This window comes from Streptosporangium sp. NPDC002544, from assembly GCF_040295965.1.
Classification (GTDB): Bacteria; Actinomycetota; Actinomycetes; order Streptosporangiales; family Streptosporangiaceae; genus Streptosporangium.
The window spans coordinates 1-57671 of the sequence record NZ_JBEOWJ010000045.1; the positions used below are offsets into that span (position 1 = coordinate 1).

The 57671-nt window shown below is 71.3% G+C and carries 22 protein-coding genes (1 of these 22 running past the window's edge); 18 read left to right on the forward strand and 4 right to left on the reverse strand.

What is annotated here, in order from left to right; translation table 11 throughout:
* Positions 1-108: 108 nt before the first annotated feature.
* The 15 genes from ABT061_RS42765 (at position 109) to ABT061_RS42835 (ending at position 19484) form a co-directional block, all read left to right on the forward strand.
* Positions 109-273, forward strand: coding sequence for an HPr family phosphocarrier protein (locus ABT061_RS42765; protein ID WP_350929107.1), 165 nt, complete (start codon positions 109-111; stop codon positions 271-273).
* Between the two features lie 139 nt (positions 274-412).
* Positions 413-901 (forward strand): phosphoenolpyruvate-utilizing N-terminal domain-containing protein, encoded by a 489-nt coding sequence (locus tag ABT061_RS42770; RefSeq protein ID WP_350929149.1) that lies wholly within the window; start codon positions 413-415, stop codon positions 899-901.
* A 150-nt stretch (positions 902-1051) separates the two neighbouring features.
* Positions 1052-3814, forward strand: coding sequence for an AAA family ATPase (locus ABT061_RS42775; RefSeq protein ID WP_350929109.1), 2763 nt, complete (start codon positions 1052-1054; stop codon positions 3812-3814).
* Between the two features lie 305 nt (positions 3815-4119).
* Positions 4120-4821 (forward strand): DUF742 domain-containing protein, encoded by a 702-nt coding sequence (locus tag ABT061_RS42780; protein WP_350929111.1) that lies wholly within the window; start codon positions 4120-4122, stop codon positions 4819-4821.
* 221 nt (positions 4822-5042) lie between these two features.
* Positions 5043-6416 (forward strand): acyl-CoA carboxylase subunit beta, encoded by a 1374-nt coding sequence (locus tag ABT061_RS42785; RefSeq protein WP_502991606.1) that lies wholly within the window; start codon positions 5043-5045, stop codon positions 6414-6416.
* Positions 6417-6999: 583 nt separating this feature from the next.
* Entirely contained in the window at positions 7000-9759 is a 2760-nt protein-coding gene (locus ABT061_RS42790; protein ID WP_350929115.1) for an AAA family ATPase, read from the forward strand.
* Positions 9760-9763: 4 nt separating this feature from the next.
* Entirely contained in the window at positions 9764-12574 is a 2811-nt protein-coding gene (locus ABT061_RS42795; protein WP_350929117.1) for an ATP-binding protein, read from the forward strand.
* A 426-nt stretch (positions 12575-13000) separates the two neighbouring features.
* Positions 13001-13690, forward strand: a complete 690-nt coding sequence (locus ABT061_RS42800) for a helix-turn-helix transcriptional regulator (protein WP_350929119.1) — start codon at positions 13001-13003, stop codon at positions 13688-13690.
* A 281-nt stretch (positions 13691-13971) separates the two neighbouring features.
* Positions 13972-14181 carry a DUF5988 family protein gene (locus ABT061_RS42805; RefSeq protein WP_350929121.1) on the forward strand — a complete coding sequence of 70 codons (210 nt, stop codon included), beginning with the start codon at positions 13972-13974 and terminating at the stop codon, positions 14179-14181.
* 161 nt (positions 14182-14342) lie between these two features.
* On the forward strand, positions 14343-14819 hold the full coding sequence (locus ABT061_RS42810; protein WP_350929123.1) for a cold-shock protein: 477 nt from the start codon (positions 14343-14345) through the stop codon (positions 14817-14819).
* A 120-nt stretch (positions 14820-14939) separates the two neighbouring features.
* A complete protein-coding gene (locus tag ABT061_RS42815; RefSeq protein WP_350929125.1) occupies positions 14940-15971 on the forward strand; it encodes a GDP-mannose 4,6-dehydratase in 1032 nt (343 codons plus the stop codon).
* A gap of 120 nt (positions 15972-16091) precedes the next feature.
* Positions 16092-16955, forward strand: a complete 864-nt coding sequence (locus ABT061_RS42820; RefSeq protein WP_350929127.1) for a 3-hydroxyacyl-CoA dehydrogenase family protein — start codon at positions 16092-16094, stop codon at positions 16953-16955.
* The gene (locus tag ABT061_RS42825) at positions 16952-17242 is read left to right on the forward strand and encodes an acyl carrier protein (RefSeq protein ID WP_350929129.1); all 291 of its coding nucleotides are present in this window, start codon (positions 16952-16954) and stop codon (positions 17240-17242) included. The genes ABT061_RS42820 and ABT061_RS42825 overlap by 4 nt, the downstream gene beginning before the upstream one ends.
* A complete protein-coding gene (locus ABT061_RS42830; protein WP_350929131.1) occupies positions 17235-18344 on the forward strand; it encodes an acyl-CoA dehydrogenase family protein in 1110 nt (369 codons plus the stop codon). Before ABT061_RS42825 ends, ABT061_RS42830 begins: the two co-directional genes overlap by 8 nt.
* An 18-nt stretch (positions 18345-18362) precedes the next feature.
* Positions 18363-19484 (forward strand): HAD-IIIC family phosphatase, encoded by a 1122-nt coding sequence (locus ABT061_RS42835; protein ID WP_350929133.1) that lies wholly within the window; start codon positions 18363-18365, stop codon positions 19482-19484.
* Here the strand turns inward: ABT061_RS42835 and ABT061_RS42840 are convergent.
* Positions 19481-20113, reverse strand: a complete 633-nt coding sequence (locus ABT061_RS42840) for an O-methyltransferase (RefSeq protein ID WP_350929135.1) — start codon at positions 20111-20113, stop codon at positions 19481-19483. The genes ABT061_RS42835 and ABT061_RS42840 overlap by 4 nt on opposite strands.
* 485 nt (positions 20114-20598) lie before the next feature.
* Here ABT061_RS42840 and ABT061_RS42845 point away from each other — a divergent pair, with 485 nt between their 5' ends.
* On the forward strand, positions 20599-49398 hold the full coding sequence (locus tag ABT061_RS42845) for a type I polyketide synthase (RefSeq protein WP_350929137.1): 28800 nt from the start codon (positions 20599-20601) through the stop codon (positions 49396-49398).
* A 169-nt stretch (positions 49399-49567) separates the two neighbouring features.
* Here the strand turns inward: ABT061_RS42845 and ABT061_RS42850 are convergent, their stop codons facing one another.
* From ABT061_RS42850 to ABT061_RS42860, 3 genes are all read right to left on the reverse strand, one after another.
* Positions 49568-49762 (reverse strand): ferredoxin, encoded by a 195-nt coding sequence (locus ABT061_RS42850; RefSeq protein WP_326638669.1) that lies wholly within the window; start codon positions 49760-49762, stop codon positions 49568-49570.
* Positions 49763-49823: 61 nt separating this feature from the next.
* A complete protein-coding gene (locus ABT061_RS42855; RefSeq protein WP_350929139.1) occupies positions 49824-51005 on the reverse strand; it encodes a cytochrome P450 in 1182 nt (393 codons plus the stop codon).
* A gap of 34 nt (positions 51006-51039) precedes the next feature.
* Positions 51040-52401, reverse strand: coding sequence for a glycosyltransferase (locus ABT061_RS42860; protein WP_350929141.1), 1362 nt, complete (start codon positions 52399-52401; stop codon positions 51040-51042).
* Positions 52402-52638: 237 nt separating this feature from the next.
* Between ABT061_RS42860 and ABT061_RS42865 the strand changes: the two genes are divergently transcribed.
* Entirely contained in the window at positions 52639-52812 is a 174-nt protein-coding gene (locus tag ABT061_RS42865) for a hypothetical protein (RefSeq protein ID WP_350929143.1), read from the forward strand.
* Positions 52813-52858: 46 nt separating this feature from the next.
* A protein-coding gene (locus ABT061_RS42870; protein WP_350929145.1) for an SDR family NAD(P)-dependent oxidoreductase crosses the window boundary here: on the forward strand, positions 52859-57671 show its beginning. 17855 nt of this gene lie beyond the right edge of the window; only the first 4813 of its 22668 coding nucleotides appear in the window; its start codon is at positions 52859-52861; the stop codon falls past the right edge of the window.

A 57671-nucleotide genomic window follows, 5' to 3' on the forward strand; every position in this document is an offset into this window, starting at 1 on the left:
ATCTGATCACGCATCGTCTGGCGCTTACCGAGGTCCTGGAGGCGATCGACATCGTCAGCAGGGGCGAGGCCATCAAGGTCACCATCGAACCCTGAAAGGAAGCCACAGATGCCGGAGAGGACAGTGGCCGTCGCCTCGCGCTCTGGCCTGCACGCGCGCCCCGCCAAGCTCTTCGTCGAGGCGGTGATCCGGCAGGGCATACCCGTGCGCATCCGGGTCGGCGGCGGCAAGCCGGCCCCCGCCAACGGCGTGCTCGCCGTGAGGTGGCCGTGACGCTGTCCGAGACGCTGCGCGGCCTCGGCATCAGCCCCGGCCGCGTGGCGGGCCGGGTGTACCGGAGGGTGGGTCCGCAGCTGCCGGACCCCGCTCCGGTCACGGACACGGCCACAGGGATCACCCTGGCGGCGCGGGGCTGGAGGAGGCCGTAAAGGAGCCGGCCGTACGGGCGGCGAAAGCGACCGATCCGGCGGCACGCGACGTCCTGGAGGCGCAGGCCGTGATCGTGGCCGACCCCGTGCCGCGTGAGTCGGTCGAGCAGCATGTCGGAGCGGCGATGGACGCCGCGCACGCCATCAACATCGCGTGCGCACACCATCGGCGGGCGCTCCTGTCCGCGGGCGGCTACTTCGCGGAACGCGCAAGCGACCTTGACGACATCGGGAACCGCGCCGTCGCGGTCGTTCTCGGTCTTCCGATGCCGGGCGTCCCTTCTCCGGGCCACCCCCTCATCCTGACGGCCGGGGATCTCGCGTCCGCCGACATCGTGTCAGCCCGTGGCGTCCCCGCCGGACGGAACGCCCTCGCCCGCCACTCCACAGCCCGGTGCCGGCACAACGCTCAACTCGCCCGGGCAGCCTGTGGCCCCGACAAAGCACGAAGGACGGTGCGGGAGTCCTGCTGAGCGGGGCCGGTGCTCGATTCCCGGACCGACTCGGGTGAGTGTCGCGCGGAGCCGGTTTTCGCATTCGGGTTTCGGGCCAGCCGAATCGAAGCATGCTCCCCGTGCCTGATCGATGCGGAGCGCGGCTACTCGTGAAGCGGGATGGTGACCATGTCGGGACGAATCTTCCATGGTGAGGCCAGGCTGGTGGGCCGGGAAGCGGAGTTGGGCACGCTGGTGTCCGGGCTGGACAAGGCCGCACAAGGGTCGGCACGCATGATCCTGATGCGGGGGCCCGAGGGGTCCGGCAAGACCGCCCTGCTGGACGCCTTGGCGCGGTACGCCCGGTGCGCCGGAGCGACGATCCTGCGCGGCTCCTGTTCGCCCGCCGGGGCCCGGCTGCCCTGGCACGCCGCGGAAAGCCTGTTCGGCGGGGCACCACTCCATGACGAGTACGCCACCGTGCCGCTGTCACACCGGTTGCTCCGGCGCGTCATAGCGGCGACCGCGTCAGGACCGGTGGTCATCATGCTCGACGACACGCAGTGGTGCGACGAGGAGTCGTTGGTATGGCTGGACTTCCTGATGAACCGCGGGTACTACCTTCCGCTGCTCGTCCTGCTCGCCCAGCGCCGTTCCGGCTCGCCGAACCGGCGACGGGCGATTCCCGGTGTCGCCGCGCGCGGGCACCGCACCATCGACCTCGGGCCGCTGTTCGAGGAGGACGCGGGAGAGATGGCCCGGTGGTGGTGGGAGGCCGTACCGGAGGAGCCGTTCGTCCGTGCGTGCAACAGCGTTTGCCGTGGCAATCCGTCGCTTCTCACGCGGCTGTTCGCACGCCTGAGCGAGGAGGGTGTGTCGCCTGATGCCCGGGGCGCGCTCCGGGCCGGTGAACTCGGCGCCGAACTCTTCGCCGGGCAGTTGCTCGCGACGCTCGATCGGCAGCCCGAGTACGTGCGCAAGGTCGTGGAGGCCCTCGCCGTGCTGGGGCAGGCCGACGCGGAACTGGTGGGCATGCTGTCCGGGGTCTCGGAGCCGCTGGTGGACGCCGTGATCGACATCCTGCGTGACGAGGAGATCATCGACACCGACCTGGCGGAGTTGAACGACGATCATGTACGCACCATGGTGCTGAGCGGCATGCCGGCCACCACGCTCGATCGGTGGCGGGAGCTGGCCGCCCGGCTGCTCAACGACGGCGGCCGACCGGCCGAGGAGATCAGTGCGCAGTTGGTGCTGCTGCCCGGGCTTCCCGAGCCCTGGATGCGGGATGTGCTCCGTGAGGCGGCGCGTCATGCCGAGCGGGACGGGTCACTGGGGGTGGCGGCGCGCTACCTGGGCCGTATGGTCGTGGCCGATCCCGCCGACATCGACGCGCAGGCCGACTTCGCGCGGCTGATCGGACATGACGATCCGTCGGGAGCGTACGCGATGCTCCGCGGCGGGATCGAGGGGACCGGTGACGTACGGGGGAGGGCGCGCCTCGCGGTCCAGCTGGCCAAGGTCGCGCCGCCCCTCGGCAAGGAGCCGGAGGCGGTCTCGATATTGAACGGCATCCTGGCGGAACTCGACGGCGTGGTCGCCGACGACCATGAGCTGCGGACGCTGGTCGAGTCGGCGCTGCTGCTGATCGGATGGAGCCGCCGGTCCACCGCCAGGGTGATCTCCGAGCGGGCGATGGCGATGCCGATACCGGAGGCGCACGCCGTGAGCGAGCGCGAGTTGCTCGCCGTGCGATCGATGATCTCCGCGATGTCCGGTGCCTCGTCCCAAACCTGCCTGGTGCCGGCCCGCCAGGCGCTGAGCGGTGCGGATGAAGCTCCCGGTAGCTGGGCATTCGGCGCCGCCGCGTACGTACTCTCGCTCGCTGACGAGGTTGAGGAAGCGGTTCAGGCCATGAACCGGGTGATCGCGCGCGGCGCGGAGCACGGGGACGCCTGGGGCCGGGCGATGGTCTTGTCCACGCGGTCGTGGATCCTGAGCGAGGCGGGCGACCTCGACGGGGCCCTGGTGGACGCGACAAGAGCCGTCGAGCTGGCGGACGAGTGGTCGTGGTCGAAAAGCGTCACGGAGCCACGGACGGTCCTGGCGGCGGTGCTCGCCCAGCGAGGCGACCTCGACCAGGCCGCTTTCGTGCTCGGCCAGATGACCTCGCCGGACTTGGAGGAGTCCCTCCTTGACCATCCACGGGTGCTGATGACGAGGTCGTACCTGGCGGAGTCGCGAGGTGACCACGAAGGCGCGCTGTCGTCACTGACCGCCTGTGGCGCGCTGCTTGCCAAGTCCGGTATCAGGAATCCGATATTCGCGCCGTGGTGGCTGGACGCGGCCTGTCTGCTCGCCGACCTGGGCCGCCGGAACGAGGCGGAGGAGCTCGTCGAGCACGGTGAGCGACTCGCCGCGGCCTGGGGGAGCGCATCCGCTCGGGGATTCGCTCTGCTGGCGAGGGGGGCGATCACTGAAGGGAGCGACGGGGTGGAGATGCTCACCGAGACGGCGGAGACGCTGGCGAGCACCCAGGCGCGCTGGTATCTGGTTCGGGCCGAAAGCCTGCTCGGCGAGGCGCTGCTGCGGATGGACGATCGCGAGGGTGCCCGTGGGCATTTCCGCCGGGCCGTGTATCTGTCGGTGCGGTGCGGGTTTCGCGCGCTGGCCGTGAAGGCGCGCGACCGGCTTGTCGCCGCGGGCGGCTGGATGTACCAGGGGGCCGACGGGGTCAAGGATGTGCTGACCGTGGGAGAGCGACGCGTCGCGGAACTCGCGGCGACCGGTGCCACCAACCGAGAGATCGCCCACACCCTGCGCATCGCGGTGCGCACTGTCGAGATCCATCTGACCAGCATCTTCCGCAAGCTGGACGTGAGTGGCCGAACGGACCTGGGGTGGGCACTGGACGCGCTCGGCAAAGCGGGCCGGATCACGCCGGCCGGGTGACATCGCAGGCCGGGCCGGCTCGATCGACGTACGATCAGGAACTGACCGGCGATGCCGTCGCGCACGGCCCGCCGGTGCATGAAGCGTTCCTACTCGTCATGAGATTCGCTGAACACTGCGCAAATGCCTAGGAATCGACGGAGACAATCAGCAGACCTTCGCGGTGGCAACGACCGCGCGACAAAGCCGCGGGGGTCGGGGATGGCGGTGAGCTCGGAAACATGCTCACCTCCTACCATCGCGCGATCTCGATATCGGTCTCGATCTGATATCGGACGATCTTTCGAGAGCAGGTGACCCCCGCGATGTCCCGCAAGAGGCGACAACGGCGAGACGCCGACGGACCGAAGTACCACCCTCTCGCCTTCGGCGGCTGGGGTGACTACAAGACCTGGGCCGAGCACCAGTTCCTGCCCAAGCCCATTGAGGACAGCGCGGACGATGACGCACGGGATGTCGACGCCACCGACGTCGACGCCACGCAGGAAGAGACACGCGGTGATCCACCGGAGCCGCGGTTCGACGGCGACGGTCACCACGGCGACGGTCACCACGGCGCCGGGATCTTTCCGGATACGGGCCCCGTGCCGGATGCGGGCCCCGCGCCGGCAACGGACCAGGGCCTGCCGGGGCCGTATCTCGTGCAGCACCCGCAGGACTCGCTGCCGGTCAAGGCGCGGCCGTACGTTCTCACCGGGGGGCGTACCCGCGGTAACGAGCTGCTGCGCATCGACTCGCTGATCTCGGTGACGCCCGAGGGCGCCTGGAGAGCCGACGATCCCGCGCTGCCCCAGGAATATCGCTGGCTCTTCGGCATGTGTCAGGAGCCCATGGCCGTGATCGAGATCGCGGGTCGCCTCAGGTTGCCGATCGGGGTGGTCCTCGTTCTGATCAGCGACGCGATCGGCTGGAACCTGCTCAGGGCGCACCCTGTCGCAGAGGTCGACGGTCAGCCGTCGGTTGAGTTGATCATGCGTGTGCACGAAGGGCTGCGCCGGCTGCGCTGACGCGAGGCCTTCCCGGGCCGATCGGGTGTCGCGGCGCACGCGCGGAGGGGGGCGCGGGCGCCGGCCGTTCCGGGACGGGCAGCCAGAACTAGGGTTTTCTCGACACCGCTCCTGGTTCACTTGCGGCTCGGACAACGGGCGATTCGCAGGGGTGAGTGATGACATTTCCCACATTGGCCGTGGTGGACCGAGCCGAGCCGAATCTTGACCACCGTGACCCGATGGTTCGGATGTCACGGCTGCTGGATCCCGACTCACTTGAGATCATCCACCGGCGTGCGGGCGTGGGGGTGGTGGTCGCCTACGGGCGGGTCAACGGTGCGAGAGTGGTGGTCTACTGCACCGACGCCACGCTGAAGGGCGGCGCGATCGGGGTCGACGAGTGCCCGCTGATCGTCAATGCCATTGATCTCGCGATACACGAACGCTGTCCGGTGATCGGCGTGTGGCACTCCGGTGGCGCGAAGCTCAACGAAGGCGTGTCGGCGATGCACGGGATCGGGGAGATGTTCGCCGCGATGGTCCGTGCCTCGGGTGAGATCCCGCAACTGTCCGTTGTGCTCGGCCCCGCGGCGGGCGGCGCGGCCTACGGGCCGGCGCTGACCGACATCGTGATCATGTCTGATGCCGCCCGCGTCTTCGTCACCGGTCCGGACGTCGTCCGGTCGGTCACCGGAGAGCAGATCGACATGGAGAGCCTGGGCGGGCCGGACGCGCACGGCCGGAAGTCCGGAGTGGCCCACATCTGCACGGAATCCGAGGAGGCGGCCTTCGCCCGCGCCCGCCAGATCGTCACGCTGCTGGCGAAGCCGGGATTCGTCGACGTGGATTCGGTGCGCGGGGAAAAGCCGCTGCGCCACCTGCTCCCCGACTCGCCCCGGCGCGCTTACGATGTGCGCCCGCTGGTCAAGGCGATTCTGGACGAGGAGAACGGGGAGTCAGGATTCGTCGAGTTGCAGCCCAGGTGGGCGCCGAACATGGTGACCGGGTTCGGCAGGCTCGCCGGACGGACGGTAGGGGTGATCGCGAACAACCCGCTGCGCAAGGGCGGTTGCCTCGACTCGCTGTCTTCGGATAAGACATCCAGGTTCGTCCGGATGTGCGACTCGTTCGGCGTGCCCCTGCTCGTGCTGGTCGACGTCCCCGGTTACCTGCCCGGCGTCGGGCAGGAGTGGGAGGGCGTGGTCCGCCGAGGCGCGAAGCTGCTGCACGCGTTCGCCGAGGCCAGCGTTCCGCGGATCACGCTGGTCACGCGCAAGTCCTACGGTGGCGCCTACATCGCGATGAACTCCCGGTCTCTCGGCGCCACCGCCGTATTCGCGTGGCCGGAGGCCGAGGTGGCGATCATGGGGGCGAAGGCGGCGGTGGAGATCCTGCACCGCAAGAAGCTCGCCGCCGCGGCACAGGGCGAGCGCGAGGAAGTGCTGTCCCGCCTGGCCGCGGAGCACGAAAGGATCGCGGGGGGCGTGGCCAGGGCGGTGAGCATCGGCGTCGTCGACGAGGTGATCGACCCGGCGTGGACCCGGCTACGGCTCGGCGAGGCGCTGGCCGCCGCTCCGGCACGCCGAGGCCGCCACACCAACATCCCGTTGTGAGCAGGCCGTCGGCACCCTCTCGTGATGACCGGCGCGAAGTGCCTCGATGATCCGGTCTCGCACCTGCTTTCCGAGTGAAGCCGCAGCATCGGGTGGTAGCTGAGCAGCCGGTTGTGAGCGGCCGTTCAACGGATCATCAGCTTCATGTCGCATCCGTCGGCACGACGACAGAAGCGGTCAGAGGAAGGATCGCAGATAAATAAAGGCAATCACAGGCAAACCAACGCCAAACGCTTGCAAACAAACATGGAGATGACTAGGGTCTGCTCAATAGGCGATTGGGGTGCTTGAGCTCAGGCGCATGCATCGTCGATTTGAGGTGCGAATGCCCAGCGGAACTGGACACAGAGTCGGAACCGGGGCCACGACCGGGCCGGTCGGGCTGAGGGGCGCGATCCTTCTGCCCGCCCGTGGCGCCGATGCGGTCGTGGCCGAGCTCTCCAACCTTGGTGGCGGCGTCGATCGCCGGCGGCCTTCGGCCCGTTCCCGTGTCACGGCGGACTCCGGCGGGGGTTCCGAAGCGGTCTCGTCGACCACGGGCGAGCCGGTGTCGAGCACCTGGTGGCCGACCCCCAGGTGGTCGGTGAGCGTCCCGGAGCCGGGCGCCCGCTGGAGAGACGCCGCACCGGAGTTCCTGGCCGAGCGGGAGGGGCAGGTACGCCGGCTGGGCAGGCAGGTGACCGAGCTTCAGTTCGGCCGGTCGAGCATGGTGACCGTGCTCGGAGAGCCGGGTACGGGAAGGAGCGCCCTGCTCAGGGCGACTGTCGCACGTGCCCGGGAGGCCGGATTACTGGCCGTCCTCGCCCGCTGCTCGCCCGCTGAGGCCGATCTCCGCTACGGCGTCGTCTCACAGATCACCTCCGGGCTGGCCGGCACCGGATATCTGGCCTTCGCGCGGCGGTTGTGGGTGGAAGACCAGCCGGCCGAGACCTTGATCCCGGCGCTGTGCGGGGAGTTCGTGGCGCTCGCCCGAAAGCATCCGCTGCTGATCGCCCTGGACGACGCCCAGTGGGCGGACGAGGAATCGAAGGCATGGCTGGCGGCCATGACACATCGGCTGCGAGGCGTTCCGATACTCCTGGTTCAGGCCAGGGCTCTCGGCGAAGGCGAAGGCGGCGCCACCGGATCGGCCACCGAGCCCGGACCGGTGCCCCACAGCGTGATCCATGTGCCGCCGCTGAGGGAGCGCGGGGTCCGGCAAGTGATCGTCTCCCGGTACGCCGGGCCCGTCGACGGAGCGTTCGTGACCGCCGCCACCGAGGCCACGGGGGGCAGCCCGGCGGCCCTGCTCGCCGTACTCGACCATTTCGCGCACGCCTCCCTGCCGCCTGTCGCGCGGTACGTCCCGGTCTTGCTGGAGCGGGCCGCCGAGGTGAGCGGCGACCGGGTGGCGGAGTCCCTGTCCCGCCTGCCCGCGGACGCCCTCGCGCTGCTCCGGGTGATGGCGGTTTGCGAGAACGGCCTCGGTTTCGACCTGCTCACGTCCCTGGCGTCGCCGAAGACGATGTTTCCCGAGCAGGCGCTGTCCGTCCTCGTACGACTGGGGCTGGTGACCGGCGGGGAGGATCCGCGGCCGGTCAGCCCGCTCATCGCCGAGATGGCGCTGGCCGGGATGGACGTCGGGGAGCGGCAGGCGCTGGCGACGCGCTCCGTCGAGCTCGGGTACCGGGCGGTGATTCCGGAGGACCGGCTGGCCCGGTTGCTGCTCAATGCCCGGCCGGTCGGCGCCGAATGGGTGGTGGACCTATTGCGCCGGGTGGCCCGGCGGCGACGTCTCCATGATGATCACGAGGGTGCCGCCGCCCTGCTCGGCCGCGCGCTGCGGGAGCCGGTGGGAGACGAGCAGCGGCAGCGGCTGCTCATCGAGCTCGCGATGACGGAGGTGGGCCACAGCCCGGCGACGAGTGACCGGCGATTACAGCAGGTGCTGCTGAACAGCGGGCCCGAGGTGCCGGTCGCGGTGCTCGTACGGGCGGCCGATCTGCTCAACTCCAGGGGCGACGCGTCCGCCGCGTATCGCGCCGTCGCGACGGCTTACGCGCGGCGAGAGGGGGACGCAGCGGACGTGGGGTCGCTGGCGGCCATCGGCTGGCTGGCGCAGAACGACTGCACGAGCGACCCGGTGCTGCCCGTGCCGTCGTTCCCGGACCCGCCCGACCGGTCGGGAGATCCGGTGCAGGCGGGTATCGCGGCCTGGATGCTGGCTGTCCGCGGTGAGCGCATGTCCCGGGCTCGGGAACTGGCCAGGACGGCCTTCCAGCTCAAAGGGGAGGACCAGCCGTTCGGTCCGAGGATTTACGCCGCCAAGACGCTGTTCTTCGCCGACGAGGTGGCCGAGGCGGTGATCGGGCTGGACGAGGTCCTGGCCGACGCCCGACGCTGTGGCGCACGGGCACCGGCCGCGCTGGCGCTGATCCAGCGCAGCCGATGCGAAATGCGGCGGGGCAACCTCGGGCAGGCGATGGGTGACTTCGAGGCGGCACGGGCGGAGCTGCCGCTCACCTCGTGGCACCCGCGAGTGGTTCCCTACTTCGTCGCGATGGAGGCGCGCCTGCACCTCGCCGGCCAGTCCGTGGAAAAGGCGGAGCAGGTGCTGGCTCAGGAGTTGCCCTCAGGGGCGGATCAGGGCGCGGCCTGGGGGACGCTGCTGTACGCGCGTGCCAAGGTGCGCATGGAGCTGGCCGATCCGGAGGCCGCGCTGCGCGACATCAACGAGTGCGGACGTCTCGTGCTGGCCAGAGGGTGGACGAATCCCGCGGTGCTGTCCTGGCGATCGGTGGCCGTCGCGGCGCACAGCGCGTGCGGGAACACCGAGGCGGCCAGGCAACTGGCGATGGAGACGGTGGAGCGAGCGCGGGACTGGGGTGCCCCCAGCACGCTGGGGTTGGCGCATCTGGGCGCGTCGCGTGTGCTGAGCGGTGCCGAGGCCATGAGCGAACTCGAACGCGCCGTTCGGATCCTGCGGGACTCGGTGTCGCGCGACTCCTACGCGAGGGCGTCAGCCGAGCTGATCATGGCGTCGGGGGAGCATCCCGGGGCACTGAGCCTGTTGGAGGAGGCCACGAGGAAGATCCCCATGCCTTCCGGTGAACTCACCGAGAAGGCCGTCGAGGAACGAGCGCCGACGCCGAACGAGACGAGGCACCTGCTGACCGCCCAGGAGGAACGAATCGCCGGGCTGGCCGCCGCGGGCCGCTCGAACGCCTACATCGCGAGCATCCTGTCGGTGAGCGTCCGAACCGTGGAGTTGCGGCTGACCGGGATCTACCGCAAGCTCGCCGTCACCAGCCGTAACGAGCTCGCCCCACTCCTGGCCCCGGCACCGCGGAACATGGGGGACTGATCCCATGCTGCTGGAACGCGGAAAAGAGTTGGCTCGGGCGGAGCAGGCGGTTCGCGCGGCCGAGGCGGGCGACGGATCCATGATGGCGGTCATAGGTTCGCCCGGCGTCGGCAAGTCGGTCCTGCTGCGCTCCCTCGCCGACGCGGCCGCCCCGCACGCGCGGGTCCTGCGCGCCAGCGGCACGCTACTCGAACAGGACTTCACGTTCGGCATCGCCCAGCAGTTGCTGGAGCCGCTCGTGGCCGAAGTGCCGGAGGCCCGCTGGGCGGCCTGCTTCCGGGGTGCGGCGAGCGTGGTGCGGGGGATGTTCCTCGGCGGGGCGTGGTCCATCGGCCCGCAGCGGTCGCTCGGACAAGAGGCGATCCTGCAGGGGCTGAACTCGCTGATCGTCAATCTGAGCAAGGACAAAACCCTGCTGATCGTGGTCGACGACCTCCAGTGGGTGGACGCGCCGTCCCTGCGCTGGCTGGCCTACCTCGCCAAGCGTCTGGACGGCGCGCGAGTTCTGGTCGCCGGAGCCTTCTCGGAGGAATGCGAGGCCTCCGACCACACGCTGCTCAGGGAGATCGCCGCCTCGGCGGCTCGCACGCTGTATCCGATGCCGCTGTCAACGGAGGGCGTGCGCCAGTTGATCAGCGAGCAGTTCGGCGAGGTCTGCGATCCCGACTTCGCCCGGGCCTGCCACGAGGTGTCCGGCGGGAACCCCGCTTCACTGGTCGCGGCGCTTCGCGGACTGCGCACGGCCGGCTTCCAGCCCGTATCGCCGCAGGCCGGTGAGGTTCGCGCCGCGAGCCAGCCGTTCCTGCGCGACCGGCGCATGTTCTGCCTCGGCATCCAGCCCGCGATCGTCCAGGACCTCGCACGGGCGATGGTCGTGCTCGGAGACCTGGCGGAGCCAGAGCTCATCAGCGAGCTCGCCGGCCTGGACAGCATCGACTACAAGTCCGCGATACAGACCCTGGACCGCCTCGGCCTGCTCGCCGACGGAGAGTCCCCGCAGTTCGTCCACCAGAGCGTGCGGTACGGCATCGAATCGGCGATGAGCGTCAACACGCGAGCGCTGATGCACCGCCGGGCGGCGGCGCTGCTGCACAATGCCGGACACCCCGCCGAGCACGTCGCCGACCAGCTCCTGCTGGTCACCTCCGGGTACGAGCCGTGGGAGATCGACACCCTGCGCGCGGCCGCCGGCACCGCGCTCGAACGCGGTTCCGCGAGGGAGGCGGTCCGCTACCTCCGGCACGCGCTGCTGCACTGCCCGCCCGACAGTGAGGCTCGGGGTCGGCGCCTGGTCGACCTGGCCGCCGCCGAGCGGGGGGTCGACCTCGCGTCCTCGGTCACTCACATCGCGCAGGCCGTGCCGATGCTCACCTCGGCGACGGAACGCGCGGCGGCGGCACTGTGGATCCCGCCCGCGCTCGGCGCGGTCAACCCGTCGTTGGGCGCGCTCGTCCAGGACGTGGCGTGCCGGCTCCACGACCTTGGACCGGCGTACGCCCGGGGGGATCTCGGCCTGCGGCTGGAAGCCCGTACCCGCTATCTCCACCTTCAGGACGCCGCGCATCTCGGCACGATGGCCGACCGGTTGCGGGGGTTCGGCGCGGACGCGCCGGTCTCCACCGGCGCCGGGCGCGAGCTGCTGGCCGTGCTCGCGTACGCGGCGGCTGTGACCGGCGGTGTCACGGCCGGTGAGATCTCCTCGCTGGCCACCCGGATTCTGGAGCGAGAGCCGCCGCGCGCCGGGCACGCCTACACCGCCCTCCCGCTGCTGGTTCCGGCCCTTGTCCTCGCCGACGCGGCGGCACCGGTGGCCCAGTGGCTGGACGCGGTGCGGGACCAGGCTCAGCGCCAGGCACTCGATGGAGTCATCGCGCTGGTCAACGCGGGGCGGAGCGCGATCCTGCGCGCGTCCGGGCATCCGGCCCAGGCCAAGAGCGCCGCGTTGAGCGTGGTCGACAACGCCGACCCGGCCTGGCCGGAGGCGACGACGCTGTCCATCTGGACGCTCGCCATGGTCGCGCTCGAGACGTGGGACGTCGAGCTGGGCGAGCGAGTGATCCGTACGAGTCCGGAGAGCGGCGACCTCCGCGTGGTCGTGGCGCATCGCATGGTGCGGGGGATGCTGGACGCGGTGCGCGGCGATCTGCCTGCCGCGCTGGACAGGTTCCTCGACAGTGGCAAGCAGTTGTCGCGCTGCGGATGGACGAACACGGCGCTGTACCCCTGGCGTGTGTGGGCCGCGGCGATGAACCACCGGCTCGGGCGCGCGCAGGCGGCGGCCGAGCTGGCCGACGAGGAGCACGCCTTCGCGCGGGCATGGGGCGCACCCGCGGCATACGGTCGCGCGCTGCGGCTGCGTGGCACGATCACCCCGGGTGGGGAGGGCGTCGATCTCCTCCGGCAGGCCGTTGACACGCTTCGTTGTTCGGAGGATCGGATCGAGCTGTCCCGGACGCTCACGATTCTCGGCAGAAGGCTTGCCGAAACAGGTTCCGGCGACGCGGAGTATTTCATCTCCGAGGGCAGGCGGGTCGCCCAGGAACGCGGCGTTTCATGGGCCGAGGGCGACGAGGACTCGGAATCGAACGGCCCGGCGCTGCGGCTGGCCGCGCCGGAACGCGGTGAACTGACCAAGGCCGAGGAGACGGTCGTCGCCTTCGTGCTGCAGGGCTGGACGAACCAGCAGATCGCCGATTCCCTTGGCATAACCCGCCGCGCCGTCGAAAAAAGTCTGACGAGCACCTATCGCAGGCTCGGGGTGAACGGCCGGGCGGCGCTCGTCGAAGAGTTGAGCGCGCGGAACGCGGGCGAATAGGCCGCGCAAAGGCCATGCGGCTATATTTTATTTGACGGTGCGTCCATAAGGGAGCCGCCCGGTGACGACGGGCGTCGCCGTTCGCCGGCCCGGCGCGACCTGTATCGCGATTCATCGTTTTTGGACGACCCGCCACGGTGCCGTCTGTCAACGTGGAACCGTGCGTCTCGATTCAGGGAACGCTCTCGGAGCGGGGCGCGAACCGCCTTATGAAGCACGCGGAGTTCGGTACCGAACGCGACCGGGGGGCCGCACCGCAAGCTCCGAACCAACCGCCTTGCGTACCACAGTCTTTCACGGACTGTAGTGGGCTTGTGTTGACTCGCTTTCCGTTTGGTTAATATCATACTAATAAGTGGATTCAGCCGTTACTTCGAAGTTACCGGAGCATCGCCTGGTCTACCGGAGGAGAGGGATGGTCATCAGATGAGCATTGATGCCGGAGCCGCCCTGGTCGATGAGGAAGAAGAGTTTTTCCTGGTCGGTCAACCCACTGACAGCATAGATCAATACCGTTCGTTTTTCGACCAGTCAGGGATTTGCGTGGCGAATCTCGACCACGCGACCAGAGTAATCGAGGCGAATCTCGAATTTACTCGGCAGTTCGGACGTTCCCTGGCGGACATTCGTGGGCGGGCGTTCTGCGAGCTGCTGCACCCGAGCGTCCGCGACAAGATGGGACAGCAGTTCGCCCGTCTGACGGATCACCAGCGCGCCCGCTTCGAAGAGCGCATGATCGCCGTACGGCCGGACCACACCGTGCTCGGCGGTGAGCTGACCGGGATCGCGCTTCACGACGAGGCCGGCTACGTCGAGAGCATCATGGTGCTGGTGCGGTCCGATCGGGAGCAGCGCGACGACCTGCTGACCGGGCGAAAGAGGCTGCTGAGCAGCATGGAAGCGCGCGTCATCGAAGGGGTGGCGGCGGGAGTGTCGACCGTGCAGCTCGCGTCGATGCTGTACCTCAGCCGCGGCGGTGTGGAATACCACGTGACGACGCTGCTGCGAAAGCTGAAGGCCAGCAACCGCCCGGCCCTGGTCTCCAAGGCATACTCCATGGGCATCTTCCGGCTCGGCTCCTGGCCGCCCCGGGTCCTGCCTGAATTCGTGAAATAAGTCCATTTAATGGGCCGGCGGTCGCGCGGTGATCTGACTGACCGCGTAGTTGAGCGACCGGAAACCAGTGGAAATACCAGTGTTCGGAGCGACCGGCGGCGCCGGTGTGGAGGGTCATTGATCCGATGGCCTGACTCGATTGCTCCGTGATATTCATCTTATTCTGGTATAGCGATTCCGATGCGGCCTGGACCGGATGGTCCCGGCCGGTTTCGACGGAAAGTCGCCGCCGATCCCGATCACGTTCTCCAAAGGACCGCCATCGTAAGGGAGGTGTCATCGTGACCAGTGCAAAAATTGTGCTCGCCGGTGGGCCGGAGCGCTTGTTCACTCGCGATCACGTTCGACGGACGGACAATCCGAACGAGAAGGTGAAGATTCTTCTCGGCTCGGGGTATGAGCACTTCGTGCACAACGGTGAGTTTCTGGTGATCGAGGGGGAGAATCTCCCGGTATTCCAGTGGTCCGAACGCACAAAAATAGCCGAGTAAATGTAGTCGGCCGGTTCCCGAAACGAGCGGGATCCTATGTGTCGTGTCGCCGGAGATTCAATTCTCGGCTAAGCCGTGGGCGAATCCTGGGTGGTCGCGACGGGTGGTTCTCCTGGCAGGGCTCCTCATTTCGAGGAGCGTGGTTCTCGTGAGGTGTGGTCATGGTAACGGGTAAGGTCATCAGCTTCGACGAATTCCGCGGGTTCGGTTTCATCGCCCCGGACCCGGGCGGCGAAGACGTTTTCATGCATGTCAACGACCTTGATGGCGACAAGCGTCTCATCTCGGTCGACACGCGGGTCGAATTCCTGGTCGAGAACGGTGGCAAGGGTCTGAAGGCGTCCCGGGTCCGCGTGCTCGACCGGCCCGGCGGGCTGAATTTCCCGCTGTCCTCCATACCGAGGCCCACGCCGACACCCGCGTCGATCGTGACGGCGTCACGGGAACCGGCCACCTCCACACCCGATCGTCAGGGCAACGACGCCGGCTTTTGCGACGTGCTGTCCGTCAAGGACTTGACGCGGGAGATCACAGAAGCCGTGCTCGCGGCTGTGCCGACGATGACGGCGGAGCAGATCCTGAGCGTCCGCAAATGCCTCGTCGAACTCGCTCAGACGCACGGCTGGGTCGATGAGTAGCGTTCGCGGGCTGTCGGCCCTGGGCCGACTCGATTCCCACCGTGGGCGCACCGTCAGCGCCTTCGCGGTCGCGATGGTGTCCGATCGGATTACTCGTCCGCGGTGCTGAAAGGAAAGTGCATGTCCAGGCGCGCGCTGATCACCGGTATCACCGGCCAAGACGGTTCCTATCTGGCTGAGCATCTGCTGTCCCTGGGATACCAGGTCTGGGGACTGATCAGAGGTCAGGCCAATCCCCGAAAGTCCCGCATCAGTCGCCTTGTCAGCGACCTGTCGTTCGTCAACGGTGACCTGCTGGACCAGGGGAGCCTGGTCACGGCGGTGGACAAGGTGCAGCCCGACGAGGTGTACAACCTCGCCGCCATCTCCTTCGTCCCGATGTCCTGGCAGCAGGCCGAGCTGACCGCCGAGGTCAACGGGATGGGCGTGCTCCGGACGCTGGAGGCGATCCGCCTGGTGTGCGGGCTGGACAAGTCCCGCACCGACAGCAGTGGTCAGATCCGCTTCTACCAGGCATCGTCCTCGGAGATGTTCGGCAAGGTCGTGGAAAGTCCGCAACACGAGACGACGATCTTCCACCCGCGCAGCCCCTATGGGGTGGCGAAGACATATGGCCATTTCATCACCCGGAACTACCGTGAGTCGTTCAACATGTACGGCGTCTCCGGCATTCTGTTCAACCACGAGTCGCCGCGCCGGGGCGCGGAATTCGTGACGCGAAAGATCTCCCTCGGTGTCGCCCAGATCAAACTCGGCCTGCAGGACAAGTTGTATCTCGGTAATCTCGACGCGGTCCGCGACTGGGGGTTCGCCGGCGATTATGTCCGCGCGATGCATCTCATGCTGCAGCGGGACGAGCCCACCGACTATGTCGTGGGCACCGGCTGCATGCACTCGGTGCATGACGCCGTACGGATGGCCTTCGAGTACGTCGGACTGAATTGGCGGGACCACGTCGTCATCGACCCGGGGCTTGTGCGTCCCGCCGAGGTGGAGACCCTCTGCGCCGATCCAAGTCGCGCCAGAGCCGAACTCGGCTGGGAGCCGACCGTCGGCTTCGAGCAACTCATGCACATGATGGTGGAGTCCGATCTCCAGAACGCCTCGCGCGAGCGGGAATTCGGAGACCTCATCCTCGCATCGAGCTGGTGAGCTCACCGGAGTTCTCATGCGTCCTGTCCTTACGACCGTCCCTGTGCCAGGGCGTATCAGGAGAAGCGATCCGTGAAGCACAGGGACGGGCAAACTCCAACCGTTATGTGAGGCTCAGGGATGAGTGAAGTGGAAGGTGCTCGTCTGGGAGTCGTGGGTGCCGGGGTGATGGGCACGGGGATCGCCGTCGTGGCGATCGGCCACGGTATCCCGGTCGTGCTCGTCGACGTGTCGGAGGACAAGCTCGCCGACGCCCGGCGCCGCATCGACCTCCAGCTCCGGCACGCACGGCTCATGGGCGCGGTGCCGGCAGAGCGTCCGGCGGCCGGTCTGACGACGACCATGGAGCTTGAGGCCATCGCCGACACCACCGCGGTCATCGAGGCGGTCATCGAGGGCACCGAGATCAAGGCGAAAGTGCTGGGCGAGGTGTCGAGCCTGGTCAAGACCGGCACACCGTTGGTCTCCAACACCTCGGGCATCCCGATAGGGGAGCTGGGGAGATTCACCGACCGCCCGCATGAGCTGGTCGGCATCCATTTCATGAACCCGGCCTACCTGATCACGATGGTGGAGGTGATCAGGGGCGACCAGACGAGCGATGAGACCATGACCGCGGTCACCGAGCTGCTGGCGCGGATGGGGCGCCGCGGGATCGTCGTTCGGGACGCCCCGGGGTTCGTCACGAGCAGGCTCCTTCACCCCATGATCAACGAGGCGGCGCGGATCGTCGCGGCCGGCGTGGCCACCGCCGAGTCGGTCGACGACCTGATGCGAGGCTGCCTCGGGCATCCCACCGGACCCCTGCGCACGGCCGACCTGATCGGACTGGACAACCTGGCCGACGCGCTGCGAATGCTGTGGGAGCGCACTGGCGACGCGAGCTTCCAGCCCTGTGAGCTGCTGCTGGAGAAGGTGGCCGCAGGACACCTCGGACGCAAGTCAGGTAAAGGCTTCTACGACTACGAGAAGGTGCTCTCGTGAACACGAAATCAGAAGAGACGGTTCAGCCGACCCCCGACACCGTCCAGCAGCGGATCCACGAGTTCCTCGAGGAACGGATCAAGACGGACGTCGCCGTCGACAGGGATCTGTTCGCCTCCGGGCTCGTCAACTCGATGTTCGCCATGGAACTGGTCGTCTACCTGGAGCAGGCGTACGGCATCGCCATCATCGGGGAGGACCTGAAACTCGACAACTTCCGCACTGTCGAGCGGATGACGTCCCTCGTCCTGCGGCTGCTTGACACACCGGTGGCGGACCATGCCTGAGTGGCGCGCCGACGCGTGCGAAGAGGTCACGCACCTGGTCGGAGACCAGGCCGCGGCATGGGACCTTGCCGGTGTCCTCCCCGTGGAGATGCTCCGGACCCTTGGCAAGCAGAGCCTGCTGTGCGCCGAGGTGCCGGTCGAATACGGCGGCATCGGCGCGGGCAGCTCGGACAACGGCGCTTTCACCGCACACGTGGGCAGCCTGTGCAGTTCCCTGCGCAGCGTGATGACGTCACAGGGAATGGCGGCGTGGACGATCCAACGGCTTGGTGACGCCCGCCAGCGGCGGGAGTACCTCCCCAGGCTGACCGGCGGCGAGCTGGCCGCCGTCGCCTTCAGTGAACGTGACGCCGGCAGCGATGTGACGGCGATGGCCACCACAATACGTGCCGACGGCGACACGGTGGTGGTCGACGGGCAGAAGGCGTGGACCACCGTGGCCCGCTACGCCGATTCGATCGTCGTCTTCGGACGGTACGGGGACGGCGGCGCCGCCGTCGTCGTGCCCGCCGACGCTCCGGGAGTCACCATCCGGCCGGTGCCCAACCCGAGTGGCTGCCGGGCCGCCGGGCACGCCGACGTCAGCCTCGACGCCGTCCGGCTGCCCGCGAGCGCCGTGCTCGGCGGCGGCGGACAGCAACTCCAGCTACTGGTCACCACGGCTCTGGCCTACGGCCGGATATCGGTGGCCTGGGGCTGCGTCGGGATTCTGCGGGCCTGCCTTTCCGCGGCAGGCTCGCACGCGAGGACCCGTCGGCAGTTCGGCCGGCCGCTGGCGGAGCACCAACTCGTGGCCCGGTACCTCGCCGAGCTCATGGCGGCCGAGCAGGCGGCGACACGGGTCTGCGAGCACGCGAGCCGTTGCTGGGACGCGGGGTCGCCGGAGATGGTGATCGCCACGGTCCTGGCCAAGTACGTCGGCTCGACCGAGGCCGCACGCGGTGCGGCGGCGGCCGTACAGGTGCTGGCGTCGGCGGGGGCGCAGGACGGCCACGTGGTGGCGCGGGCCTACCGGGACGCGAAGCTCATGGAACTCATCGAGGGCAGCACTGAGATCTGCCAGCTCATTCTCGCCCAGCACGCCGTCGCGCAGTCGCGCTGACCGAGACGAGGAGAACAGGTGCTCGACAAGACCGCGATGGTGAAGTGTCTGGTGTGGGATCTGGACAACACGCTATGGCAGGGGACCCTGCTGGAGGATGACGAGGTCCGCCTGCCGGAGTCCGTACGTGAACTCATCCAGGTGCTCGACTCCCGGGGTATCCTGCAGGCTGTCGCGAGCAAGAACGATCATGACCATGCCTGGGCGAAGCTTGAGGAGCTGGGCATCGCGGAGTACTTCGTGCTGCCGCACATCAGCTGGTCGCCCAAGTCCGGCTCGATCCGGCTCATCGCGGAGGAGCTGCGGTTCGCCCACGGCGCGATGGCGTTCGTGGACGACCAGGCCGCGGAGCGGGCCGAGGTGGCATTCCATCTTCCCGACGTACGGTGCTACTCCGCCGATCAGGTCGCCGAGCTGGCCGGGCTGCCGGAGTTCAGCCCGGAGACGGTGACCGAGGACGCCCGGCGTCGGCGGGAGATGTACCAGGCCGGTTTCCGGCGGCAGGCCGCGAAGTCCGGCTTCACCGGTCCGGATGAGAAGTTCATCCGCTCACTCGACCTGGTGATGCGCATCGAGCACGCGACCGTGGAGCACCTCGCCCGCGTCGAGGAGCTGACCCTGCGCACCAGCCAGATGAACGCCACCGGCGTGCATTACTCACAGGAGACGCTGGTCCGGCTGCTCGACGACCCCCGGCACCGCGTCCTGGTCACCTCGTTGAGCGACCGTTTCGGGCCGCACGGCGCGGTCGGAGTCGTTCTGCTGGAGCTGGGCACGCATGCGTGGCACCTGAAGCTGCTCGCCACGTCGTGCCGGGTCGTGTCCTTCGGCGCGGGCTCGGTGATCCTGCGCTGGCTGGTCGACCAGGCCGCGCTCGCCGGCGCGCACCTGGTGGCCGACTTCCGCCGGACCGACCGCAACCGGATGATGGAGATCGCCTACCGGTTCAGCGGGTTCACCGGCGAGACCTGCCCGTGCCTCGGGAGGCTGCCCGCCCCCGGCGTCAGCGGCCTGCAACGGCTCCACCTCGTCCCGACGCCGCAGGACCCGCCCACCACGATGGACCTCATCGCGCCGGACCTCGGCTCTTCGCCCGAGATCCGGCTTTCCGATGTCCTCAGTCCTTCGCCCGTCGCCTAACAGGGCGGTTCCGCAGGGCCCTTCTTGCGTACCAGCGTGATGCCGTCCGCCATCGGCAGCAGTGAGATGTCCACCCGGCGGTCCTCCAGGAGGAGGGCGTTGAACCTGCGGATGGCGTCGGTGTCCGCGTCCTGTGCCGCCGGGTCGGTGACCTTGCCGAAGAACAGGGTGTTGTCCACCACGATGAGCCCGTTGTCCTTGAGCAGCGCGAGGCCGGCCTCGTAGTACTTCGGATAGTTCGGTTTGTCGGCGTCGATGAACACGAAGTCGACCGACCCCGGCCCCTCGTCGAGCAGCAGCGCGGCAAGGGTGTCCGACGCGTCGCCGATCCGCAGGTCGATCCGGTCGAGCACGCCGGCCCGGTGCCAGTGGGGCATTCCGAACCGGGGCCACCGCTCGGTGATGTCGCAGGTGATGACGCGGCCTCCGGGAGCGACCGCACGGGCCAGGCAGAGCGTGCTGTAGCCGGTGAAGGTACCGACCTCCAGCACGGTCCGCGCGCAGGTGAGGCGGGCCAGCAGTGCCAGCAGTTGCCCCTCCTCGGCCGTGACCTGCATCGCCCTGCCCGCGGGCAGGGCCGCGGTCTCCTCCCGCAGGGAACGCAGGATCTCGTCCTCCCGCGACGACATCTTGTGAACGTAGTCTGACAACTCTGATGTGATGTGAAGCTGACCGGCCATTGCGCGAGCGTAAGGTCCCGCGCGCTGGTCATTTCCCCAGAGTCACGGGCCGTGCGGTCTCCGCGCACGCCGGGACGCGCCGTAGAGCCGTCACCAAGAAGGTGACCGGCCGGGAGGGTGGCGCCGCGGCCGCAGTTACTAATGATTTTCAGGGAGCGCCGGGCCAAGACTGGGCCGATGTGGATGGAGCTTGTGAACTCGACGCGACGGTGTGAGTCCGGACGGCGCGGCGTGCGGTGCCTGCGAAGGTGCCGAACCCCCTGACTCCTCGCCCCCGCCCGTACCTTCCCGCGAGGCGCGGGTCCGTGCGCCTCGCCGGTGACCGCCTGCGAGGCGCACACGGTGGCGCTGTGATCGCCGAACTCGATTGCGAAGCATTCGAGGCCCGACGAGTTGATGAGTTCGTGCCGGTCGTCGAAAAGGGTTGAGCTGATATGGACAACGAAGCGAAACTCCGGGAATACCTCAAGCGGGCGACCGCGGATCTGCGGCGCACCCGGCAACGCGTCCACGACCTTGAAGAACAGCACCTGGAGCCGATCGCGATCGTCGGGATGACCTGCCGGTACCCGGGCGGTGTGTCCTCGCCGGAGGACCTGTGGCACCTGCTCGCAGAGGGCGGTGATCCGATATCCGAGCCGCCCGCCGATCGTGGCTGGGACCTTGACAGGCTTCGGGACGAGTACGGCGCCGCCGTCCCGCAGTCGTTGTCCGGTGGGTTCCTGCGTGACGCGGCGGACTTCGACGCCGGCTTCTTCGGCATCTCCCCCCGGGAGGCGCTGGGCATGGATCCGCAGCAGCGGCTGCTGCTCGAAGCCTCCTGGGAGGCCGTCGAGCGAGCGGGCATCGACCCGATCGCACTACGGGGCAGCCAGACCGGGGTGTTCGTCGGCGCGATGTCGCCGGACTACCGCGACAGCCTGCCGCGCGACATCGACGCCTTCGGGCTCACGGGCACGGCGAACAGCGTGATGTCCGGCCGGCTGTCGTACACGCTCGGACTGGTCGGCCCGGCGGTGACGGTGGACACGGCCTGCTCGTCGTCCCTGGTCGCGCTGCACTGGGCCGCTCACTCGCTGCGGATGGCCGAGTGCACCCTGGCGCTCGCGGGCGGAGTGACGGTCATGTCGACGCCCAGCACCTTCATCGAGTTCAACCGCCAGGGTGGCCTGTCGCCCAACGGGCGATGCAGGGCGTACGCCGACAGCGCCGACGGCACGGGCTGGTCGGAGGGCGTGGGCGTGCTGGTGCTGGAGCGCCTGTCGGACGCGCGGCGTAACGGGCACCAGGTGCTGGCGGTCATCCGTGGCTCGGCGGTGAACCAGGACGGGGCTTCGAACGGTCTGACCGCGCCGAACGGTCCGTCGCAGCGGCGGGTGATCCGTGAGGCTCTGGCCGGCGCGCGGCTGTCGACGGCGGACATCGACGTGGTGGAGGGGCACGGGACGGGGACGACGCTGGGCGACCCGATCGAGGTCGAGGCGTTGATCTCCACGTTCGGCGAGGACCGGGAGCGGCCCTTGCTGCTGGGGTCGGTGAAGTCGAACATCGGTCACACGCAGGCGGCGGCGGGCATGGCCGGTGTGATCAAGATGGTCATGGCGATGCGGCACGGGGTGCTGCCGAAGACGTTGCACGTGGATGCGCCGTCGTCGCGGGTGGACTGGTCCGCGGGTGTGCTGGAGCTGCTGACCGAGCAGCGCTCCTGGCCGGAGACCGGGCGGCCGCGCCGGGCGGGGGTGTCGTCGTTCGGGGTCAGCGGCACCAACGCCCACGTGGTGCTGGAGGAGGCGCCGCAGGCCGAGGCGGACGCGCCCGCGGAGGATCGGGCGCCCTCGGACGCGGGCGTGGTGCCGGTGCCGGTGTCGGGCCGGACGGAGGAGGCGCTGCGTGCTCAGGCGGCGAGCCTTCTCGCGCACCTGGACGGTGTGCCCGAGACGGCCGTGGTCGACGTGGCGTTCTCGCTGGCCACGACGCGGTCGGCGTTCGAGCATCGGGCGGGCGTTCTCGCCGCCGATCGCGCCGAGCTGCGCGCGGGGTTGGCGGCGCTGGCGGACGGTGTCTCCGCCGCCGGAGTGATCAAGGGCCGCGGCAGGCAGGCCAAGCCGGCGGTGTTGTTCACCGGTCAGGGGAGTCAGCGGGCGGGGATGGGCCGGGAGCTGTATGACCGGTTCCCGGTGTTCGCGACGGCGTTGGACGAGGTGATCGCCGAGCTGGACCCGCTGCTCGACGGGTCGCTGCGCGAGGTGCTGTTCGCCGAGCCGGGGTCGGCCGAGGCGGAGGCACTGGATCAGACGGGGTGGGCGCAGCCGGCGTTGTTCGCGGTGGAGACGGCGCTGTTCCGGTTGATGTCCTCGTGGGGGGTTCGGCCGGAGGTGCTGGCCGGGCACTCGATCGGGGAGATCACGGCGGCCCATGTGGCCGGGGTGCTGTCGCTTGGGGACGCGTGCGCGCTGGTGGCGGGCCGGGCGCGGTTGATGCAGGCATTGCCGTCCGGCGGGGCGATGGTGGCGGTGCAGGCCGCCGAGGAGGACGTCGAGCCGTTGCTGGCCGGGCGCGGGGGCGAGGTGTCGGTCGCGGCGGTGAACGGCCCGGCCTCGGTGGTGATCTCCGGGGTCGAGCAGGCGGTCCTCGACATCGCCGCCGTCCTGGCGGAGCGGGGGGTCAAGACCCGCCGGTTGCGAGTGTCGCACGCGTTCCATTCGCCGCTGATGGATCCGATGCTGGCGGACTTCCGGGCCCTGGCCGGCAGGCTGACCTATCACCCGCCGCGGATTCCGGTGGTGTCGAACGTGACCGGGGAGACGGCCACCGCCGAACAGTTGTGCTCGCCGGATTACTGGGTGGACCAGGTGCGTGGCGCGGTCCGGTTCGCCGACGGGGTGCGCACCCTGCGCGCCCAGGGCGTCCGGGCCTATCTGGAGCTGGGCCCGGACGGGGTGCTGACCGCGATGGCCCAGGACACCCTGGCCGCCGAACCGGGCCCGCGCGACACTGACTCGACGCCGGATTCGCAGCTACGCGCCCAGAACTCCGGGTGGGAGCCGGACGAGGTGCTGGTGCCGGCGCTGCGCAGGGACCGGGACGAGCAGCGCGCGGTGATGTCGGCGCTGGCCGCTCTGCACGGGCGCGGGGTGTCGGTGGACTGGCATGCGGTGTTCCCCGGCGCCCGCCGGGTGGAACTGCCCACCTATGCCTTCCAGCGCGAGCGGTTCTGGCCTGATGGCGCGGGCTCGCGGGTGGGAGACGTGACGGCGGCGGGCCTGACGGCTGCCCGGCACCCGCTGCTGGGGGCTGCCGTGGGGTTGGCCGACTCCGATGAGGCGCTGCTGATCGGGAGGTTGTCGCCGAGGTCGCATCCGTGGCTGGCCGACCACATGGTGGGCGGGATGGTGGTGTTCCCCGGCACCGGGTTCCTTGAGCTGGCGGTGCGGGCGGGTGATCAGGTCGGCTGTGACGTGGTGGAGGAACTGACCTTGACCGCGCCGCTGGTGCTGGGCGGGGACGACGCCGTCGCGGTGCAGGTGCGGGTGGGACCTGCGGACGGGGCGGGCCGCCGGGAGCTGAGCATTCACGCTCGGCCGGTGGAGGCCGACGACCATGATGCGTGGGTACGGCACGCCGCCGGCGTGCTGGCGAGCCGTGATCACATCGCCGGGGTGGGCGGGGCCGGCACGCACTTCGATACGGCGGTGTTCGATACGGCGGTGTGGCCGCCACGGGGTGCGTCGGTGATCGAGCTGGACGGGTTGTATGACCGGCTGGCCGAGGGCGGGCTGGGCTACGGGCCGGTGTTTCGGGGGTTGCGGGCGGCGTGGCGAGGTGCGGACGGTGCGGTGTTCGCGGAGGTCGCCCTGCCCGGACAGGTGGTTGACGCGGGGTTTTTCGGGGTGCATCCGGCGTTGCTGGACGCGGCGTTGCACGCGGTGCCGTTCGCCGGGCTGGACGATGCCGAGGGCGGCCGGTTGCCGTTCTCCTGGGGCGGGGTGTGCCTGCACGCCGGTGGGGCGTCGGTGCTGCGGGTGCGGCTGGCCAGGACGGGCGCTGACGGGGTGTCGCTGGTGGCGGTGGATGCGGCGGGGGAGCCGGTGTTGTCGGCGCGGTCGCTGGTGCTGCGTTCCTTCTCGGCCGATGACCTGCCGGCCGCCGGCGGCCGGGTGCTGGGGCGGGATGCGCTGTTCCGTGTGGAGTGGACGGCGGTGCCGGAGCATGCGGTGGCCGGTGGGGTGCCGGTGGCGGTGCTGGGTCTGGGGGCGTTGGGTGCCGTTGCGGCGTGGCGGCCGGATGGGGATTCAATTCCGGTTCATATGGATCTGTCGTCGCTGGTGGAGGTGGGGCCGGTACCCGGGGTGGTGCTGACGCAGGTGGCCGTGGACCCGGCCGGGGAGATGACGGAGTCGGTTCACGAGTCGACCGCTCGGGTGCTGGGTCTGGTGCAGGCGTGGCTGGCCGATGACCGGTGTCATGGTTCCCGGCTGGTGTTGGTGACCAGGGGTGCGGTGGCGGTGGGTGACGGCGAGGTGGTGGCTGATCTCGCGGCGGCGGCGGTGTGGGGTCTGGTGCGCAGCGCGCAGTCGGAGAATCCCGGCCGGTTCGTGTTGGTGGATGTGGATGAGGAATCGGCGTTGTCGGCGTTGCCGGGGGTGTTGGCCTCAGGTGAGCCGCAGGTGGCGGTGCGCGGGGGTGAGGTGTGGGTGCCGCGTCTGGCACGGGTGGCGCCCGGCTCGGACCTTGGGGATGTCCTCGCCGATGACGGTGTCCGCTCGTGGGATCCCGAGGGGACGGTGTTGATCACCGGTGGGACGGGTGGTCTGGGTGGGTTGTTCGCGCGGCATGTGGTGGCCGAGCGTGGGGTGCGGCGTCTGCTGCTGACCAGCCGCCGGGGCCTGGACGCCCCCGGCGCGCTGGAACTGCGGGCCGAGCTGATCGCGCACGGGGTCGAGGTCGAGATCGCCACCTGTGATGTGGCCGATCGGGAGCAGGTGGCGGCGTTGCTGGCCGGGGTGAATGCCGGGCACCCGCTGACCGCGGTGATCCACACCGCCGGTGTGCTGGATGATGGGACGATTCCGTCGCTGTCGCCGGAGCGGTTGGAGACGGTGTTGCGGCCGAAGGTGGATGCGGCCTGGTATCTGCACGAGCTGACCCGGGATCTGGATCTGGCCGGCTTCATCGTGTTCTCGTCGGTGGCGGGAACGTTCGGGGCCTCCGGTCAGGGTAACTACGCGGCGGCGAACGCGTTCCTGGACGCGTTGGCGGAGGTGCGGCGGGCTGAGGGGCTGGCGGGGTTGTCGCTGGCGTGGGGGCCGTGGGCGCAGGACGCCGGGATGACCGGGGCCCTGGATGACGCTCAGGCGCGCCGGTTGACCCGCGCCGGGATGCCGGCGATCACCCCGGAGCAGGGTGTCGCGCTGTTCGACGCGGCCGTCCGCTCGGGTGAGCCGGCCGTGGCCCCGGTCCGGCTCGACCTGGCGGCGCTGCGGGCGCAGGGTGAGGTGCCGCATCTGCTGCGCGGGCTGGTACGGGACCTGCGCCGGTCGGCGGCGTCGACGGCCGCGGCCGGTGGCGGCACACTGGTCCGGCGGCTGGCCGGCCTGGAACGCGCCGACCGTGTCCAGGTCCTGGTGGACCTGGTGCGGGCCGAGGTGGCGCTGGTGCTGGGGCACGCCTCGCCGAAGACCGTGGACGTCCGGCGGGAGTTCCGCGAGCTGGGCTTCGACAGCCTCACCGCGGTGGAACTGCGCAACCGGCTGAACGTGGCGACCGGGTTGCGCCTGCCGGCCACGCTGGTGTTCGACCATCCCACGCCCGCCGTACTGGCGGAGTTCCTGCTGGACGAGGTGCTGGGCGAGCAGGACGACGCGGCCGTTCCGGCCACGATCGCGCCGGCCGCCGACGACCCGATCGTGATCGTCGGGATGAGCTGCCGTTACCCGGGTGGTGTCGCCTCACCCGAGGACCTGTGGCGGCTGGTGGCCGAGGGCCGTGACGCGATCACGGGATTTCCGGTCAATCGTGGCTGGGACCTGGACGCGCTCTACCATCCGGACGCCGACCACGCGGGCAGCTCGTACACCAGACAGGGCGGCTTCCTGCACGACGCGGCGGAGTTCGACGCGGACTTCTTCGGGATGAGCCCGCGGGAGGCCCTGGCGACGGACACGCAGCAGCGACTTCTGCTGGAGACCTCGTGGGAAGCCGTCGAGCGGGCCGGAATCGACCCGGTCACGCTCCGGGGCAGCCGGACGGGCGTGTTCGCCGGGGTGATGTACACCGACTACAGCGGGATGCTGGGCGCGGGCGAGTTCGAGGGCTACCGGGGCACCGGGACCGCCGCGAGCGTCGTCTCCGGCCGGGTGTCCTACACACTGGGCCTGGAAGGCCCGGCCGTGACGGTCGACACGGCCTGCTCGTCCTCACTGGTCGCGGTGCATCTGGCGGCACAGGCGCTGGTCTCGGGGGAATGCGCGCTCGCGCTGGCCGGCGGTGTGACCGTGATGGCCACACCCGGACCGTTCGTGGAGTTCTCCCGGCAGCGGGGGTTGTCCGCGGACGGGCGGTGCAAGTCGTTCGCGGACGGCGCGGACGGTGTGAGCTGGGCCGAGGGCGTCGGGGTGCTGGTGCTGGAGCGCCTGTCGGACGCCCGGCGCAACGGTCACGACGTGCTGGCGGTGCTGCGGGGCTCGGCGATCAACCAGGACGGTGCGTCCAACGGGCTGACCGCGCCTAACGGCCCCTCCCAGCAGAGGGTGATCCGCCAGGCGCTGGCCGGAGCGGGTCTGTCCCCGGCCGAGGTGGACGTGGTGGAGGGGCACGGGACCGGGACCACCCTGGGTGATCCGATCGAGGCGCAGGCGCTGCTGGCCGCCTACGGCCAGGACCGGCCCAAGGACCGCCCGCTGCTGCTCGGGTCGATCAAGTCGAACATCGGCCACACGCAGGCGGCGGCGGGTGTCGCGGGCGTGATCAAGATGATCATGGGCATGCGGCACGGCGTCGTGCCCAAGACCCTGCACGTCGACGCGCCGTCCTCGCACGTGGACTGGACCGCGGGCGCGGTCGAGCTGCTGACCGAGGCGCGGGAGTGGCCGGAGACGGGCCACCCGCGCCGGGCCGCCGTGTCGTCGTTCGGCTTCAGCGGCACCAACGCCCACCTCATCATCGAACAGGACACCGTCGAGCGGGCTCCATCGGCCGACAGGCCGCCGATGGCGGGCCTGCCGCTGCCGCTGCCGGTCTCGGGCAGGACCGAGCAGGCGGTGCGGGAGCAGGCCGCGCGGCTGCTGTCCCACCTGGAGGGCCGTCCCGAGACGAGGCCGGCCGACGTCGCGTTCTCGCTGGTGACCACCCGTTCCCCCTTCGAGCACCGGGCCGCCGTGCTGGCCGAGGACCATGCCGGAGCGCTGGCCGGGTTGCGCGCGCTGGCCGGCGGCCGGGCCGCGCCGGGAGTCGTACGCGGCCAGGCCGGATACGACCAGAAGCCGGCGTTCCTGTTCACCGGCCAGGGTGCCCAGCGCGTGGGCATGGGCCTGGAGACCTACGAGCGGTTCCCGGTGTTCGCCGAGGCCCTTGAAGGCGTGCTCGCGGCGCTGGCCCCCCAGATGGCCTCCTACCTGGACCGTCCGCTGCGGGAGGCACTGTTCTTCGACGCGGAGCTGCTCGACCGTACGGTGTACACGCAGCCGGCGCTGTTCGCCCTGGAGGTCGCGCTGTACCGGCTGGTGGAGTCGTGGGGCGTGCGCCCGGCCGCGCTGGCGGGGCACTCGATCGGGGAGCTCGTCGCGGCGCACGTCGCCGGGGTGCTGACGCTGGAGGACGCCTGCGCGCTGGTGGCCGCGCGGGGCCGGTTGATGCAGGCGCTCCCGGCCGGCGGTGCGATGGTGGCGATCCAGGCCGGCGAGGAGGAGATCCTGGAGTCGCTGGCCGGGCGCGAGGGCGAGGTGTCCGTCGCGGCGGTCAACGGCCCGGCATCGGTGGTGATCGCCGGGGTCGAGGCCGCGGTGCTGGAGGTCGCCGCCGGGTGGGCCGCCCGGGAGCGCAGGACCAAGCGGCTGCGGGTGTCGCACGCGTTCCACTCTCCGCTGATGGAGCCGATGCTCGCGGAGTTCCAGGCGGTCGCCGAGACGGTGTCGTACGCACCCCCGCGGATCCCGGTGATCTCCAACGTGACCGGCGGGTTCGCCACGGACGAACTGTGCTCACCGGCCTACTGGGTGCGGCACGTGCGGGAGACGGTCCGGTTCTGCGACGGCGTGCGGGAACTGCACGGGGCGGGCGTGACCGCGTTCCTGGAGATCGGGCCGGACGGCGTGCTGACCGCGATGGCCCAGGACGCCCTTCCCGCGGAGGCGGATGCGCTGCTGCTGCCCGTGCTGCGCGGCGACCGCGACGAGAGCACCGCCCTCATGACCGCGCTGGCCGAGCTGCATGTGAACGGCGTACGCGTCGACTGGCCGACCCTGCTCCGCGGGGCCCACCGGGTGGACCTGCCGACGTACGCGTTCCAGCACGAGTCGTTCTGGCCGGAGCCGCCGTCGGCCGCGAACGACGCGGTCGCCGACCCGGCGGACGCGCGGCTCTGGGACGCGGTCGGGCGCGGCGACGCCGGGGACGTGGCCGCGATCCTTGGCCTGCGCGACGAGCACTCCTCCTCGCTGGACACCCTGCTCCCGGCCCTGTCGTCGTGGCGACGGAGCCGGAGCGAGGCGTCGGCGCTCGACTCCTGGCGCTACCGGGTGGAGTGGAAGCCCCGCCGTACGCCCCCTCTCACCATGCTGGAGGGCACCTGGCTGGTGGTGACCGCCGACGGGATCCCGGACGGCGACGTGGTCGCCGCGCTGGACGGTCACGGGGCGCGAGTGGAGCGGCTCGTGCTGGAGGGGACGGACGCCGACCATACGTCGCTCGCGGCCCGGCTCCGGGAGCTGGACGAGATCTCCGGTGTGGTGTCGATGCTCGCACTGACGGAGGCGCCCGTCGCGGACGGCGGGGCGGTACCGAGCGGTCTCGTGCTCACGGTCGCGCTCCTGCGGGCGCTCGGCGACGCGGAGATCGACGCGCCGCTGTGGTGCGTCACCCGTGGCGCGGTGTCCGCGGCTCCCGGCGACCGGGTGACACGTCCGGTCCAGGCGCAGGTGTGGGGCATGGGCCGGGTCGCTGCCCTGGAGCATTCGAAGCGGTGGGGCGGCCTGGCCGACCTGCCCGAGGTCGTCGACGGGCGTGCCGCCCAGGGGCTGGCGAGCGTGCTGGCGGGTCTGGACGGCGAGGACCAGGTGGCGGTCCGGGCGTCGGGCGTGTTCGGCCGGCGGCTGCGGCGTCACCCGGCCGCGCCCGACCCGGTCGGCGGCGGTACCGCGTTGAGTTCCGGCGGGACGGTGCTGATCACCGGTGGGACCGGCGCCCTGGGCGCGGCCACCGCGCGGTGGCTGGTACGCGGCGGCGTCACGCACCTGGTGCTGACCAGCCGGCGCGGCATGGACGCCCCCGGGGCGGCGGAGCTGCGCGACGAGCTGCTCGCGCTGGGGGCCGAGGTGAGCGTCGTGGCCTGCGACGTGGCCGATCGCGACGCGCTGGCCGCCGTGCTGGCCACGATCCCGGCCGAGCACCCGCTCACCGGGGTCGTCCACGCGGCCGGGGTGGGGGAGGCCGTCGCGCCCCTTGAGCAGGCGGACGCCGCCACCTTCGCCGAGGTGATGACGGCGAAGGTGGCCGGCGCCGCCAACCTGGACGACCTGCTCGGAGATCGCGAGCTCGACTTCTTCGTGCTGTTCTCCTCGATCGCCGGGGTGTGGGGCAGCGCGGGGCAGGGCGCCTACGCGGCGGCCAACGCCTACCTCGACGCGCTGGCCGAGCACCGGCGTGCGCGCGGTCTCGCCACGACGTCGGTGGCCTGGGGCGCGTGGGCCGAAGCCGGCATGGCCGCGACGGAGGACATGGCCGACTACCTGCTCAGGCGCGGGCTGGCCTTCCTGCCGCCCGATCTCGCCATCGGCGAGCTGAGCCGGGCGGCCGGCGGCCGGGACGCGGTGGTGACGGTCGCCGACGTCGACTGGGACCGGTTCTATCCGATCTTCACCTCGACCCGGCCCAGCCACCTGTTCGGCGAGCTCGCGGAGGTCAGGGCACAGCGCGAGAGCGAGAACGGGGCAGGGGCCTCCGGCGACCCGGAATTCGTCGCGCGGCTGCGGCACCTGACCGAGAAGGAGCAGCGGCGCAGGCTGCTGGATCTGGTGCGCACCGAGGTGGCGGCCGTGCTGCGGCACGCCTCAGCCGAGGTGGTCTCCGAGCGGCGCGCCTTCCGCGAGCTGGGTTTCGACTCGCTGACCGCGGTGGAGCTGAGAAAGCGGCTGGTCGCGGTGACCGGCCTGGCGTTGCCGAGCACGCTGGTGTTCGATCACCCGAACCCGGCCGCACTGGTGGAGTTCCTGCGGTCGCAGGTCGTGGGCTCGGCGGGCGAGGTGGGCGCGGACGCCGGGGCTCCGGTCGCCGTCCACGCCGACGAACCGATCGCGATCATCGGGATGGCCTGCCGGTTCCCCGGCGGCGTCGGCTCTCCCGAACAGCTGTGGGAACTGGTGACCGACGGGGTCGACGCGATCTCCGGATTCCCCGCCGACCGGGGCTGGGACGCGGAAGGGCTCTACGACCCCGACCCCGATCACTCCGGCACGACGTACTCGGTCGAAGGGGGGTTCCTCCACGACGCCGGCGACTTCGACCCCGGGTTCTTCGGGATCTCACCGCGCGAGGCACTGACCATGGACCCGCAGCAGCGGCTGCTGCTGGAGACCGCGTGGGAGGCCATCGAACGGGCCGGGATCGATCCCTTCGCGCTGCGCGGCCACTCGACCGGCACGTTCATCGGCTCCAGCTACCAGGAGTACGGCTCGGACGCCGCCGACGCCGAGGGACACCAGGTCACCGGCACCATCCCGAGCGTGCTGTCCGGCCGGGTGTCGTACGTACTCGGCCTGGAAGGGCCCGCGGTCACGGTCGACACGGCATGCTCGTCGTCGCTGGTGGCGCTGCACCTGGCCTGCCAGTCGCTGCGTAACGGCGAGAGCTCGCTCGCCCTGGCGGGCGGCGTGACGGTGATGACCACCCCGGCCGCCTTCGTGGCGTTCAGCCGCCAGCGGGCCCTGGCCGCCGACGGCCGGTGCAAGGCGTTCTCCGACGCGGCCGACGGGATGAGCCTGGCGGAAGGGGTCGGCCTGCTCCTGGTGGAGCGGCTGTCCGACGCGCGGCGCAACGGCCACCCGATCCTTGCGGTGGTGCGCGGTTCGGCGGTGAACCAGGACGGCGCGTCCAACGGGCTGACCGCGCCCAACGGTCCCTCCCAGCAGCGGGTGATCCGGAAGGCCCTGGTAGGCGCGCGGCTGTCCCCGGCCGAGGTGGACGCGATCGACGCGCACGGCACGGGTACGGGCCTGGGCGACCCCATCGAGGTCCAAGCCCTCCTCGCCACGTACGGGCAGGGCCGGGAGCGCCCGCTCCTGCTCGGGTCGGTCAAGTCGAACATCGGCCACACACAGTCCGCGGCGGGCGTGGCCAGCGTGATCAAGATGGTCATGGCGATGCGGCACGGGGTGCTGCCCAAGACGTTGCACGTGGGCACGCCGTCGTCCCACGTGGACTGGACGGCGGGCGCGGTCGAGCCGCTGACCGAGGCCATGCCGTGGCCGGAGACCGGACGGCCGCGCCGGGCCGCGGTGTCCTCCTTCGGGATCAGCGGCACGAACGCCCACGCGATCCTCGAACAGGCGCCGGATGCGGAGGAACCGGCCGGCGACGTCGCGCTCGCGGGTCCCAACGCCGATGCCGCCGCTTCCGATCGTGATCACGTTCCCGGTGCGGTGCCGTGGGTGGTGTCGGGCCGGACGGCGGAGGCGCTGCGCGCACAGGCGCGGCGGCTGGCCTCGCACGTGGCCGACCTCGGTGAGCCCGATCCGGCCGTCGTGGGCTTCTCGCTGGCGACGTCGAGGTCGGCGTTCGAGCACCGCGCGGTCGTGGTGGGCGGTGACCGCGACGCGCTCTCCGCCGCAGTGCGGGCGGTGGCCGCGGGCGAGTCCGCGCCGGGCGCGACCCAGGGAGTGGCGGACGTCGAGGGCAAGACGGTCTTCGTGTTCCCCGGGCAGGGCGCGCAGTGGGCCGGTATGGGCGCCCTGCTGCTGGAGCAGTCCCCCGTGTTCGCCGAGCGTATCGCCGAGTGCGGCCTGGCCCTGAGCCGGCATGTCGACTGGTCGCTGATCGATGTGCTGCGCCAGGTGGAGGGCGCGCCGTCGCTGGACCGGGTGGATGTCGTGCAGCCGGTGTCGTTCGCGGTGATGGTCTCGCTGGCGGCGATGTGGCGTGCTCACGGGGTGGAGCCCGACGCGGTGATCGGGCACTCCCAGGGGGAGATCGCCGCCGCCTGCGTGGCGGGCGCGCTGTCCCTGGACGACGCCGCGCAGGTGGTGGCGGTGCGCAGCCTGGCCATCGCGCGGCGGCTGGCCGGCGCCGGAGGGATGATGTCGGTCTCGCTCCCGGTACCGGACATCGAGGAGAGGCTGCGCCCCTGGGGCGAGCGGATCTCGATCGCGGCGGTCAACGGGCCGCGTTCGGTCGTGGTGTGCGGCGACCCCGACGCGCTCGATGAGCTGTCGCGGCGGTTGACCGAGGAGGGCGTGCGGGCCCGGCGGGTCGCGGTCGACTACGCGTCGCACTCGGCCCATGTCGAGCGGCTCCAGGAGGAGCTGCCGCAGGCCCTGTCGGCGATCCGGCCGCAGCGGGCCGAGGTGCCGTTCCTGTCCACGGTGACCGAGGACTGGCTGGACGGCACGGAGCTGGACGCGGACTACTGGTACCGCAACCTACGGCGGGCCGTCCGGTTCGAACCCGCGGTGCGGTGCCTGCTGGCCGCTGGGTACCGGGCGTTCATCGAGGTCAGCCCGCACCCGGTGCTGACCGGCGCGATCCAGGAGACGGCCGAGGAGGCGGGTGGGACCACGGCGGGCACGGTGGTCGCCGGGACTCTGCGTCGCGACCAGGGCGGCGCGGAGCGCTTCCTGACCTCCCTGGCGGAGGTGTTCGTGCGCGGTGTGCCGATCGACTGGCGAGCGGTCTTCGACGGCACGGGCGCCCGCCGGGTGGAGCTGCCGACGTACGCCTTCCAGCGGGAGCGGTTCTGGATACGGCGCGCCGAGGCGCGGACGACCGGCGCGGCGGACCCGGCGGACGAGCGGTTCTGGGCGGCGGTGGAGCGCGAGGACCTCGACTCGCTGGCTTCGGGACTGGACGTGGGCACGGGGGCACTGGCCGCGGTGGTACCCGCGCTGTCCTCTTGGCGTCGCCGGCAACGGGCCCGGTCCACCGTGGACTCCTGGCGCTACCGCGTCGCGTGGCGGCCGATGACCGGCCTCGCCTCCACCCCCCTGTCGGGCACGTGGCTGCTCGTCACCACAGAGGGCCTCACGGGCGATGACGTCGCCGACGCGCTGACCGCGCACGGCGCGCGGGTCCGCAGGGTCGTGCTCGACGAGTCGTGCACAGACCGCGTTCTGCTGGCGCGCGTGCTGACCGGCGTGCCGGCCGGTGCGCCGGGCGATGCCGGGGCACCGGGCACCGGGCTGGACGCCTCGCTCGACGAGGGGGAGCACCTCTCCGGCGTGGTGTCCCTGCTGGCCCTGGCCGAACAGCCCACCGATCGATACCCGGAGCTGGCCACCGGTCTGGCGCTGACCGTCGCGCTCGTGCAGGCCCTGGGCGACGCGGACATCGACGCGCCGCTGTGGTGCCTCACCCGTGGTGCGGTCTCCACCGGCCGGTCGGATCCGGTGACCAACCCCGTCCAGGCGCAGGTCCACGGCGTGGGCTGGACGGCCGCGCTGGAGCACCCGCGGCGGTGGGGCGGCCTGGTCGATCTGCCCGGGACGCTCGACCAGCGCGCGGCGCGGCGCCTGGCGAGCGTCCTCGCGGGCGGCAGCGGCGAGGACCAGCTCGCGATCCGGCCCTCCGGCCTGTTCACTCGACGGGTGGTGCCGGCGCCGGTATCGGCAGCGGATCGGGAGCCGGCGCGCAGGTGGACGCCGCGCGGGACCACCCTGGTGACCGGCGGCACCGGAACGCTCGCCCCGCACCTGGCCCGCTGGCTCGCCGCCGAGGGGGCCGAGCAGGTGGTGCTGACCAGCCGCCGTGGCATGGACGCTCCCGGCGCGGCCGAGCTGCTGGCCGAGCTGGCCGAGCTCGGCACGACCGCCACGATGGCGGCGTGTGACGTGTCCGATCGCGACTCCGTCGCCGGCCTGCTCGCGCGGTTGCGGGCGGAGGGCCACGTCGTCCGTACGGTGGTGCACGCCGCCGCCTCCATCGAGCTGCACACCCTGCAGGACACCACCATCGAGGCGTTCGCCGAGGTGGTGCGGGCCAAGGTCGTCGGCGCCCGGCACCTGGACGAGCTGCTGGACGCGGACGAGCTCGACGCCTTCGTGCTGTTCTCCTCGACGGCGGGGATGTGGGGCAGCGGGCGGCACGCGGCGTACGTGGCGGGCAACGCCTTCCTCGGCGCGCTGGCGGAGAACCGGCGTGCCCGGGGGCTGCCGGCCACGTCGATCTCCTGGGGCATCTGGTCGGACGACCGTGATCTCGGGCGGGTCGATCCCGAGCAGATCCGGCGCAGCGGGCTCGTGTTCATGGAGCCGGACCTCGCGCTCGAAGGATTCCGGCAGGCGCTGGCCGGCGAGGAGACCGCGCCGGCGATCGCCGACATCGACTGGGAGCGGTACTTCCCGGTCTTCACCTCCGTGCGGCCGAGCCGGTTGTTCAGCGAGGTGCCCGCCGTACGGCGGCTGGCCGAAATCGCCGAGCGCCCGGCCGTCGCGGCGAGCGATGGGGAATTCGTCACCCGGCTGCGCGGGCTGCCGGCGTCCGAGCGGGACCGCCTGCTGCTGGAGCTGGTGCGCGCCCAGGCGGCGACCGCGCTGGGCCACTCCTCAGCCGACGCCGTCGCCGAGCGGCAGGCGTTCCGCGACATGGGCTTCGACTCGGTGACCGCGGTCGATCTGCGCAACCGGCTGGCCAGTGCGACGGGCCTGACGCTGCCCAGCACGCTGGTGTTCGACCACCCGAACCTGGAGGCGCTGGCGGAGTTCCTGCGCGCCGAGATCGCCGGGACGCAGGCCGGATCGGCGGCCGTGGCCGGCCCGGTGCGGGCCGCCTCGGACGAGCCGATCGCGATCATCGGGATGGCCTGCCGCTACCCGGGCGGGGTCCGGTCGCCGGAGCAGCTGTGGCAGATCGTGCTCGACGGCGTCGACGCCATCTCCGAGTTCCCTGGGGACCGTGGCTGGGACGTCGAGGGGCTTTACCACCCCGACCCGGAGCGTACCGGCAAGACGTACTCGACCCAGGGCGGTTTCCTCCACGACGCGACGGAGTTCGACGCCGACTTCTTCGGGATCTCGCCGCGCGAGGCGCTGGCGATGGATCCGCAGCATCGGCTGGTGCTGGAGACGGCGTGGGAGACCGTCGAACGGGCCGGGATCGCCCCCTCGGCGCTGCGTGGCAGCCTGACCGGCACCTTCATCGGTTCCAGCTACGCGGACTACAGCGCGGCGATGACCGGGCAGGGGGCGGGCCTGGAAGGTCACCTGGTCACCGGCACCGTGCCGAGCGTGCTGTCCGGCCGGGTGTCGTACCTGTTCGGGCTGGAGGGCCCGGCCGTCACGCTGGACACGGCGTGCTCGTCATCGCTGGTGGCGCTGCACATGGCCTGTCGGTCGCTGCGTGACGGCGAGAGCTCACTGGCACTGGCCGGTGGGGTGACCGTGATGTCCACCCCCGATGCCTTCATCGGGTTCAGCCGGCAGCGGGCCATGGCCCCCGACGGCCGGTGCAAGGCGTACTCCGACTCGGCGGACGGGATGTGCCTGGCCGAGGGCGTCGGCCTGCTGCTGGTGGAGCGGCTGTCCGACGCCGAGCGCAACGGGCACCCGATTCTCGCGGTCATCCGCGGGTCGGCGATCAACCAGGACGGCGCCTCCAACGGGCTCACCGCGCCCAACGGCCCGTCGCAGCAGCGGGTGATCACGCAGGCGCTGGCCAACGCCGGGGTGTCGCCGGCGGAGGTCGACGTCGTCGAGGGCCACGGAACAGGGACGGCGCTGGGCGACCCGATCGAGGCGCACGCGCTGCTCGCGACCTACGGCCAGGACCGGGACGCGGACCGTCCGCTGCTGCTGGGGTCGGTCAAGTCCAATATCGGGCACACCCAGATGGCGTCCGGTGTGGCCGGCGTGATCAAGATGGTCATGGCGATGCGGCACGGCCTGCTGCCCAGGACACTGCACGTGGACGAGCCGTCGTCGCACGTGGACTGGTCCAGCGGCGCCATCGAGCTGCTCACCGAGCCGAGGGAGTGGGTGCGCGCCGGGCACCCGCGCCGGGCCGCGGTGTCGTCGTTCGGACTCAGCGGCACCAACGCCCACGCGGTGCTCGAAGAGGCGCCGCCCGCCGCCGCCCGGGTCCGGGAGGCCGAGCCCGTCGTCGTTCCCGTACTGGTATCGGGCAAGAACGAGCAGGCCCTGCGCTACCAGGCGGGGCGGCTGCTGTCCCTGCTGGAGGAGTCGCCCGGTCTCCACCCCACAGACGTCGCCTTCTCCCTGGCGACCTCGCGGTCGCACCTCGACCAACGCGCGGCGCTGGTCGGGCGGGAGCGCCAGGAGATCATCGACGGGTTGCGGGCGCTGGCCGAAGAGCCGCTGGACGGTGCCGTCGCTCCGGGGGCCGTCGTCCACGGCACCGCCGCCCGCGGTTCCCTGGCCTTCATGTTCACCGGCCAGGGCGGCCAGCGCGCGGAAATGGGCCGCGAGCTGTACGGTCGCTTCCCGGTGTTCGCGGACACGCTCGACGAGGTGCTGTCCCACCTGGACGCGGATCTGGATCGCCCGCTGCGCGAGGTGCTGTTCGCCCCGGCGGGTACGGCGGAGGCCGCCCTGCTGGACGAGACCGGCTACACCCAGCCGGCGCTGTTCGCCTTCGAGGTGGCCCTGTTCCGGCTGCTCGAATCGTGGGGCATCAGGCCCGACTACCTCACGGGCCACTCGGTGGGGGAGATCGCCGCGGCGCACGTCGCCGGAGTGCTGTCGCTGCCGGACGCGTGCACCCTGGTGGCGGCCCGCGCCCGCCTGATGCAGGCGCTGCCCGCCGGTGGGGCGATGGTCGCGCTGGAGGCCCGCGAGGAGGAGGTGCTCCCGCTGCTGGCCGGGCACGAGCACCAGGTCTCGATCGCGGCGGTGAACGGCCCGCAGTCGCTGGTCGTCGCCGGCGAGGAGGAGGCCGTCCTGAAGATCGCGGCACGGCTCGCCGCCGAAGGACGCAGGACCAGGCGGCTCCAGGTCTCCCACGCGTTCCACTCCCCGCGGATGGAGGCCATGCTCGACGACTTCGGCCGGGTCGCGCGAGGCCTGTCGTACGCGCCCCCGGAGATCCCGGTCGTCTCGAACGTGACGGGCGAGGCGGCGACCGCGGAGCAGCTCTGCTCCCCCGAATACTGGGTGGCGCACATCCGCCGACCGGTCCGCTTCGCGGACGGCGTGCGGTGGCTGGCCGAGCAGGGCGTCGGCACCTTCCTCGAACTCGGTCCCGACGCCGTTCTCACGGCCCTCGCCGCCGACTGCCTCACCGACCGGCCCGGCGCGCGTCCGATCCCGGTGTCGCGCCGGGATCGTGCCGAGGAGCAGGCCATCACCACCGCGGTGGCCCGGCTGCACGTCCATGGCTTCGCCGTGGACTGGCGAGGGTTCTTCGCCGGCACCGGCGCCGAGACGGTCGACCTGCCGACCTACACCTTCCAGCGCCGGCGGTTCTGGCCGGACACCGCGGCGGCCGCCGCACTCGCGCCCGGTGGCACGGCGGACGCCGGCTTCTGGGACGCCGTCGAGCGCGGCGACGTGGCGGCGCTGTCGGAGGGGCTGGACGTCGACGGTGACGCGCTGGAGGCGTTGCTCCCGGCGCTGTCCTCGTGGCGCCGCGACCGCCGGGAGCGCTCCGCCGTGGACGACTGGCGGTATCGGACCGTCTGGAAGCCGCTGTCCTCCTCGACGGCCACGCCCTCCGCGAGGGTACGGGGCCGGTTGCTCGTGGTGGTCCCGGTGCGGCCGGTGGGTGAGGAGTGGGTGACCTCGCTGGCGGGCGCGCTGGGCGCGGAGACCGACTGGATCGAGGTCGGCGAGCCCGACCGGGAGGCACTGGCCGCGCGCCTGCGGGAGCTGTGTTCCGACGGCTCCAGGCCCGCCGCGGTCGTGTCGCTGCTGGCACTGGACGAGCACGACCTCGCCGGGTATCCAGGGGTTCCGGCCGGTCTCGCGCTGACGGTCGCGCTGGCGCAGGCGCTCGGTGACGCCGGGGCCGACGCACCCCTGTGGTGCGTGACCCGTGGCGCGGTGTCGGTGGGGCGTTCGGAACAGGTGTCCAGGCCGGTGCAGGCCGCTGTGTGGGGTCTCGGCCGGACCGCGGCGCTGGAACAGCCGAGGCTGTGGGGCGGGCTGGTGGATCTGCCGGAGACCCTCGACCCGGTCACCGTCTCCCGCCTGGTCGGCGTGCTGTCCGACGCTCAGGGGTACGGCGTGCAGGGCGAGGACCAGCTCGCCGTACGTCGCTCCGGGGTGTTCGGCCGACGCCTGGTGCGCGCTCCGCTCGGCGAGAAGCCCGCCGAGCGGGAGGCCGCCCCGCTGGGCGCCGCGCGGATCGCCGCGGGCACCGTGCTGATCACGGGAGGCACGGGAGGACTGGGGGCCCGCCTCGCGCGCTGGGCGGCAGGCGCCGGTGCCGCGCACGTCCTGCTGGTCGGCCGCCGCGGGCCGGACGCTCCGGGCGCGACCGAACTGCGGGACGAGCTGGCCGGCCTCGGCGCCCAGGTCAGCGTCATGGCCTGCGACGTCGCCGATCGCGACGCCCTGGCCGCCGTGCTGGCTCAGATCCCGCGGGAACGGCCGCTGACCGCGGTCTTCCACGCGGCGGGAGTGGTCGACGACGGGGTGCTGGACGGAATGACGCCGGAGCACCTCTCCTCGGTCCTGCGGGCGAAGGCCGTCGCCGCGCTCAACCTGCACGAACTGACCGAGCGGCTGGACCTGCCGGCGTTCGTGCTGTTCTCGTCCACGGCCGCGACCTTCGGCGCCGCGGGCCAGGCCAACTACGCGGCCGCCAACGCCGTGCTCGACGCGCTGGCGGAGCACCGGCGCGGGCTGGGCCTCCCGGCGACGTCGATCGCCTGGGGGCCGTGGGCCGGGGCCGGCATGGCGGCGGACGGCGCCGTGGTGGAGGGCAGGATGCGCCGGGTCGGCCTGGAGATGATGCCTCCGGACCTGGCGATCCGCGCGTTGCGGCAGGCGATCGAGCACGAGGACACGGCGCTGACCGTCGTCGACGTCGACTGGCCTCGCTTCGTCGCCGCCTTCGCCGCGATCCGGCGCTATCCGCTGGTGAGCGACCTTCCTGAGGTGACCGCGGCCGCCGGGGCGACGGAGGGCGGGACGGATGGGGCCGTCACGACGGAGCGGGCGTTCCGGCGGTGGCTGGCCGACCTGCCCGTCGCCGAGCGGAGCCGGGCCGTACTGGACCTGCTGCGCGGCCGGGTGGCCGCGGTACTCGGCCATGCCGAGGTGGACGGCGTCGCGCCGGACCGTCCGTTCAAGGATCTGGGGTTCGACTCGCTGACCACCGTCGAACTGCGCAACGCGCTGGCGGCGACGACGGGGCTGATCCTGCCCGCGACGCTGGTGTACGACTATCCCACCCCCAGCGCGCTGGCGGATTTCCTGCTGGCCGAACTGCTCGGCTCGATGCCGCACGAGGAGTCGTGGCCCGGGTCGCAGGCCGTGACGGCACGCGCCGCCGACGACGACCCCATCGTGATCGTCGGCATGAGCTGCCGGTTCCCCGGTGGGGTGAGCTCCCCCGAGGAGCTGTGGCGGCTGCTGATGGACGGGGGAGAGGGCATCTCCTCGTTCCCCGACGATCGGGGATGGGACCTGGAGGCGCTCGTCGGAGGGATGTCGGCCACGAGCGTCGGCGGCTTCCTGCGGGACGCGACCGAGTTCGACGCCGAGTTCTTCGGCATCTCACCGCGTGAGGCGCTGGCGATGGACCCGCAGCAGCGCCTGGTGCTCGAAGCCGCCTGGGAGGCGCTGGAGCGGGCCGGCATCGATCCCCTCGACCTGCGGGGCAGCGACGGCGGCGTCTTCGTGGGCACCAACGGCCAGGACTACGTCGGCCTGCTCAAGAGTTCCGGCGCGGACGTGCAGGGGCACGTGGCCACCGGTACCACGGCGAGCGTCATGTCAGGGCGGCTGTCCTACACGCTGGGGCTGGAGGGGCCCGCGATCACCGTCGACACCGCGTGCTCGTCCTCCCTGGTCGCCCTCCACTGGGCCGCGCAGGCCCTGCGCGGCGGCGAGTGCTCGCTGGCGCTGGTGGGCGGTGTCTCGGTGATGTCGAGCCCGGACTCGTTCGTCGAGTTCAGCGTCCAGGGTGGTCTGGCCCCCGACGGGCGGTGCAAGGCGTTCTCCGACTCGGCTGACGGCACCGGCTGGTCGGAAGGCGTCGGCGTGCTCGTGCTGACACGCCTGTCGGACGCGCGGCGGGGCGGTCATCCGATCCTCGCCGTGGTACGCGGGTCGGCGGTGAACCAGGACGGCGCGTCGAACGGGTTGACCGCGCCGAACGGCCCGTCGCAGCAGCGGGTGATCCGGCAGGCACTGGCCGCGGCGGGGCTGTCCCCGGCCGAGGTCGACGCGGCCGAGGCGCACGGCACCGGCACGGCGCTGGGCGACCCGATCGAGGCGCAGGCCCTGCTGGCGACATACGGCCAGGAGCGGGATCACCCGCTCCTGCTGGGGTCGATCAAGTCCAATCTCGGCCACACGCAGGCGGCGGCGGGTGTCGCCGGTGTGATCAAGATGGTGCTGGCCATGCGGCACGGCATGCTGCCCAGGACGTTGCACGCCGAGGTACCGGCGTCGCACGTGGACTGGTCGTCCGGGGCCGTCGAACTGCTGACCGAGCCTCAGCGGTGGACGCGGAAGGGGCGACCGCTGCGGGCCGGCGTCTCCGCCTTCGGGATCAGCGGCACCAACGCCCACGTCATCCTGGAGCAGGCACCCCTGGACGAGCCGTCCCCCGAGCCGCCCGGCGAGCGGAGGGTTCCCGCGGTCGTGCCGTGGGTCGTCTCCGGCCGGACCCGGGAGGCGCTGCGGGCCCAGCTCGATCAGGTACCGGCCGCCGACCGCGACCTCGATCCGCTGGACGTCGGCTACTCGCTGGCGAGCCGGTCGATGTTCCGGCACCGCGCGGTGCTGCTGGCCACCGCCGACGGAGTGTCGGAGATCGCGCGTGGCGAGGCCACCGCCGTCGCGGGCAGGTCGGCGATGCTGTTCGCCGGGCAGGGCTCCCAGCGCCCCGGCATGGGCCGGGAGTTGTATGCCAGGTTCCCGGTGTTCGCGCAGGCACTGGACGCGGTGCTCGCGCAGCTCGACGTCGAGCTGGACCGCCCGCTGCGGACGGTCCTGTTCGCCGAGGCGGGCTCACCTGAGGCCGAGCGGCTTGACCAGACCCAGTGGACGCAGCCCGCGCTGTTCGCGATCGAGGTGGCTCTGTTCCGCCTGGCGGAGTCGTGGGGGCTGCGCCCGGACCTGGTGGCCGGGCACTCGATCGGCGAGATCGCCGCGGCGCACGTCGCCGGTGTGCTGACACTGGCGGACGCGTGCACCCTGGTCGCCGCCAGAGGGCGCCTGATGCAGGCGCTACCGGCCGGGGGCGCGATGGTCTCCGTACAGGCCACCGAGGACGAGGTTCTCCCGATACTCGCCGGGCGCGAGCACGAGGTGTCGATCGCCGCGGTCAACGGACCGTCGGCGGTGGTGATCGCCGGGGTGGAGGGGCCGGTCACCGAGCTCGCCGCCCACCTCGCGGCCGAGGGCCGCAAGACCACCCGGCTGGTCGTCAGCCACGCGTTCCACTCGCCGTTGATGGACCCCATGCTGGAGGAGTTCCGCCGGGCCGTACGAGGGCTCGGGTTCTCACCGCCGGCCATCCCGCTCGTCTCCGGCCTGACCGGCGAGCCGGTCGCCGTCGAGCGGCTCTGCTCACCCGACTACTGGGTCGACCACGCTCGGCAGGCGGTCCGCTTCGCCGACTGCGTGCGCACCCTGCGCGGTTCCGGCGTGAGCACGTTCGTCGAGCTCGGCCCGGACGGCGTGCTGTCCGCGCTGACCCAGCACTGCCTGGCGGCCGACGGTACCGAGGCCGGCACCCTGGTCGTGCCGATGCTGCGTAAGGACCGCGGCGAGGAGGCGTCGGCCGTGGACGCGCTGGCCCGGCTGCACGTCCACGGGCTGCCGGTGGACTGGCGGTCCCTCTTCACCGGATGCGGCGCGCGGCGCGTCGACCTGCCCACGTACGCCTTCCAGCGCCGGAGGTACTGGCCCGAGGCCGTCGCCCCGGTCGTCGCCCCGGCGGGGGACCCGGTGGACGCCGAGTTCTGGGCCGCGATCGAGCGTGCGGACCTGACGTCCGTGGCGGCCACGCTGGATCTGGAGGCGGACTCGCTGTCAACGGTGCTGCCCGCGCTGTCATCCTGGCGCCGCTCGCGCCGCGAGCACACCCTCGTTGACTCCTGGAGCTACCGGGTGGCCTGGAAGCCCCTGGCCGCCGTGCCGTCCGCCGTCCCGTCCGGGAGGTGGCTGGTGGCCGTCCCGGCCGGCCGGTCCGAGGAGGGGGAGTGGGCGGAGGCGCTCGATGCCGTGGGTGCCGCCCTGGCGGGCCCCGATGCTCTGATGCGTCTCGACGTCACGCACACCGGCCGTGCGAGGCTGGCCGCACAACTCGTCGAACTGCTCGGCGGCCCGGACGCCGACGGCCGGGCGCCGGTGGGTGTGATCTCCCTGCTGGCGCTCGCCGGGACGGGCGATGACGGCCTGCCCGAGGTGGCGTTGACGGCCGCGCTGGTGCGGGCGCTGGGCGACGCGGGTGTCGACGCGCCGCTGTGGTGCGTCACCCGAGGCGCGGTGTCGGTGGGCCGATCCGACTCGCCACCGAGCCCGGGGCAGGCCGCGGTCTGGGGCCTCGGCCGGGTGGCGGCGCTGGAGCACCCCCGGCGCTGGGGAGGCATGATCGACCTGCCCGAACTGCTCGACCGGCGGGCCGTCGCCCGGTTCGCCGGTGTGCTGGCCGACGGCCCGGACGGCGAGAGCGAGGTCGCCGTGCGCGCCTCCGGAGTGTTCGGCCGCCGGCTCGTCCCGGCCCCCGCCGGGGACGCCGACCGGTCGTGGCGGCCTCGTGGCACGGTGCTGGTCGCCGGGGACACGGGAGTCTCCGGCGAGCGCATCGCCCGCTGGCTGGCCGACGCGGGCGCCGGCCGAGTCGTGCTGGCCGGGCGCCCCGCCCCGCTGGAGCCCGCCGAGGTGGATCCCCGGGTGACGATCAGGCACTGCGACCTGGTGGATCGGGAGGCCGTGGCCGCCCTGCTGGCGGAGTTCCCGCCGGACGCGGTCGTCTACGCCGAGGAACCGGCCGAGGCCGCCTCCCTGGAGGAGACCGAGCCGGCGGACATGGCCGCGACCGCCGCGGCCTACGCCGCCGGGGCGGTGCACCTGGACTCCCTGCTGAAAGACCGGGAGTTGGATGCGTTCGTTCTGTTCTGCTCGCTTTCCGGTGTCTGGGGCGTCGCCGGCCGAGGGGGCGCCGCCGCCGCGGAGGCGGTCCGGGACGCACTGATCGAAGCGCGCCGCGCCCGAGGCGTGGTGGGGACCGCCGTGTCCTGGTCGGCATGGGCGGACAGCGGCGTGACCACGGACCGGGGAATGGACCTGCACCTGCGGGCGAACGGGCTGCCCGCCCTGGCGCCCGCGCTCGCGCTCAGCGCGCTGGGCCGGGTCGTCGCGAACGGCGAGAGCGCGGTGACGGTCGCCGACGTGGCGTGGGACCGGTTCGCCCCGGCCTTCCTCGCGGTGCGGTCGACCCCGCTGCTGGACGAGCTGCCCCAGGCCCGGCAGGCGATCGAGGCGGCGGGCGGCGGCGCCCACGACGGTGAGCCCACCGTGGCGGCCGCGCTCCGGGACCGCCTTCTCGGGCTGCCGGCGGCCGAGCGCACGGGCCTCGTCCTCGAACTGGTGGTGGCCAGGGCCGCCTCGGTCCTCGGGCACGCGGACGGCGCCGCGATCGAGGCCGATCGGGCCTTCCGGGACTTCGGGTTCGACTCTCTCACCGCGGTCGACCTGCGTAACCAGCTCAACGCCGCGACCGGGCTGACCCTGCCGGCCACGCTCGTCTTCGACCACCCGACACCGGTGGAACTCGCCGAACATCTGGCGGCCCAGGTGCTCGGCGAGGAGAGCCTCGGCGAGGAGAGCCGAGCGTCCGTACCGGCCGCGCCCTCGGACGACCCGATCGTCATCGTCGGCATGAGCTGCCGGTACCCGGGCGGCGTCCGCTCGCCGGAGGACCTGTGGCGGCTGGTCATCGGCGAGGTGGACGCGGTCGGCGCGTTCCCCGCCGACCGGGGCTGGGACCTGGACGCGCTGTCCGGTGGGGACGCCGACGGGCGTGGCCGCAGCACGGCGGCCGGAGGCGGTTTCCTCTACGACGCCGCCGACTTCGATCCGGGTTTCTTCGGCATCTCGCCCCGTGAGGCGATGGTGATGGACCCGCAGCAGCGGCTGGTGCTCGAAGCCGCCTGGGAGGCGTTCGAACGGGCGGGCATCGACCCCGCCGGCCTTCGGGGCGGCGATGTGGGCGTCTACGTCGGCGCCACCGGTGGTGACTACCAGCCACCCCGCGATCATCACGGCCACGCGCAGACGGCCCAGGCGGCCAGCGTGATCTCCGGCCGGCTGTCCTACACCTTCGGCCTGGTGGGGCCCGCGGTGACCGCGGACACCGCCTGCTCCTCGTCGCTGGTGGCGTTGCACCTGGCCGCCCAGGCGCTGCGGGCCGGGGAGTGCTCGCTGGCTCTCGCCGGTGGGGTCGCCGTGATGTCCACCCCGGTGGGCTTCGTCGAGTTCGGCGAGATGGGGGCGCTGTCCCCGGACGGCCGGTGCAAGGCGTTCTCCGACGCCGCCGATGGCACGGGCTGGGCGGAGGGCGTCGGCATGCTCGTCGTCGAACGGCTGTCGGATGCCCGGCGCAACGGCCATCACGTGCTGGCGATCCTGCGCGGTTCGGCCGTCAACCAGGACGGCGCGTCCAACGGATTCACCGCGCCGAGCGGTCCGTCGCAGCGGAAGGTGATCCACCGCGCCCTGGCCGGTGCCGGGCTGACCCCGTCCGACGTGGACGTGGTGGAGGCGCACGGCACGGGCACCAGGCTGGGCGACCCGATCGAGGCGCAGGCCCTGCTGGAGACCTACGGTCAGAACCGTGAGCGACCGCTGCTGCTCGGGTCGATCAAGTCCAACATCGGGCACACGCAGGCGGCGGCGGGCATGGCCGGACTGATCAAAATGGTCATGGCCATCAGGCACGGGGTGGCGCCAAGGACGCTGCACCTGGACGCGCCGTCGTCGCACGTGAACTGGTCGGCGGGCGCGGTGGAACCGCTGGCCGAGGCCAGGCCGTGGCCTGATGCCGGACGCCCGCGCCGGGCCGGGATCTCGTCCTTCGGAGCCACCGGCACGAACTCACACGTGATCATCGAGGAGGCGCCCTTCACCGAGCCGTCAGAGGCCGATACGGGGCTCCGCGGGATGCCCGTCGCAGCGGTTCCCGGACTCCTGCCGGTCCCGCTGTCGGCCAAGACTCCGGCCGCGGTGCGGGCACAGGCGCTACGCCTGCTCGATCACCTCGTCGAGCACCCCGAACTCGGCCTGGCCGATCTCGCGTACTCCCTGGCCACCACCCGGTCGAGCTTCCGGCAGCGGCTCGTCGTCCTGGCCGGCAGCCGTGCGGAGCTGATGGACGGCCTGATGGCGGCGGCGGACGGAAACCCGGCTCCCCACGTGCTCGACGGCGTTCTCGGGCGAGCGGGCAAGACGGCGTTCCTGTTCACCGGCCAGGGCAGCCAGCGGGCGGAGATGGGCCGCGAGCTCTACGACCGGTTCCCGGTCTTCGCCGACGCGCTCGACGCCGTACTGGCGCATCTGGACGCCAGGCTGGACCGCCCGCTGAGGGAGATCCTGTTCGCACCGGCGGGCACACCCGAGGCCGGGCTGCTCGATGGAACCGGATGGACCCAGCCGGCACTGTTCGCGGTCGAGGTGGCCCTGTTCCGCCTGCTGGAGTCCTGGGATCTCACCCCTGACGTGCTGATCGGGCACTCGGTCGGCGAGTTGGCCGCGGCGCACGTCGCGGGCGTGCTGTCACTGGAGGACGCCTGCGCGCTGGTGGCGGCCAGGGGCGCGCTCATGCAGCGGCTTCCGGCCGGCGGCGCGATGGTCGCCGTCCAGGCCGGCGAGGAGGAGGTGCTGCGGGCGCTGGCCGGGCACGAGCACCGGGTCTCCGTCGCCGCGGTCAACGGCCCGGAGTCCGTGGTGATAGCCGGGGCGGAGCAGGCGGTGCTCGACGTGGCGGGCGCGCTGGCGGAGAGCGGGCACCGGACGAGGCGGCTGCGGGTCTCGCACGCGTTCCACTCGCCGCTGATGGAGCCGATGCTGGCGGACTTCCGGGCGGTCGCCGAAGGCGTCTCCTACTCCGTGCCGCGAATCCCGATGATCTCGAACGTGACCGGCGATCTCGTCACGGCCGAGCTGTGCTCCCCGGACTACTGGGTGGCGCACGTCCGGAGCGCCGTACGGTTCGCCGACGGGATCCGGGCGGCGCACGAGGCAGGGGTGACCCGCTACATCGAGATCGGCCCGGACGGGACCCTGACCGCGATGGCCCGTGACACCATCCCCGCGGAGGCCGAGGCGGAACTGGTCCCCCTGCTGCGCAGGGACCGCGACGAGCACCGGGCCCTCGTCACCGCACTCGCCCGGCTGCACGTACACGGGATGAGTCCCGCCTGGGCCTCGGTCTTCGCCGGTACCGGCGCCCGGCCGGTGGACCTGCCGACGTACGCGTTCCAGCACGAGCGGTTCTGGCCCGACGCGGGCCGCCCGGATCGGACCCGCGCGGCGGGCACGGGCGGCGCGGCGGACCCGGTGGACGCCGAATTCTGGGCGGCCGTCGAGGAGGAGGACGCCAAGGCGCTGGCGTCGCGGCTCGACGTGGACGGCGACGCGCTGACCAAGGTGCTGCCGGCGCTGTCGTCGTGGCGCCGGGAGCGGCGCCGGCGGTCCACTATGGACGCCTGGCGGTACCGGATCGTCTGGAAGCCCCTCACCGGTGACGGCGCGGCCGCCCCCAGGGCCTCGCAGGCCGGCCCCTGGCTGGTGGTGCTCCCCGAGGAACTGCGCACGGACACCTGGACGGGCTCGGTGATCGACGCGCTCGGTGCCGACGTGGTCCGCATGGAGGTGGCCGACCTCGCCGCCGTACCCCGGGATCGGGCCGCGCTGGCCGAGTGGCTGAGCGCGCACGCCGGCCCCCGGCCGTTCGCCGGAGTGGTCTCGTTCCTGGCGCTGCGGGAGTCCGTGGACATCGGGGACAGCGGGCTTCCCGGCGGGCTCGCCCTGACCACCCTGCTGATCCAGGCGCTGGGCGAGGCCGGCATCGACGCGCCGCTGTGGTGCCTCACCCGAGGCGCGGTCGCGGCCGATCCCGGCGACGTCCTGCGCGATCCGGCGCAGGCCGCCATCTGGGGGCTCGGCCGGGTCGCCGCGCTGGAGCACCCGCAGCGGTGGGGCGGCCTGATCGACCTGCCGGAGGGTTTCGATCGGGGAGCGGCGCGGCGGCTGGCGAGCGTGCTGGCCGGGTTGGACGGCGAGGACCAGATCGCCATCCGGGCCTCCGGCACGTACGCCCGGAGACTGGTGCAGGACCCCGCCGGCCAGGCCGACGGACCCGACGAGTGGACGCCGTCCGGAACCGTGCTGATCACCGGCGGCACCGGCGCGCTCGGTGGACATCTGGCCCGCTGGCTGGCCCGGCATGGTGCGGAGCACCTGGTGCTGGTCAGCCGACGGGGGATGGAGGCCCCCGGCGCCGCCGAGTTGCGCGACGAGGTGGCGGGGCTGGGCGCCCAGGTGACCGTCGCGGCCTGCGACGCGGCCGACCCGGACGCACTGGCCGCCGTGCTGGCCGGCATCCCGGCCGAGTTCCCGCTGACCGGTGTGGTGCACGCCGCGGGCGTGGTCGACGACGGCGTGGTGGACGGCTTGACCCGGGAGCGGTTCGAGACGGTGTTCCGCGCCAAGGTGGCACCGGCGGTCGTGCTGGACGAGCTGACCCGAGAGCTGGATCTGCCGGTGTTCGTGCTGTTCTCGTCCGCGGCGGGCACGCTCGGCAGCCCCGGCCAGGGCAATTACGCCGCCGCCAACGCGGTGCTGGACGGCCTGGCCGAGCGGCGGCGCGAGCGCGGGCTGGCGGCCACGGCGGTGGCGTGGGGCGCCTGGGCCGGCGGCGGTATGGCGGAGGTGGCCGCGGCGCAGGAGGCGTCCCGGCGCATGGGCGTGCGCCCGATGGACCCCGAGCTGGCGGTCTCCGCGTTGAGCGGCCTCGTCGCCGGAGGCGAACCGGTCGCCGTGGTCGCCGACATCGAGCACGAGCGGTTCGTCCGCTCCTACACGGCGGGCCGGCCCAGCCGGCTGCTGAGTGAGCTGCCGGGATACCGTGAGCTGGTCGAGTCGGCAGGCTCGGCGCAGGAGGCCGCGCAGTCGGCGTCCGCCCTGCGGGACAGGCTGGCCGGCCTTACCGGCTCCGAACGGCTCGGCGTGCTGCTCGACCTGCTGCGCGGCCAGATCGCCATGGTTCTCGGGCACTCCGATCGCGAGGCGATCGGCGCCGATCAGGCGTTCCGGGACCTCGGCTTCGACTCCCTCAGCGCGATCGAGCTGCGTAACCGGCTCACGGCCTCGACGGGGCTGAAACTGCCCTCCACGCTCATCTTCGACTACCCGACTCCGGAGGCCCTCGCCGGCCATGTGATCGCGCAGCTCCTGCCGGAGACGGGTGCGGCCTCGGGCGCCGGCGAGGAGGAGGTACGGGTCCGGGCGATGTTCGCGTCGCTGTCCATGGCCAGGCTGCGGGAGATCGGTGTGCTGGACGCGCTGCTGCAGCTGACCGGTGACCCGGAGGCGTCCACCGATGACGAGGCCGATGACGCGCTCGACTCGATGGGGCTCGACGAGCTGGTGCGGGCGGCCCTCGACGGCGGAGCTCAATGAGCCGAGAGCCGTCCCGCTGTCATGGTCCCGCTCGTGGGCGCGGGACCATGACGGCGGGACCCGAGGTAGTGGGACGGTCCGGAACGCCAATTGACCCGGCCGGGTGTGCGTCCACCCGGCCGGGTCAGGTTCGTGCGGTCAGATCGCGGTCACCTGTTCGGTATGATCCTCAGCTTTCGGCCAGCGAGATGGACCTGGACGGGCAGGCCACGACGGCCTCTCGCATGACGGCCTGAGCCGAATCGTCCAGGTCTTCGACCAGAACGATGACGGTTCCCTCGTCGCTCTGGTCGAAGACCTCCGGCGCGATGAGCACGCACTGGCCGGCACCGATGCAGCGCTGGGCGTTCACATTGACACGCATGACATTCCTCATTTTGGAGAGACCGGGTCTGACAGGTGACCGGCCGGGGCCTGCCGCTCCGTCACCAACGGACCGGGAGCGCATGCAGCCCGAACAGCACACCGGTGTACTTGAACGGCAGGTCCTCGACCGCGATATCGAGCTGAAGGGTCGGAATCCGCTGGAACAGGGACGCGAAGACGGTCTCCATCTCGATCCTGACGAGGTTCTGCCCGAGACACTGGTGCACGCCGTACCCGAACGCGACGTGGTGGCGGGCCGAACGGCTCGGATCGAACTCGTCGGCCCGCTCGAACGTGGCATGGTCGTGGTTCGCCGCGGCGCCGAGCGGCACGATGCCCTCGCCGGCCTTGATCACGTGCCCGCCGATCTCGATGTCCTCGACGGCCACGCGGAGCGCCACCCGGTCAGCGACGGACAGGTAGCGCAGCACCTCTTCCACCACTCCCGGCGCGCCGACCCACTGCCGGTTCAGCAGCAGCATGACCACGCCGAGTGCGATGTTGTTCGCCGTCGTCTCGTGCCCGGCGATCAGCAGCAGCAGGGCGACGCCGGAGATCTCCTTGGGAGTCAGCACTCCGGCGGACAACAGCCGGCTGGTCAGGTCCCTGCCGGGGAACCGCTGCTTCATGGTGATCAGCTTGGAGATGTACAGCAGCAGGTCCTTGGTCGCCTCCTCGCGTTCATCGTCGGTCGACGTGAAGGTCACCAGGATGCGCGTCCTCGACTCGAAAAGCTCGCGGTCCGTACGCGGCACGCCGAGCAACTCGCAGATGATCAGCGACGGCACCGGCAGCGCGAACGCGGACACCAGGTCGGCGGTGGTGCCGGCGTTGAGCATGGCGTCGATGCAGGTGTCGACGATTCGCTGGACGGCCGGGCGAAGCTCGGCGATCCGCCGTACCGTGAACTCAGGGATCAGAGCCTTGCGGAAGCGGGTGTGCTCCGGTGGGTCGTACGCGACGAACCAGCCGGGAATCTGGTCGGGCGGCGGCACCGTCCCGTTGCGCCCGATCGTCGGAAAGCCCTCGTGTAAAGGGCTGGCACTGATCCGGGGATCGGTGAGCACAGTGCGCACGTCATCATGTCGAGTGACCAGCCACACGGTGCTGCCGTTGGGCAGCGCCGACTTGACCAGCCCCGACTGCGCCCGGAGTGAGGCGTACTCGTCCGGGGGAGAGAGCTGCCCGCGCCGCCGCCTCGGGAACTCGATGGATATCGGATCGCCGCTGTGCGTTTCCATGCTGTCGCCACGTCCTTCGGCAGTACCTGTCAGATCATTTCAGCGCCGGGTTGCCCAGGATCAGGTCGGCGGCCGCTCGGGTGCCTCCCGCCTCACGTTGCACTTTGGCGAAGAATTCGGCGCGCTCACGGAAGGCGGGGTTGTTCAGCAGTTGGGTGATCTTGCCGACCACATCATCGACGTCGATGGTCTGCGGATCGTCCACCGTGAGGCTGACTCCGCTGTCCACGCCGCGCACCGCCTGGTCATAGCAGTCGACCCACAGTGGCCGGATGATCTGCGGCTTGCCGAAATACAGGCCCTCGTGGAACGCGTTGGCGCCGCCGTGGTTGAAGAAGAGCCTGACGTTGGGATGAGCCAGCACATCGAGCTGGGAGGGAACCCAGCTCTCGATCCTGAGGTTCGGTGGCAGCTCGTCGCTGGGGGGTAGCAGGTGTTGCTGCTCGGCCGGGAGCTTCCACAGCACGGTATGCCTGCCGTCCAACCGGCGGGCGACCTCCACCAGCGCGTGTACCTCGTGGCGGGTCAGCCGGGTGATGGTGCCGAGTCCGATGTAGACCACGGAGGGGTTGGCGTCGAGCCAACGGGACAGGTCGCCGTCGTCCGGCGCCTCCGGCAACGGCGGGATGATGGCGCCGAGCATGTGGAACCTGTCCGGAAGGGGGAACGGGTACTCCAGCCCGAAGACCGAATAGCACAGGACGGCATCGGCACAGTCGATTTTCGACGATGGGCGGAGCGCCTCCCGTGGGAGCTGGAGCATCCTCGCGTACGAGGCGCTTTTGAGCGCGAGCCTCAGCATCGTCGGATGCAGGAACATCAGCCCGGCCCGGAGCTTGAACACGGTGTTGTGGACCCGCTGCTGGAACGACATGTTCAAGGGCAGCCCGGTGTGCAGCATGGGAAATCCGCGCGGTGTCCTGGTGATGAGCAGGTTGCTCGGCAGGAAAGGCGAGCTGAGGACGAATGGGATCTTCCTCTTGAGCGCTATTATGAGCGCGAGAGGGTTCACGCTGTCGAAGACCATGAGGGCCGGCTTGAGCTCTTCGACCAGGGCGTCGAGCGCCAGATACTTCTTCTCCCCACTGCTCGGGTCGAACCCGCGCCGCACCACCGCGTGGTGTGCCTTCCAACGGGACCGCTGGGTGGCCAGCCGGTACATCTCGTCGTCCCAGTCGGCGGGGGAGTGCCTTGGATCGGTCTCGCCGAGCGAGGCGAACCGCACGCCGCTTCCCTCGCTGATCTTCTCGATGTCGGCCCTGCAGGACTCATCCGTCGCGAACCACAGATCCTCCGTACCACGCCGGGCCAGCTCGGCGGCGATCACGCACAGGGGATTGAAGACACCGGCCCCCGGATTGCTCACGAACAGCAGTGGCTTGCGGCTCTCGCCCATCACACACACCTCCATCGCGGGAGCCGGACTGCCGAACAGCCAGTGACACGCAGGCGTCTGCTCCGGTGCGGATCCGTCGTCGCCGTGCACGTCTTTCGTGTCCTGTACGTCGGCGTGCCCGCACGGTATCGCGGCGACATTAGGGGGATCACTAGTTTTCCCGGGGCCTCGGACGGCTTCGCCAGGCCCGCTAAAGACTAGGCGTTTGCCGAGTCGCCATCGGCCTAACTTCACCGAATGGATGGCATGCTCGACGACTTTCCTGCTAAAGGGAGCCCCGTCGTGCATACCGCCTCCCCTCCCTGGCGGGAACGCTCCGCCAGGCGAGAGCACCGGGTGCCGGTGTGTGCGGAGAGGGACGTGGTGACTGACGCGATCGACGCGGCGGCGGTGGGTGTCCTGTACCGGTGACGCCGGCCGCAGGTTTCCCGACCCCGCCCGATGTACGGAGGCTGTGATGGATACGCCCAGTGAGCAGGTCGTACAGGCGCTCCGGAGCTCCATGAAGGAGGCCGAACGGCTACGGCGTCAGTACCAGAAGCTGGTCGCGGTCACCACCGAGCCGATCGCCATCGTGGCGATGAGCTGCCGGTTCCCCGGCGGGGTGTCCTCCCCTGAGGATTTGTGGCGGCTGATCGTTGAAGGTGGTGACGCCACCTCGGGCTTCCCGTCCGACCGCGACTGGGATCTCGACATGCTGTCGGGTCATGATGCGGACGGCCGACCTCGAAGCGACACCGACAAGGGAGCCTTCATCCGCGACATCGCGGACTTCGACCCTGGGTTCTTCGGGATCTCGCCGCGCGAGGCGCTGGCGATGGATCCGCAGCAGCGGCTGCTGCTGGAGGTGTCGTGGGAGGCTGTCGAGCGGGCCGGGATCGACGCCGCCCGGCTGCGCGGCAGCCGTACCGGGGTCTTCGTCGGGATGAGCGGTCAGGACTACTCCTACCTGATGGTGAGCTCGCTGGCCGACCTCGAGGGCAACGTCGGGACCGGCATGGGCGCGGGCGCGGCCTCCGGCCGGCTTTCGTACACGCTGGGCCTGGAGGGCCCGGCGGTGACGGTGGACACCGCCTGCTCGTCATCCCTGGTGGCGTTGCACCTGGCGACGCAGGCGCTGCGCAGCGGTGACTGCTCGCTGGCGCTGGCGGGCGGGGTGACCGTGATGACCACCCCTGGCGCGTTCGTGGAGTTCACCCGGCAGGGTGGGCTGGCGCCTGACGGCCGGTGCAAGGCGTTCGCTGACGCGGCGGACGGCACGGGGTGGGCCGAGGGCGTGGGCGTGCTGGTCCTGGAGCGGTTGTCGGACGCTCAGCGCAACGGCCATCAGGTACTCGCGGTGCTGCGCGGGTCGGCGGTGAACCAGGACGGTGCGTCGAACGGCTTCACCGCGCCGAATGGTCCGTCGCAGCAGCGGGTGATTCGCCAGGCGCTGGGCAGTGCCGGGCTGAACCCCGCCGATGTGGACGTGGTCGAGGGGCACGGTACGGGGACGACGCTGGGTGATCCGATCGAGGCGCAGGCGTTGCTGGCGACGTACGGTCAGGATCGGCCGGAGGATCGGCCGTTGTTGCTGGGGTCGATCAAGTCGAACATCGGTCATACGCAGGCGGCTGCCGGTGTGGCGGGTGTGATCAAGATGGTCATGGCGATGCGGCATGGGGTGTTGCCCAGGACGTTGCATGTGGATGCGCCGTCGTCGCATGTGGACTGGTCGGCCGGTGCTGTGGAGCTGCTGACCGAGGCCAGGGCCTGGCCTCGGGTGGAGCGGCCGTGGCGGGCGGGGGTGTCGTCGTTCGGCCTCACCGGCACCAACGCCCACGTGATCATTGAGCAGGCGCCGAACAACCGGCGAATCGCGGCGAGAGCGGAGGACCGGGACCCGGCGGCGACCACGGGCGTGCCCCCGATGCTGGTGTCGGGTCGTACGGCGGAGGCGCTGCGGGCGCAGGCCGAGCGGCTGGCGTCGTACCTGGATGCCGAGCCTGATCTGGATCTGGCCGACATGGCCTTCTCTCTTGTCACGACGCGATCGGTCTTCGAGCACCGGGCGGCGGTGCTGGCCGGTGCCCGCGAGGATGTCGTGGCCGGGCTGCGGGCCGTGGCCGAGGGCCGGTCGGGTGCGGGCGTCCTGCTGGGACAGAGCGGGCGGCGGGACAAGATCGCATTCCTGTTCACCGGTCAGGGCAGCCAGCGGGTGGGGATGGGCCGGGAGCTGTATGAGCGCTTCCCGGTGTTCGCCGAGGCGTTGGACGCGGTGATCGCCGAGCTGGATCCGTTGCTGGACGGGTCGTTGCGTGAGGTGCTGTTCGCCGAGCCGGGCACGCCCGAGGCGGGGTTGCTGGATCGGACGGGGTGGGCGCAGCCGACGTTGTTCGCGCTTGAGGTGGCGTTGTTCCGGCTGGTGTCCTCGTGGGGTGTCAAGCCGGATGTGCTGGCGGGGCATTCGATCGGGGAGATCGCGGCGGCGCATGTGGCCGGGGTGCTGTCGCTTGCCGACGCGTGTGTGCTGGTGGCGGGCCGGGCGCGGCTGATGCAGGCGTTGCCGCCGGGCGGGGCGATGGTGGCGGTGCAGGCCGCCGAGGAGGAGGTCGCCGCGCTGCTGGCCGGGCGTGAGGATGAGGTGTCGATCGCGGCGGTGAACGGCCCGGCCTCGGTGGTGATCTCCGGGGTGGAGGAGCCGGTGCTCGGGATCGTCGCGGTGCTGGAGGAGCGGGGGGTGCGGACCAAGCGGTTGCGGGTGTCGCACGCGTTCCATTCGCCGTTGATGGAGCCGATGCTGAAAGAGTTCGGGGAACTGGCCCGGACGCTCACCTTCAACGCGCCGCAGGTTCCGGTGGTGTCGAACCTGACCGGCCAGGTGGCCACGGCCGAGCAGTTGTGCTCGCCGGACTACTGGGTGGAGCAGGTCCGCGGCGCGGTCCGCTTCGCCGACGGCATCCGGGCGCTGCACGGTCAGGGCGTGCGGGCGTATCTGGAGCTCGGCCCCGACGGGGTGCTGACCGCCATGGCTCAGGACACCCTTGCCGCCGAGGATCAGCCCGTCGCGGACCTGGTGACGGGGTCTGACGCGGTGATGGTGCCGGTGCTGCGCAGGGACCGTGACGAGCAGGCGGCGGTCATGTCGGCGCTGGCCCAGTTGCATGTGTGTGGGGTGGTGGTGGACTGGGAGCCGGTGCTTGCGGGCGGGCACCAGGTGGAGTTGCCGACGTATGCGTTCCAGCGTCAGCGTTTCTGGCCTGATGGTGCGGGTTCGCGGGTGGGGAATGTGGCGGCTGCCGGGTTGGCGGCTACGGGCCATCCGTTGCTGGGGGCCGCGGTCGGGCTGGCCGGCTCCGATGGGGTGCTGCTGACCGGGCGGTTGTCGCTGTGGTCGCATCCGTGGCTGGCCGATTACCTGGTGATGGGTTCGGTGGTGGTTCCGGGCAGCGTGTTCGTGGAGCTGGCGGTACGGGCGGGTGACCAGGCCGGCTGTGATGTGGTCGAGGAGCTGACCTTGACCGCGCCGCTGGTGCTGGGCGAGCGGGATGCGGTCGCGGTGCAGGTGTGGGTGGGGGCGGCGGACGGATCGGGCCGTCGTGGTGTGAGCATCTATGCCCGGTCGGCGGAGGCCGCCGATGAGGAGCCGTGGGTCGAGCACGCCACCGGTGTGCTGACGGCCGGAGGCAGCGCCGCCGCGCCGTTCGAGACGGTGGTGTGGCCGCCGCAGGGGGCGTCCGTCATTGAGCTGGACGGGTTGTACGACCAGTTCGCCGCGGGCGGGTTCCATTACGGGCCGGTGTTCCAGGGCTTGAAGGCGGCCTGGCGTGGCGAGGCCGGTGAGGTGTTCGCCGAGGTCGTTCTGCCTGAGCAGGCGGCGTCGAGCGCGGGTTCGTTCGGGTTGCATCCGGCGCTGTTGGATGCGGCGTTGCACGCGGTGCCGTTCGCCGGGCTGGACGATGCCGAGGGCGGCCGGTTGCCGTTCTCCTGGGGTGGAGTCTGTCTGCACGCCGGTGGTGCGTCGGTGCTGCGGGTGCGGTTGGCCAGGACCGATGCTGATGCGGTCTCGGTGACGGCGGTGGACGCGGCTGGGGAACCGGTGCTGTCGGCGCGGTCGCTGGTGCTGCGGCCGGTCGCGGCCGAGCAGTTCGCCGCCACGGGACGCGGCCGAGGGGTGGAGCGGGACGCGCTGTTCGGCTTGGAGTGGACGTCGCTGACGGATCTCCCGACCGCCGATCCGCTCCCGGTGGCGGTGCTCGGCCTGGACACGTTGGGTGTCGCCGGGGCGCTGCGGGCGGCTGGGGATTCGGCGCCGGTTCATGCGGATCTGCTGTCGCTGGCGGAGGCGGGTCCGGTGCCGGGTGTGGTGCTGGCGGAAGCGGTCTCTGGCCGAGCCGGCGGGGTCGTGGCGTCGGTGCACGAGTTGACCTCGGATGTTCTGGGCCTGTTGCAGGGGTGGCTGGCCGATGACCGGTTCGCCGATTCGCGTCTGGTGTTGGTGACCCGGTGCGGGGTTGTGGCCGGTGTCAATGAGGACGATGAAGCGGCGCCGGACCCGGTTGTGGCGGCGGCGCGAGGGCTGGTGCGCAGTGCTCAGTCGGAGAATCCGGGCCGGCTCGTGCTGGTCGACGTGGATGATCGGGAGTCTTCGCTCGCGACCTTGTCTGACGTGCTGTCTGCGGTTCTGGCCTCAGGCGAGCCGCAGGTGGCGGTGCGCGGGGGTGAGGTGTGGGTGCCGCGCCTGGCACGGGTGGCGCCCGGCTCGGACCTTGGCGATGTCCTCGCCGATGACAGTGTCCGCTCGTGGGATCCCGAGGGGACGGTGTTGATCACCGGTGGTACCGGTGGTCTGGGTGGGTTGTTCGCGCGGCATGTGGTGGCCGAGCGTGGGGTGCGGCGTCTGCTGTTGACCAGTCGGCGGGGTCTGGAGGCTCCGGGTGCGGTGGAGTTGCGGGCGGAGTTGATCGCGCATGGGGTCGAGGTCGAGATCGTCGCGTGTGATGTGGCCGATCGGGGCCAGGTGGCGGCGTTGCTGGCCGGGGTGGATGCCGGGCATCCGCTGACCGCGGTGATCCACACCGCCGGTGTGCTGGACGATGGGACGATTCCGTCGCTGTCGGCGGAGCGGTTGGGGACGGTGTTGCGGCCGAAGGTGGATGCGGCCTGGTATCTGCACGAGCTGACCCGGGGTCTGGATCTGGCGGCGTTCGTGGTGTTCTCGTCGGTGGCGGGGACGTTCGGTGGGGCGGGTCAGGGTAACTACGCGGCGGCGAACGCGTTCCTGGACGCGT

Coding starts and splice junctions, on each gene's coding strand:
- ABT061_RS42765 (WP_350929107.1), top strand. CDS start 109: ATGCCGGAGAGGACAGTGGCCGTCGCCTCGCGCTCTGGCCTGCACGCG.
- ABT061_RS42775 (WP_350929109.1), top strand. CDS start 1,052: ATGTCGGGACGAATCTTCCATGGTGAGGCCAGGCTGGTGGGCCGGGAA.
- ABT061_RS42780 (WP_350929111.1), top strand. CDS start 4,120: ATGTCCCGCAAGAGGCGACAACGGCGAGACGCCGACGGACCGAAGTAC.
- ABT061_RS42785 (WP_502991606.1), top strand. CDS start 5,043: ATGGTTCGGATGTCACGGCTGCTGGATCCCGACTCACTTGAGATCATC.
- ABT061_RS42795 (WP_350929117.1), top strand. CDS start 9,764: ATGCTGCTGGAACGCGGAAAAGAGTTGGCTCGGGCGGAGCAGGCGGTT.
- ABT061_RS42800 (WP_350929119.1), top strand. CDS start 13,001: ATGAGCATTGATGCCGGAGCCGCCCTGGTCGATGAGGAAGAAGAGTTT.
- ABT061_RS42810 (WP_350929123.1), top strand. CDS start 14,343: ATGGTAACGGGTAAGGTCATCAGCTTCGACGAATTCCGCGGGTTCGGT.
- ABT061_RS42815 (WP_350929125.1), top strand. CDS start 14,940: ATGTCCAGGCGCGCGCTGATCACCGGTATCACCGGCCAAGACGGTTCC.
- ABT061_RS42820 (WP_350929127.1), top strand. CDS start 16,092: ATGAGTGAAGTGGAAGGTGCTCGTCTGGGAGTCGTGGGTGCCGGGGTG.
- ABT061_RS42830 (WP_350929131.1), top strand. CDS start 17,235: ATGCCTGAGTGGCGCGCCGACGCGTGCGAAGAGGTCACGCACCTGGTC.
- ABT061_RS42840 (WP_350929135.1), bottom strand. CDS start 20,113: ATGTCGTCGCGGGAGGACGAGATCCTGCGTTCCCTGCGGGAGGAGACC.
- ABT061_RS42845 (WP_350929137.1), top strand. CDS start 20,599: ATGGACAACGAAGCGAAACTCCGGGAATACCTCAAGCGGGCGACCGCG.
- ABT061_RS42850 (WP_326638669.1), bottom strand. CDS start 49,762: ATGCGTGTCAATGTGAACGCCCAGCGCTGCATCGGTGCCGGCCAGTGC.
- ABT061_RS42855 (WP_350929139.1), bottom strand. CDS start 51,005: ATGGAAACGCACAGCGGCGATCCGATATCCATCGAGTTCCCGAGGCGG.
- ABT061_RS42860 (WP_350929141.1), bottom strand. CDS start 52,401: ATGGGCGAGAGCCGCAAGCCACTGCTGTTCGTGAGCAATCCGGGGGCC.
- ABT061_RS42865 (WP_350929143.1), top strand. CDS start 52,639: ATGGATGGCATGCTCGACGACTTTCCTGCTAAAGGGAGCCCCGTCGTG.